Source organism: Sphingobacterium sp. UBA5670 (assembly GCF_002420705.1).
GTDB lineage: Bacteria > Bacteroidota > Bacteroidia > Sphingobacteriales > Sphingobacteriaceae > Sphingobacterium.
This window is the reverse complement of the sequence record NZ_DIIM01000003.1, coordinates 201,594-259,264: the sequence shown is the minus strand read 5'-3', so window position 1 is coordinate 259,264 and position 57,671 is coordinate 201,594. Positions and strand designations below refer to the sequence as shown.

Sequence of the window (57,671 nt, the reverse complement as noted above, 5' to 3'; positions counted from 1 at the left end):
CAGCATCGAGATCGTTTGATGTGAGCTCTCTGGAAGATGGATTGGCTTACCTTGAAACCCAAAAATTGCCGATCGTGCTTAAAGCCGATGGTTTAGCGGCAGGTAAAGGGGTATTGATCTGCGAGACATTAGCGGATGCTAAGACTGAGCTAAAGGCGATGATCGCAGATTCCAAATTTGGAGAAGCGAGCCGGGTTGTGGTTGTTGAAGAATTTTTAAAAGGAATTGAATTATCTGTTTTTGTTTTGACAGATGGCAATTCATATAAAGTACTTCCTTCTGCCAAAGATTATAAACGCATCGGAGAAGGCGATACAGGGCTCAATACAGGTGGTATGGGATCGATATCTCCAGTGCCTTTTGCTGATGAGACATTTTTAAATAAAGTAGAAGAGCGTATTATCAGACCAACGGTTGAAGGACTGAAAAAGGATGGTATCCCCTATAAAGGATTTATTTTTATAGGTTTGATGAATGTGGAAGGAGAACCTTATGTCATCGAATATAATGTCCGTATGGGAGATCCGGAGACTGAATCTGTATTGCCACGAATTGAATCGGATTTATTGGATTTACTGGAGGGTGTGGCTCAGGGCAATTTGGAACAACGTTCGTATACGGTATCTTCTAAGACTGCTGTTACTGTCATGTTGGTTGCCGGAGGTTATCCTGGAGATTATGAATCTGGAAAAGAGATCGCCAATATTGAAAACGTGAAAGAATCCATCGTATTTCAGGCGGGTACGAAGGAGGTCGATGGTAAGATTGTGACTGCAGGAGGACGCGTAATTGCTGTGACGACATTGCAAGATACGTTGTTCGATGCCCTTCAACAGGCAACAGCAGATGCCGGAAGAATATATTTTGAAGGTAAATACTTTAGAAGAGATATCGGTTTCGACCTTATTTAAAAAATATTTAAAATTATTTTTGGAATACTGATTTTAAGATCTATATTTGCAACTCCAAAAACAGCAATGTTCTTGGAGTTTCATAAAAGGCCCGTTCGTCTAGGGGTTAGGACGCAAGATTTTCATTCTTGAAACAGGGGTTCGATTCCCCTACGGGCTACAAAAGGAAAAACCTGCAAATTAATATTTGCAGGTTTTTTTGTTTAAACTCAACTCACACAATTAGCCATTTTTTTCAGCAATTGGATGATCTGCCAAATCTCTAAGGATATAGGACAAATTATTTTTTCAGATTCCTACTTTTTTGTTAAACAAGGTCATTATCATGGATCATGTAAAAAATGTCTCCCTCACTGTTATTTTTCCGTGATACAAATAAGCATATTATTGAGAAAATTCTATAGTATCAGAATCTTTACAATCCCTAAATTTGAGTAATCAATTATAGAAAGAAAACCTTAGAGAAGCATTTAGAAAGTCAAGATAGAAATTATCCATTCATTTCCTCCGTAAAAAAAGAGTAGGCAAACCGTAGAAATTTAAAAGGATTAAGGTCGACAGCTATTGCGAGTTTAAAATAGAAAATAAGTAGAAAAGTAATTTTAAAAACCGGAAGACTTTGAAGCGATTATCAGAAAGTCTTTTTTTAGCTTAAAATAGCTAATACCATTTAGCTTTATATAAAAGTAACCAATTATGTGGAAATTAAAACAAAGCGTTCGCCTATTAATAGGGCGGGCCTCAATCCGTTCGTCCTAAAATTATCCTATAACTATCAGTGATGTTAATGAAATTTTAATGGATATATCTCAATATCAATGAATCTGGGATTCATTGGTAGCGATATAGTAATGTTTATAGAATAAATTCTAACCAATAATAATATCTTATGAAAACTAAACAAGCAGCAAGCTTTAGCTGGCTATTGTATCGATTAATCTGGGCTATTGTCGGGCTAAGTTTAAGCGTTGTAAGTTGTAAAGATGATAAGCCTGTCAGTGTCAATGAGGGGATCCCTTTTGATCCTTCCCAACCTGTGGTTGTATCTGACTTTGCTCCATCATCTGGCGGGGTAGGCCAGCGTCTGGTAATCTACGGTAAAAACTTTGGTAATGATCCGAAGAATGTAGCGGTCTTTATCGGCGGAAAACAGGCTGTCGTTGTCAACGCCTTGGGGGAATCACTGTATTGCCTTGTGCCTAAACAGGCATTTAAGGGGGATATTGAGGTCCGGGTCGGTAATCAGGACAAGCAAGTTGTTGGTAAAGCTGAGAAAATATTTGATTATCAAAGAAAGATGGTTGTGTCCACATTAGCAGGCTACAGAAATGCGCGTGGCGATGAGCCTTGGAGAGATGGTAAATTCAAGGATGCTGATGAGAATAAAATGGCGAGTGGATTCTGGGAGCCTTCTTTTATGAAGTTTGATCCTGCTAACCCAAAATATCTATGGATGACCTTTGATAACAATAATGGTTTATACCTTGTCAATTTTGAGGATAGTACGATCACAAAAAAACGTTCGGATTTTGACCGTCCACGTAGTGTTGATTTTACTTTGGATAAGAAGTACATGATTATTGCTGAGGATCGCGGCGGCGAGAATGACCGGGCAACTTATCGCTTATCGCGTGATAAAAATTGGCAGGATAGGGAAGTTCTAACAACCTATAAACAGTGTAATGGCGCCTCGATTCATCCGGTAAATGGAGAAATGTATTTCAATAGCTATGAAAAAGGACAGTTTTTTCGATTTGACCTCAATAAATACTTTAGTGAAGGTCTAGGCGTCAAAGATTATGAAACGTTATTTGTTGTGCATGATCCACAATGGGAGTACAAGATTTTCATTCATCCGACGGGGAATTATGCTTATATCGTTGTCATCAATCAAGGCTATATTCTCCGTGTAAATTACAATTGGGAAAAGAAGCGTTTTACACAGCCTTACCTCGTATGTGGTCAAATTAGAGCTTTCGGTTATCAAGATGGCGTCGGCTCTTCAGCGCGCTTAAATAATCCTTATCAAGGTGTATTTGTAAAGAATCAAGCCTATGTTGATGCGGGTAAGAATGACGCGTATGATTTCTATTTCACGGATCAGATGAATCATGCGATTCGGATTTTAACCCCTGAAGCAAGTGTTACAACGTTTGCAGGTAGAGGAAGTTCTAGTCTCAACAGTAATCCTTACGGTTATGTAAACGGGGATTTGCGTTTAGAAGCCCGATTTGACCGCCCATCAGGTATTGCTTATAATGAAGCGGAAGGAGCGTTTTATATAGGAGATCAAGCCAATCGTCGTATTCGTAAGATCGCACTTGAGGAGATGGACCAAAGTAGCCAAAACCGATAAATACAAAAATTATGAAAAGATTATTACTGCTATTTACACTGCTGTTCGCGGTGATTGGAATAACCGCAGCTCAAGAAAGCGTGGAGGTTATTGGCCTTGTCACCGATGTTCAGAAGACACCTATGATCGGTGTGAGCGTGTCGGTAAAAGATGCTCCCGGATGGGGAGTAGTAACCGATAATAACGGACGTTATAAAATTAAAGTCGATCGCTATAAAACACTTATTTTTTCTTCTGTTGGTTATCAGAAGAAAGAGGTATTGGTAAAAGATAACCTTACAATTAATGTCACCTTGCAGGAAGCGGAAACGAGTGTTTTAGATGAAGTTGTTGTCACAGGTACAGGTACGCAAAAGAGACTCACCTTAACAGGGGCTGTAAGTACAGTAGATGTGGAGACCATGAAATCAAATCCTACATCCAGTATTACAAATGCCTTAGCTGGAAATGTACCCGGCGTGATGGCGATGATGCAGTCTGGACAGCCAGGTAAGAACATTTCTGAGTTTTGGATACGGGGGATTTCAACTTTTGGAGGGGGAACATCGGCTTTGGTGTTAGTCGATAATATAGAACGGGATATCAATGATATCAACATCGAGGATATTGCTACCATTACTGTCCTTAAAGATGCCGCTGTAACGGCAATTTATGGTTCTAAAGGAGCTAATGGCGTTATTTTAATTACAACCAAACACGGTAAGGAAGGTAAAATTAACATCAATATAAAAGATGAGAATATTTACAATACACGTACCATTACACCTGAATTTGAGGACGGTGTAACCTATGCAAACTTGCTAAATGAAGCACGTGTTACCCGAAACAATGCTCCGGTCTATCAGCCCGAGGAACTCGAAATCTTACGATTGGGCTTAGACCCAGATCTTTATCCGAATGTGAACTGGAAAGACCTGTTGCTCAAAAAAGGAGCGATGACTTACCGTGCTAATTTAAATTTAAGTGGCGGTGGACCAACTGCGCGTTATTTTGTGTCAGGAAGCTATGTTGATGAGGGCGGGATGTATAAAACAGACGAAGCTTTACGCAAGGACTATAATACAAATGCAAATTTTAGACGTTGGAACTATCGTCTAAATACCGATATCGATATAACAAAATCGACTTTGCTTAAGGTTGGTGTGGCTGGAGATCTCAGTAAAAGGAATAGCCCCGGATTAGGTGATGATTTCTTTTGGGGAGTACTATTTGGATATTCACCCATAAGAACCCCAATAATGTATTCTGATGGCCGGGTACCTGCAATTGGCGAAGGCAATATGACAAATCCATGGGTAGTGGCAACACAAACAGGTTTCAACGAGAACTGGACAAATAAAGTGCAGACGAATATTACCCTCGAACAGAATTTCGATTTTATTACAAAAGGTCTTCGTTTTCGTGGAATTGTCGGCTACGACACTTTTAACGAAAATAACATACAGCGACGAAAATGGCCAGAGCAATGGCTCGCCGAACGTGCAAGAGACGAAAATGGCGAAATAGTTTATAGACATATATCAGACCCGAGAGAAATGTACCAATACAGTCTATCCAAAGGAGACCGGCGTGAATTCTATGATATGATGTTTAATTATGATCGAAATATCGGCGATCACCATATTGGAGGGGTCGCTAGATTTACACGTGACGCACTTGTCAAAACAGTCGATCTCGGAGATGATATTAAAAACGGCATCGCGATACGTAATCAAGGTTTGGCCGGCCGTGTGACCTACAATTGGAAATCACGTTATTTTGTGGATTTTAACTTCGGATATAATGGTTCCGAAAACTTTGCCATTGGTCAGCAGTATGGGTTTTTCCCTGCATTTTCAGGAGCGTGGAATGTTTCCGAAGAAACTTTTGTCAAGGAAAATATGCCTTGGATGAACATGTTCAAGATTCGTTATTCTTGGGGTAAAGTGGGGAATGATCAGCTTAAAATTGGAAATGATCTGGAACGCTTTCCGTATTTATATACAATTTCTGGTATTTCTAGTGTGTATAGATGGGGAGACTATGGTGTTGATCGGAACTATACGGGGTTAAGATATAGCCAAGTTGCTTCTCCATATGTGACCTGGGAGATGGCTGTCAAGAAAAATTTAGGCTTTGATCTAGCCCTGTTTAAAGATAAAGTTATCGCCAACCTAGATTTCTTCGATGAAAAACGAACAGGTATTTATATGGAGCGTAGATATTTGCCAAGTTTGGTGGGATTAGAAAGCACACCAAGGGCAAATGTGGGGGCGGTTAAATCGCGTGGTTTCGATGGGCGTTTGGAGTATAAGGGGAAATTGGGAGAAGTTAATCTGACAGGGCGGAGTAATATTACCTACAGTAAAAATGAAATTACGGCGATCGATGAAGAAAATAATGTATATGGTTATCAAAATCAAAAAGGCTACCGGGTAGATCAGGCTGTTGGATTGATTTCTTTAGGACTTTTTAAAGACTATGATGATATTCGTAACAGTCCAAAACAGAACTTCGGAACTTACCAGCCTGGAGATATCAAATATAAGGATGTGAATGGTGATGGCGTCATCGATGACGGGGATCGGGTTGCTATCGGAGCAACGAGAAGACCCAATCTGATCTATGGTGTAGGCGCTTCGGCAAGCTGGAAAAATCTAGATATCAGTGTGCACTTTCAGGGTGCCGGTAAATCCACTTTCTTTACCTATGGCAAGACCGTATATGCCTTTAGCGAAGGAGAATGGGGCCAAGTAATGAAAGGTAGTATGGGCGATAATCGATGGATTTCAGCGGATATTTCTGGAAATCCAGCAACAGAAGATCCAAATGCTTCCTATCCGCGTCTAAGTTACGGACCTAATCCGAATAACTTTAGGGAGTCTACCTTTTGGCTGCGTAATGGACAGTATCTTCGACTCAAAACAATAGATATTGGTTATAGCCTGCCTAAACATCTGGCCAATCGGATCCGGGCAAATAGCATTCGATTTTTTGTCATTGGCAGCAATCTTGTAACCTGGTCAAAATTCAAATTATGGGATCCAGAACTGGCAAGCCCGAGGGGAGAAGATTATCCATTGCCAAAGTCGTTCACCTTTGGTGTTAATGTTAACCTATAAAATTTAAAGAAATGAAAAATAAGAAATTATATGTTGTATTCATGCTTCTGCTCGGCACAGGCGTCATTTCTTCTTGTACAAAAGATTATTTAAAGTCTGATCAATATTTCAAGGATCGTCTCACCACGGATAAAGTATTTAAAAGTAAACTCTATTCGGAGGAGTGGTTGGCAAATGTATTTTTAGAGTTCAAAGGTGAGAATGCGGATGTAGCAAGTAAAGGGCTTACTCCACACTGTTTTGCTGACGATATGTACTACGGTGATCGCGATAAGGATTATGATCCGTCAAAAAATGAATTGTCCTACAACATGTTTAAGATGGGGCTTTATACGGAGAATGATAAACAGGGGACATGGTCACAATGCTACCGTGGTATTCGAAATGCAACCACCTTTATTCAGAACATCTATATGAATACAGAAATGTCTGCTGCTGAAATAGCGGACTACCGTGGGCAAGCGCGTTTTGCAAGGGCCTATTTATACTGGCTTTTGCTTCGCAAATATGGTCCCATTCCATTGCTGCCAGACGAGGGCTTAGACTATACGGATAGCTATGATAATTTGGCGATCGCACGCAATACTTATGAAGAATGTGCCAATTATATCAGTAATGAGATGCTGCTGGCTGCAAAAGAAATGGCGGCTTTGGGCATGAAGCGAAGCCAAGATGGTTCTGCCCGTCCTAGTGTAGGAGCGGCTTTGGCAACGCGGGCCAAAGCATTATTATATGCAGCGAGTCCGCTGGCCAATGGCAATAATACAAGTATTGGGGCGAGATTGCTTGATAATAAAGGAAAACGTTTGCTTTCCGCGGAATATAATGAGGAGAAGTGGGCTAAAGCGGCAGCGGCGGCACGAGATGTAATGGAGTTAGGTGTATATCAATTGTATTGGACAGGATTGCAAACAACGGGAAATGAAGCAACAGTGATACCGCCTAAAGATAACAATTTCTCGGAAAAGAGCTGGCCTGATGGCTGGGCAAATATTGATCCGGCGAAATCGTATGCCCAAGTATTTGACGGGACATTGCCTGCCTCTGGAAATCCTGAGTTAATCTTCACACGTGGTACCAATCAGGAGAATGAGGGGATAGATGCCATGGTTGCACATCAGCTCCCGCGCTCGGCGACAGGATGGAATACCCATGGCCTGACACAAAAACTGGTTGACGCTTATTATATGGATAACGGAACGGATGCACCCGGTATGGATAAAGAAATAGGTCGTGGAAATGGATCAAATCGCTTGAGTGGCTATGTATCGCAAGAAGATTATGACAAAGGCAAATACAAGCCACTGCGCCCGGGAGTCTCTTTGCAATATGCGAATCGCGAACCCCGCTTTTATGCATCTGTTGCTTACAATGGCAGCTTCTGGACATTGTTAAACGAAACTCAAGAACGTAATCGAAACCAACAGGTGTTTTTTTATCGCGATAATGACAAGGGTAATGGGTTTAACTCATCCAATGCCTATTGGCTCCGTACAGGTTTCGGTGTTAAAAAGTTTGTCCATCCCAATGATACTTATGAAGGGGGAAGTATGGCTCGTATCGTACCGAAAGCAGAGCCGGCAATTCGATATGCGGATATTCTACTCATGTACGCTGAAGCATTAAATGAGCTGGGCGGATCCTATAGTATTCCATCTTGGCGTGGCGGTGTTTACACCATTAGCCGAGATATTGCAGAAATGAAAAAGGGGATACAGCCTGTACGAATTCGCGGCGGTGTGCCAGATTACAGTGCAAGTATATATAGCAGTAAAGTGGAGCTTAGAAAGACGCTGAAGCGTGAACGCTTTATAGAGCTTATGGGAGAGGGACAGCGTTACTATGATTTACGCCGTTGGATGGACGCTCCCGTAGAGGAAGCTTTGCCTATATATGGCTGCAATATCCTCATGAATCAAAAAGATCGCGATCTTTTTCATCAACCAGTTGCGGTATGGGCTTTAAAAACAACTTTTGCGGACAAAATGTGGTTTTGGCCAATTAGTCATAGCGAACTTAAACGCAATAAAAACTTAACACAAAATCCTGGATGGACTTACAACGATTAATCAATTAGATGTCTTATGAACAAGTTATATATACAATTCTTTTTATTCCTGATGCCCTTCATTTTTGGGGCCTGCAATGACGAATGGAAAGAGGAACAATATGAACATTATATTTCTTTTAAGGCTCCTTTAGACAACAACGGAGTTTCCAATATTTATGTTCGCTATAAGGATGCTGCGAAAAGTACCTTTTTACAGCCTTTGATTGTCAGTGGATCAACCAATAACGAATCAAATTTTGCGGTTCGGGTCGGAATTGATGCGGATACCTTAAATGTGCTGAATTTTGAACGGTTCCAAAATCGGAAAGACTTTTATTACCAACAATTAAGCAGCAATTATTTTTCGTTTCCCGCGACAGTCAATATCAATTCGGGCGAAAACACGGGCTTACTGGCGATAGATTTCTCTTTGAAAGGCATTGACATGACTGAAAAATGGGTGTTGCCGCTGACGATTATGGATGACCCCTCTGCAAACTATAAAGGACATCCTCGAAAGTATTACAAGAAAGCAATACTTCGGGTTAATCCATTCAACGATTATTCCGGCAATTATTCGGGTGCAGCTCTCTTAACTAGAATGGAGGGACAAGAAAATGAGACACCAGTCGTAAAAAGCGAAATCCGAAGTTATGTGGTCGATGAAAATACTGTTTTTTTCTATGCGGGGAATATTGACGAGGAAAGACAAGATCGACGGAATTATAAGATATACGCAACCTTTACGAAGACGGGGACAGTGACTTTCCGCTCGGACAACCCCAATATCAAGTTTGTTGTGAATAAAGATGCGAGTTATACAGTCTCGGAAGCAATGGATAAAGTTCGCCCGTATCTGAAGTGGCGTTGGCTGACGATTAATAATATTGATTATGAATTTACGGATTATACCATGATTCCGAATGTACCGATTCGCTATAAAGTTGCTGGCTCACTTACGTTGGAACGAAAATTAAACACACAGATTCCTGATGAGGACCAAGCGATAGAATGGTAATTTCTACAAACCATTTGTAAAGCTATTGGTTATATCTAGATAAAAAAATAGTTTTTATGATTGGAATAGTAGGTGGACTTGGCCCTTATGGCGGTCTAGATATTGCAAAGAAAATTATAGATGAGACGGCGGCAAGATCCGATCAGGAACACTTGCCGCTCTTGTTATTCTCATGCCCAAATGTGATCCCTGATCGAACGGCATATTTATTGGATAAATCCAATGATAATCCTGGAAAAGCTATTGCAGGGATTTTAAGAAAACTTGAAATGGCGGGAGCGACTATAGCGGCGGTTCCATCCAATACAGCGCATGCAGAACCTATTTTTTCTGTTGTTCAGGATGAAATGGCGCGCACCGGAAGTGCATTGAAACTATTGAATATCGTTCATGAGACCGTCCGGTTTGTGGATGCAAACTATCCCGAAATGACAGTAGGAATACTATCTACTACGGGCGAACAGATCTGCAGTTTATATCGTGAGGCTTTTATCCGTAAAGGCTTTATTGTTGTCGAGCCGGAAGGACCACAGCAAGAAAAGGTAAATAATGCGATCTATGATGAAGATTATGGAATAAAGGCACAGCCGGTGCCAATCGCTAATAAAGCAAGGGAGGATTTATTACTGGTCGTGGATGACCTGAAGAAAAAGGGTGCGCAGGTCATTATTTTGGGTTGTGCAGAATTGCCCTTGGCGATTCCGGAACGGGATTACAATGGTATGATTATCATTGATCCCAATCGGATTCTCGCGCGTGCGCTCGTTCATGCGGCTGCTCCAGATAAGCTAAAACCATTGTAGTGATGTCTTTTGACAAATTGTCATATTGTTGACGTAAATTCCTGTTGGTATGGGTTTTGCCTCTTGGTAAGTAGAAGCTTATGCAGTAAGGAGGACAAAATGCAAAAGATGATATACCGTGAAAATGATCGGGGCCATGTTGATTTCGGCTGGCTAAAAAGTGCGCATTCATTTAGTTTTGGGCAATACTTCGATCCGGACAAAATGAGTTTTGGAGCATTACAGGTGCTGAATGATGATCAAGTCGAAGGAGGGCAGGGTTTTGATCGTCATGATCACAACAACATGGAAATAGTTAGCATACCACTGGAGGGGGCACTGGTACATCAGGATAGTATGGGCAATGGGCATACGATCCAAACAGGAGAAGTACAGATCATGTCTGCAGGTACAGGTGTGCAGCACGCCGAGTTTAACGCCGATCAGAAGGATCTTGTTAAATTTCTTCAGATCTGGGTGATGCCTAACGAAACAGGGCTTAAGCCAAGATACGATCAGAAATCCTACCTTCAACTAGATCGGAATAATAAATTTGTTACTATTGTTTCACCAGATAAAATGGATCACAATGCTGTACATATACATCAGGATGCCTATTTTAACTTGGCAGACATTGAAGCGGGTAAAAAGATAGACTATACTGTTCATTTCGAACGAAATGGGCTTTATCTTTTTGTTTTGGAAGGAAAGGCCCTTGTCGAAAGTGAAACGCTTTCAAGAAGAGATGCCATTGGTTTATACGAAACAGAAAAAATAAGCATTGAAGCTTACTATGATACCTCGTTGCTGCTCATTGAGGTGCCGATGTATTAGGTGGATGAAAATCAAGCTTATTATGATATATCATTCCTCATCATGAGTATTCTGATCCGGGGATAGCTTTTGCAGTAAATTGTTAACTTCGTCTTCTGTTGCTGTTAATTTGGCTTTACAGACTTGAATAAGATCGGATGCTCTCTTGATTTTTCCGGCGAGCTCATCAATATTAGTCGTGCCATTTTCAATCTCCCTTACAATGATCTGTAACTCATTAAAGGCGTCTGTATAAGTATAATTCTGTTCCATTCTTTTATTCTTGCGTAAAATTTTTGGGTCTTAATAACTCACTTAATTTTTCTTATCTTCTTGAATTTCTTGCGGAGATGTCTCTATTACGGTACTAATTAGTTCCCCATGTTCAAGTATCGTCTGTATGACATCTCCTGGAGATACTTGTGTAACGGATTGAATCAGTTTGCCATTGACCTTCGTAATTGAGAAACCTTGTTTTAAAAGGCGAATTGGATCAGAGAGCTGAATAATCCGCTCGGTATGTGCTAGTGCTGTTTTGCACTCATAAAACCGTAATTTTATTAATGAGTGAAGCTCATTTTGAATTTGTTGTATAGCCGTGCTTGAAGTCTGAATTTCTCTTTTTCCAACCCATTGAATATGTGTTGCCAATTGAGATAGTGTATGACGTTCTTCTTTAAATCGGGTAAGAATCAGCTGCTGTATACGTTCTGCAGCCCGATCGATCGGGATGGCAAAATTATGAAACTTCTGAATCAGAAAATCGGCAAGTTCACTGGGGGTAATCGCATTCTTATAGGCGACCATTTCACTAACGGTATAGTTGGTCGAATGCCCAATTCCCGTCAATACAGGAATAGGAAATATAGCAATAGCCCGTGCTAATAGATAGTTGTTGTAACTGGAAAGTCCGACCTCCCCACCGCCGCCACGAATAATAGCGACAACATCATACATACTGATTTTTTCAGCAATAACAGCAAGCTGCTTGATAATAGAAGGCACCGACTTGTCCCCTTGTAATAAGGCCGGAAAGAGCGTGCATTCTATCCGGTAGCCCCATGGGTTTTGGTTGATAATCTTGTAGAAATCTGAAAGCCCTTTACTCGTTTCCACTGATATAATTGCAAGCCTTTTGGGAACAACTGGAAAGGCAAGCGATTTATTAGACTCATAAATGCCCTCTGCCTTTAGCTTTCGGATACTGTCTATCTTTTCCTTTTCAAGTTCACCCAAGGTAAATGTTGGATCAATATCAACAATACGTAGGCTGAGCCCGTACATGGGGTCATAGGAAATACTTGCCTGAAATAACATCGTGATCCCTTCTCGTAAAGGTTCTTGCGCGACTTTAAGAAAATTGTTGTTGATACGATTGTAATCAGCTTTCCACAAGATGGACCGAATCTCAGCGACAATTTTACCATCCTGTTTTTCGACCAGTTCAGGATAGCAATGCCCCGAATGTGTATAATGATTGAGCTTATTCATTTCGGCTTTGATCCAATACAAGCTCTTATACCGTTCTGCAAGCGTCTTTTGGATACTGCGGCTGACTTCCAGTAAGGAAAATATTGTTTTATCTTGAATCATTTCTGGCATTAGTCAAACTTACAGAAAAAACCTTCATGATGCAATCGGAGCCAATTAAATCAAGCCCGATGGAAATTTGCTCAAAATGTTAATGGGTTATCGTTACTGCTGAATGAATGACATGCTGAATGAATGTACATGCTGAATGTACGTCCACAAAAGCTGCAAGAGTAACAAAATTGATTTTTTTGCTAGGAGTTTTAATGCTTCCTGATTTTATTCGTATTTTTATTTGATAGAACCTAAAAAACGATAAAAACGGAATGAAAAAACGATTTTTCGGGGTGTTATTTGCAGGTTTGTTCTGTATTTCCCCCTTGTTTGCTCAGTATAAATCTACGATTAAAAACGAAACGATTCTTTTCAATAACCTGGATCAGCTATTGCCTCTGAAAAATTTGGATCAGCTTCATATTGCAGTAGTTGTTCCCAATACTGCGAAATATAGCGTATTTACGGAGCAATTGGCTCGCTATTCAAACATCAAAATTTTTGATTTTAGCAAATTTGATGAAGATATCAAGTATTACAATACGATTATTGTGGCCGGAAACGAAGATGACTTGGAGGCCGATTGTCTAGCACAGTTAAAACAGGCTGTATTAAACAATAAAAAAGTGATCCTTTGCCATTTTTTTGAAAATGAAAAATGCAAAAAGAGTTTATCTGAACACCTGCAGTCTGACTTGGTTGAATTGCTTGCACCAGATTCAGAAATAGGGCAGCGCCATCTGGCGATGTCAATTTTTGGCGGAGCCCCGATCACTGCCGGTCATGTCAAAACAGCACAGACAAGGTTACAGTATGGTGCTGTATCAAGTTCTAATCTAAACCTGGCGAAGCTGACCAAGAAAATTGATGCCATCGCACACGAAGCCATTGATAAGCAAGCTACACCGGGAGCTGTGGTCATGATCGTAAAAGATGGACAAGTAATCTTGGAGAAATCTTACGGATTTCACACCTACTCCAAAGAGATCTCCACAAAAACCAACGATATCTTTGATCTGGCGTCTGTTAGTAAGATTGCAGGTACTACGCCAGTGATTATGCGTCTTACCGAAAGGAATGTCATTAATCTGGACAGCACCATGGGGCACTACCTATGGCAGGCAAAATATAGCAATAAAAAAGATATTAAGCTTCGTTCCGTCATGCTGCATGAAGCAGGATTTACGCCCTTTATTCCTTTTTATAAATATTTGAAAGCAGGAGATGTTGTGTCAGTACGCGATGATAACCATCAAGTGGAAATGGCAGACAATAGCTATATCCTCAATCATTATTACCGTGATGTCATGTGGCCTGAGATGCTAAAATCACCGGTCAAACCCACAGGAAACTACGTGTATAGCGATATCAGCATGTATGTGATGAAGGAAGTTGCTGAACATCAGACTGCTGAGCCTCTACAAGATTATGTGCAAGAAAATTTTTATAAACCTTTGGGGATGACGCGTGCTGGTTATCTTCCCAGAGAACGTTTTGCAAAAGATGAGATTGTTCCTACCGAGCAAGATACCTCCTTTCGAAAAACATTGTTAGAAGGCTATGTACACGATCAGGGGGCGGCAATGGCTGGTGGAATTGCTGGGCATGCCGGATTATTTGCTACCGCAAACGATTTGGCAATCTATGGTCAGCTTTTATTGAATAGAGGCGAGTATGGGGGTGAGCGATATTTTAAAACTGAGACAATAGATCTATTTACCTCCAAGCAATCTGCCACAAGCCGTAGAGGTTTGGGATTTGATCGCTGGGATCCAAATCCAAAAAATGAATACCCATCTAAGCTGGCGAATAGCTCCGTATTTGGGCATACTGGATATACCGGGACATGTATCTGGATTGATCCGCAAAATCAATTAATCTATATCTTTTTGTCTAATCGCGTGCATCCTCAGGTGAGTACCAGGCTTTTGGATCTGAATATCAGAAGCAGGATTCAGGATGCTATTTATGAATCGATAAACGAAAGTCAAAAATGATCAGGAACCTCTTATTAATCGGACTAGGAATGACGATGCTCAATGGTGCCGTACATAGCCAAGGCTATAAACAGATACATCGGGATTTGGTTGTCGTCGATGGACACAATGATGTGATTTATGAATCAATTTTTCAGGGGAAAAATATCGGTCAGCGATTAAAGACAGGGGCGACTGATTTGCCGCGGCTTCAGGAGGGCGGTGTAGATGTCCAGGTCTTTGCTGTATGGTCAGATGATGCTAAATGGAAATCTGGTGCATTCAAGCACGCCAATGACCAAATAGATGCCTTGGAGAAAATGATTGCTGCGAATACCGATAAAATAAGTTTGGCAAAGTCCTTAGGAGATATCGATTCGATATTGAAAACAGGAAAAATAGTCGCTTTGATCGGTGTGGAAGGGGGAAATATGATTGAAGGGAGTGTTGATAATCTCGTGCGGCTCTACGAGCGTGGTGCCAGATACCTCACTTTGACCTGGAACTACAATTTGTCCTGGGCGAGTTGTGCAGCAATGGAATCGGCTGATATGAACGCTAAGGATAAAGGGTTAACAGACCAAGGGCGGACAATTATCCGGAAGATGAACGAACTGGGAATGATGGTTGACTTGTCCCATGGTGGCGAACAGACTTTTTATGACGTGCTGGCGATAACGACTAAGCCTATCTTGGTTTCCCATAGCAATGCCTATAAATTATGTCCACATTTCCGCAATCTGAAAGATGCACAATTGGAGGCGCTGAAAAAAAATGGCGGTGTGGTCGGAGTGAATTTTTATTCGGGTTTTTTGGATCCAGCCTATGAAACAAGGCTTAAGGGTTTGTATGTAAGTAAGTTTGGTGATCACGGGAGTGCAAAATTGAGTACTTGGTCTATGTATGAAAAGTTGCCCAAAGACCTTCAGCAGCAAGCTGATGCTCCACTATCGAAATTATTGGATCATATTGACTATCTGGTCAAAAAAGTGGGCATTGATCATGTTGCTGTAGGCTCGGACTTCGATGGTATAGAATCCTCACCTCAGGGCCTGGAAGATGTTTCTAAATTTCCGCTATTGACCAAAGCGCTGTTGGAGAGAGGATATACAAAGACAGATGTTGCGAAGATTATGGGGCAAAATTTCTTACGGATTTTAAAAGAGAATGAACGATAAACTCTTCGGTTTTTTGGCCATGCCATGACGCTTTTACCAGCTATAAATTTGTAAATTCGTAGCATGGCAAAATCAAAATCAGCATACTTCTGTCAAAACTGTGGCTATGAATCTCCCAAATGGATGGGACAATGTCCTTCTTGCAAGCAATGGAATAGTTTTGTTGAAGAAGTCGTCGAAAAAACGAGTTCAAAAGTTCCCGAATGGCGTAGTTCTACAACAGGTGGCAGTACAAAAAGGGCGAATAAAGCGGCGATTATTCACGAAATTGTTTACCAAGATGAGTCTCGTATATCCACGCCTGATCAAGAGTTCAATCGGGTTCTTGGTGGCGGTATTGTTCCGGGATCATTGGTACTTATCGGTGGAGAGCCCGGGATTGGCAAGTCGACTTTGATGTTGCAGCTTGCTTTGTCTATTCCACAGGTCAAGACACTTTATATTTCCGGAGAGGAAAGTGAACAGCAGATCAAGATGCGGGCCGAACGCCTATCGCAATCATCCAAAGCCAATTGCTATATCCTGACGGAAACATCTACTCAAAATATTTTCAAACAGATCGAGACGGTACAGCCCAATGTCATTGTCATCGATTCCATACAGACTTTGCATTCTTCACAGATTGAATCTGCTCCGGGATCGGTTTCTCAGGTACGGGAATGTACCGCTGAATTGCTTAGGTTTGCCAAGGAGACGAGTACACCAGTTTTTATTGTAGGACATATTACCAAAGACGGATCGATTGCTGGCCCCAAGGTTTTGGAGCATATGGTGGATACGGTGCTCCAATTTGAAGGCGATCGCCACCATGTCTACCGGATTCTACGGGCTGTAAAAAATCGCTTTGGATCGGCTTCAGAACTCGGGATTTATGAAATGCAGGGGTCGGGACTGAGAGAAGTTTCAAACCCTTCTGAGATTATGATTTCGCAACGTGACGAACCTGTTAGTGGAGTTTCCATTGCGGCAATGCTGGAAGGGATGCGACCGATGATGATTGAAGTACAGGCCCTTGTCAGTAACTCTGCATTTGGTACTGCACAGCGTTCTTCAACGGGTTACGATACGAAACGGTTAAATATGCTTCTGGCCGTTTTGGAGAAACGCTTTGGTTTCAGGCTGAGTGCCCAGGATGTATTTTTGAATATCGCCGGCGGATTGCGCGTAGAAGATCCTGCGATCGATCTGGCTGTTGTTGTGGCGATTATTTCTTCACAGCAAGATATACCAATTCGCTCCAATCTGACTTTCGCAGGCGAGGTTGGATTATCGGGCGAGATAAGAGCGGTAAATCGGATCGAACAACGGATACAGGAGGCCGAAAAGCTGGGATTTGACGGTATTTTTATTTCTAAATTTAATACCAAAGGCCTGGATGCCAAAAAATATAATATTGCTATTCGCCCTGTCGCCAAGTTAGAGGATATATTCAGTGCCCTATTTGGTTAGGAAATACGGCTATGCTATGGAAATGCAGGCTATAGTTGAATAGCCATATTTGTTTGGATAATCATTCTGTGTGTTCCCGTTGAGGAACACATTCCTCGTTAAACTAAAAAGACCATGCTCTTGTAAATGCATGGTCTTTTTAATGATCTTGATTGTCTATATGTTACTTTTTCAATACTTCTTTCAATTTTGTGCGCAAGGCATCACCATGTAAGTTCTTCGCGACAATTTTCCCGGAGGGATCAATCAGGACATTCTGCGGAATAGATTTTACGCCATATAATGTTCCGACATCATTCTGCCAGCGTTTTAGATCCGAAACATGTCTCCAGTGTAATTTATCTGCATGAATGGCCTTAATCCATGAGTTGCGGTCCTTATCAAAGGAAATACCCAATATTTCAAAGTTTTCACCTTTGAACTGTTGGTATGTTTTTACAAGATCTGGACTTTCAACCCGACAATCCGGACACCAAGATGCCCAAAAATCAAGCAGCACATATTTTCCTTTAAAATCTGAAAGTTTTACCGGATTTCCGCTGGTATCATTTTGCGTAAATGCAGGGGCGATTTTTCCGATCTGAACTGTTTCTAAGGTATTTAAATAATCTTGAAACTCTTTTCCCTCATTGGAGCTCTTTACATTTTTACTCAATGTATTATAGAGCGCCTGGAGCTCGGGATACACTGGATCGTAACCTCCAACGCGGCGTAAGTCAACCAATGTGGAGATCGAATCTGGAGCAGCCTTGACTCGGGCGATGTACTCCTCTTTAGTAAGTTCCTTTTTCTGTGCAGATCCGAAGAATGGCAGAACCAAAAAAAGTAGTGTGATGTATTTTATCATGTTACTATTCTTATATATATTTACAAATATAAGAAAATCCACTAATTTAGTAGATTAATAAAATGTCAAAAAATGAACTTCAACCTAACTTCTAAACTTCCACATGTCGGCACGACGATCTTTACCAAAATGACCACGCTGGCCAATGCGCAACAGGCATTAAATCTTTCCCAGGGTTTTCCCGATTTTGAGACCGATCCGAAGTTGATCCAATTGGTTGCTCAGGCTATGGAAAAGGGATATAACCAATATGCACCAATGATCGGCGCACAGCCCCTAAGGGATGCGATAGTCAGGAAATACAAAGAGATTTATAACGTTGAGGTTGACGCAACGGAGGAACTGACCATCACCGCAGGAGGTACGCAGGCCATTTTTACAGCTATTGCGACCGTTGTTAGACCGCAGGATGAGGTTATTATATTTGAACCTGCATATGATTGTTATGCGCCGACTATTGAGCTGTTTGGAGGCAAAGTTGTACCTGTAAGATTATTGGCACCCGATTTTCGGATTGATTGGGATTATGTGGCCACATTAATGAATGCTAAAACCCGGTTGATCATCATCAATAATCCGAATAATCCAACGGGAAAAGTATTGGATAGAGAAGAGCTGATTAAGTTAGGGGCCTTATTGGAAGGGACCAGCACACTCTTGCTGAGTGATGAAGTGTACGAACATATTGTTTTTGATGGGGTCCTGCCCCAATCCGTTATAGGAATTCCTACTTTGCGCGAGCGGAGCTTTGTCATTGCCTCCTTCGGAAAACTATTGCATACAACCGGCTGGAAAATAGGTTACTGTATTGCGCCAGCCCTGCTGACACAAGAATTCAGAAAAGTACATCAATTTAACGTCTTTAGTGTCAACAGCCCTATGCAGTTTGCTATAGCTGAATACTTGAGTGATTTAAGTTATGTAAAGGGACTTTCCGCCTTTTTTGAGCAGAAGAGAAATTTACTGAAAGACGGATTAAAGGAATCGCGGTTTAAGATTCTTCCCTGCGAAGGGACTTATTTTCTTAATATAGATTATAGTGCTATTAGCGAGGAAAAGGAATTTGAGTTTGCCTGTCTGCTGACAGAGCAGCACAAAATTGCGACAATTCCACTATCTGCGTTCTATAAAGAGGTTACAAATCAGCAGGTTTTACGCGTTTGTTTCGCTAAAAAGGACGAAACGTTATGGAAAGCAGTTGAGATTCTGAAAAAGATTTAGGGCTATTTCTCGGCTAAAATTATAGCTAAAAGGTTTTATTTAAAATATTGCTAAGAATGAGTTACTTTATTAAAATTTTACTTCAACTTGAGGTACTAATTTTATAAATTTGTAATTCACGTTTATCAACATACCCATAAAATGGCTAGATTAAATTTATTGGAAGAAACACGCTTCGAAAAAGTCCCTGTGAGCGTCTATCCAGATCAAAATTCAGCTTCGAAAAACGTTGCAAATCGTATTGCTGAAATTATTCGTGCAAAGCAAGAGAAAGGTGAGAAAGCTGTTCTGGGCCTTGCTACTGGTGCCACACCAGTAAAAGTCTATCAAGAATTGATTCGCTTGCACAAAGAAGAAGGTTTAAGCTTTAAGAACGTGATTACCTTCAATCTTGACGAATACTATCCTATGCAACCTGATGCCGATCAGAGCTATGTGACATTTATGAACAAAAACTTGTTCGATCATGTCGATATCGATGCGGCAAATGTAAATATTCCAGATGGTACCTTAGCTCCTGATCAAGTAAATGCTTTCTGCGAGGCTTACGAGCAGAAAATTACAGCTGCGGGAGGTTTAGATATTCAATTATTAGGTATTGGTCGTACAGGCCATATCGGTTTCAATGAGCCAGGTTCTGCGCCTAACTCCGGTACCCGTGTAGTAACGTTAGACGATTTGACCCGTCGCGATGCTTCCCGTGCTTTTGGTGGAAAAGAAAATGTACCAACAAAAGCGATTACGATGGGAGTAGGTACAATCTTCAAAGCGAGAGAGATTATTTTAATGGCTTGGACCGAGACAAAGGCTGAGATCATAAAAAAAGCAGTTGAGGGTGAAATCTCCTCAGAGATTCCTGCCACTTATCTTCAGTTATCGGATAACGTTGAATTTATTCTTGATGAAGCTGCGGCTTCCTTGTTGACACGATTTGATCTTCCTTGGTTGGCAGAAGATGTTACCTGGACACCTGAACTAATTAAGAAGGCCGTTGTTTGGTTAGCTTTGGAGATTAAAAAACCAATCTTGAAACTGACAGACGAAGATTATAATGCGCACGGTATGGCCAAGTTGGTGACAGAGACCGGTCCTGCATATAATATCAACATCCGTATATTCAATGAACTTCAACATACAATTACTGGATGGCCGGGAGGTAAACCCAATGTAGACGATTCACAGCGTCCTGAGCGTGCCAATCCAGCGAAGAAAAATGTGATTGTATTTTCGCCGCACCCTGATGATGATGTGATCTCGATGGGCGGTACGTTTATTCGCCTTGCCGACCAAGGGCACAATGTCCATGTTGCTTACCAAACTTGTGGTAATACCGCGGTTTGGGATGATGATGTCGTCCGTTATCTCGAGTTTGCTGAAGATTTAGCGAAACAAATAGGAGCAGAGGCTGAAGCTGTTCAGATCAGCCAGATTTATGATGAGGAAAGGGCAATTTTCGCAACAAAAAAGCCAAATCAGATCGATACTGAACTTGTTCGTAAAATCAAAGCATTGATCCGTAAAGGTGAGGCAATCGCGGGAGCGCGTTTGGTGGGGTTGCCAGATGAAAATATCCATTTCCAGGATCTACCATTCTACGATAGACAAAAGTTTTCAAAAAATGTATCTTTTGAAGATGATATTCAACAAACGATGGAATTGCTGCGTCATGTAAAACCACATCAGGTATTTGCTGCAGGTGACTTTGCTGACCCGCACGGTACACACAAAGTATGTTTCGATATCCTGTTTGAGGCATTGAGCAGATTGAGCAAGACAGATGAATGGACCAAAGATTGTTGGTTATGGTTATATAGAGGCGCTTGGCATGAATATCCAATTCATGAGATCCAAATGGCTGTTCCTCTATCTCCACAAGAAGTTTACCGCAAACGTTTAGCCATCTTTAAACATCAATCTCAAAAGGATTTACCTGTATTCCCTGGTGATGATCCACGTGAATTCTGGGTACGTGCTGAAGATCGTACAAGCGAAACAGCAGCTTTATATGACCAATTAGGTCTAGCAAACTACGAAGCTATTGAAGCATTTGTAAGATGGAAATTTGACTAAAAATAATTGTCCAGATAAATAAAAAAGTCTTGAGCCTTAGGTGGTTCAGGGCTTTTTTATTTTTAATCATTCTAAATAACTTATTTTTTATACCTTTGTTCTGTTATTTAGAATTAATAAAAATAATTACCCCAAATTATTAACATGGACAAACACTTACTAGCTCTTGCTTCTACATTTTTAATCGGAGGTACAGTATATGGTCAGACTTCGGGAATCGTCAAAGGAAAAGTTGTTGATGGTCAAAATAATCCACTAGGTTCAGTAACCGTCTCAATAGGAGATAAAAAAGTACGGACAGACCATAGCGGTCATTTTAGGCTACATGGCGTACACCAAAATATGGTGATCAAATTCTCTTATATGGGTTATCAGACAACGGCTATTGATTATGTTTTTAGTTCAGCAAGCCGTGAAGTGGTTATTGACCCAATTATCCTGATTAGCAATGAGCAAGCTATTGATGAAGTAGAAGTGTTTGGTGAACGCAACAAAAAGCCAAAGGGCTTGGAAATGATTACACGTATGCCATTGAAGCCTTCCGATCAGATTCAGAGTATTTCTGTTATCTCCAATAAGGTGATTCAAGACCAGGGTATTCTTACGTTGACTGATGCCGTAAGAAATATTCCGGGTGTAACCTTGTTTGGTTCTTATGGTGGGGTGAAAGAATCCTTGTCAACACGTGGTTTCAGAGGGGTACCTGTATTGAAGAATGGCGTGCGGATGGATTCCCAATTTCAGACGGCGTCCGGCGTAGTTGATATGCAGGGTGTGGAGTCTATCCAAATGATTAAAGGTTCTGCTGCGGTTACACAGGGAGTTATTACCGATATCGGTAATGCAGGGGGCGTAATCAATGTGGTTACTAAAACGCCCAATTTTACGAACTCTGGTGAGATTGGTGTACGTGCCGGAAGCTGGGGGCAATTCCGCCCGACCTTTGATTTCCAAACCGTATTGGATAAAAACAGACTGTAGCTTTTCGAATGGATGGAGCGTATGAACGCAGCGATAGTTATCGCAAAAGTGTATCGTCCAACCGTGTCTATCTAAACCCATCTTTGGCTTGGAAACCGACAGATAAGACAACAATTACACTGGAGGGGGATTATTTTAACGATAATCGTACACCGGTTAATTCCGCTGTCAATTTAAATCCTTCCCAAGGGGTCAATGCTTTATATGTTGTCCCAAACAATAAGTTTTTGGGTTTCAATTCAGACAATAATAACACGGAGATGAAGAGCTTTATGGCGCAGATCAATCATGAATTGACCGATCGTTGGAGCATTAGAGCATCTATTGCTACTTCATCTTATCAGGTTGATAATCAGTCATCATCATCTTCATTGATTAAAGATGATGCAAAACAATATAATACATTCTCGCGTTCCATGAGCAAAAACCTGCGCGATGATAAGAATAAAACGTTCCAGTTTGACCTGATCGGAAAAGATCTTTATACGGGTAAAGTAAAGCATTTAGTTCAGGCAGGGGTAGATTATCGTATCGCAGATGCGACAACCACTTCTTTTGCAGGAAAATTGAGCCCACTGGAGAAAAATGTCCTTTTGAAAAAGGCAGATCAAAATAGTTCTGTTATAGACATTATTGACATCCATGGTGATTGGGTAAATGACCTGTCGGAAGTTGTCTATGTCGATTCTTTGGGCAACCAGCGAAAAGGAAAGCAAATCAGCTATACTGCCGGAACTCCTGTACGGAGTTATTACTCTTCTATCGGATTTATGGGGCAGGATGTGATTGAATTTAATAAATACATTAAGGCTGTATTAGGTTTACGTTATTCGGAAATCACAACAAAAGATTTCACGTCCAACGGTAATAAACGAGAGTCAGCCTGGAATCCAATGGCAGGTGTGATTGTTACGCCGTTTGAGAATTTCAATGTATTTGGGTCTTATACAAACTCAACCAATTTAAGAAATGCTGCGAATCCATTAACAGATGGTACAGCAGCAGGAGCTTCTAAAACGGAGCAATTTGAAGGGGGAATTAAATCCGATTGGCTGAATAATCGCTTACGTTTCAATTTAACCTATTTCCATATTTATACCTCTAACTTGACCAATGCGGAGTATACGCCGGGTACTAATGTTGCTACAGGATTATACTTTAAGGCCGGGGATCTGGTACGTGACGGTATTGAGGCTGAATTGAATGGCCGTGTATTGGAAAATTTGACAGTGATGTTGGGTTATGCTTATTTAGATGCACGGTATAAAAATTCGCCTTCCTATATGGATGGATCAGCACCGATGAATGCACCAAAGCATACGGCAAATGCATGGATACAATATGTATTTAATCAAGGAGCACTTAGGAACCTGAGTTTAAGTGCGGGAGTCTATTATGTTGGAGACCGACCTGTCAATGAATATAGCTTAACTCCGAACGGACACGGCGAATATTATGGTACAGAACCTTTCAATATGCCCGCGTATACCACATTAAATGCGCAGGTAGGCTACAAATGGCGCAAATTTGATGCGAAAGTCTTTGTAAATAATATCACCAATGAGATTGGATTGAATTCATATTTCCGCGGTGGTTTTATTAATCAGATTGATCCAAGAAATGCAGCTGTTGCATTGAGTTATAAGTTTTAAAGATACAAAGTCTATATAAACAGAAGGGCAGTCCACCGCTGGACTGCCCTATTTTTATTCTATTTTGCCTTTATCCGCTTAAGTGCTATCTCAAATAGCCGGCTCCTAAAGTGATGGATGTTATTTAGGCTACTTTTTTTTGACGTTATTACACCAATAGCGTTCATTATTTTGAATCCTGATGAATTAATAGCTGATCACGTCACCTGATCGTCCATTGGCATCATATACTTTAAATAAGTATTTCTTGCCAGTCTGGAATGGTATCGGGCCGCTAACAGTTTTAGATTTCAATGTTGGCGTACTACCGTTGTCGCTATAGTAAACTTTGAATCCGGGATAATCGGTATTGATAAGGAGTTGGTTGCCCTCTTTCTTAATTCCAATTTTTGGAAGCCGATAGGTATAGCCGCCATTTATCCTATCCAGTTTTCTCAATTCATCTTCACCCAATTTCTTGATAAAAGAGGAGTACGATTTACGATAAGTAGCTTCGTCAAAAGAATCGCCTTTTTCCCAGGTCTGTTCGGGTGCCCACGCGCGGTCAGCAATTGCAATTAAACGTGGAAATACCATTTCTTCGAGACGTTGGTCAGTAGATACCTTTTCTGCCCATAAAGCACCTTTGATACCGAGGAGGTTTTTCTTCCCTTCAGCTGTAAGCTGTTCCTTATTGGTATATGCTTCTGGTTTAAGATCTTTTCCAGTGTCATCCTTCCGTAAGTTGATGAAGAAATTTTCAGGGGAGAACGAATAAGTTCTATTCAGATTAACCGTACCTACCCAACTGTGCCCCGGATCGGCAAAATCACGGTCCCAAGACATATCCAGGTAGTTATTGGCTGCACTCGTATAAACAACTTTATACCCTGCATTGGCCAATCGATAGGCGAGGTCTTCCTGTCCTTGGCCAGGGAGATTGTTCCACACATTCAAGTGAATGCCTGATTTTCCCAGATCGGCATTTACAACCATGCCTTTTCCTTTATTGCGCATGCCCATCTCTTCCCATCCTGACATCGTCAATCCTTTTTCTTGAACAAGGGCATTAATCTTGGTAATATACAGCGGCCATACATCGAGTACATTGGCGATATTATTTTCTTTCATAAAGGCCAATACTTTGGGCGATTTTTCCCAAACACCACTTGGCGTCTCGTCGCCACCCAGATCGATAATTTTCAACGGAACTCCAGCTTGCTCATGAATTGCTTTGATTTCATCAATCACCTTGCTCAGGAAGTGATACGTTGAAGGCAGGGCCGGGTTCATGACATTGTCATTCCAGTTTTGTGCAGAGTTGTAAACGGATTTATCCGCTTCATCGTCCAGCAAGAATTCTTCTGCTTTTTGCTGATCGCCAAGTTTTGAGTAATGGGCAAAACGCGCACGCATTGCTTTGATTGCTGCACGAGCATGCCCCGGTGTTTCTACCTCTGGTATAACATCGATATGTCTTGCCTGCGCATATTTTAAAATTTCGATATAATCGGCAACACTGTAGAATTGATGCGATTTGGCCGTCGCTCCAGATCCGTAAGCAGACTGTATTGCTTTTCCATCTTCAAAATTAGCCGAACGATTGGCTCCGACAGCCGTTAGTTCAGGTAAAGATGGGATTTCCAATCGCCAGCCTTCGTCGTCAATGAAGTGGAAATGGAACTTGTTCAGCTTATAGGCAGCCATGAGATCCAATAGCCTTAAAACCTCAGCCTTGCTATGGAAATTGCGGGCAGCGTCCAGCATAAATCCACGGTAGCCATAGCGCGGGCTATCTTCAATATTGCCATAAGGTAAGTTGATCGATTTTGTTGTTTTATTCCATTGGCGATGATTGATCAGCGATTTTAGCGATTGAATGGCATAAAATGCACCCGCTTTATCGGAAGCTTCTATTCGTAGACCTTTAGCGCCGATCGTCAAGCGATAGGATTCGGGCTTTAGGTTGTTGGTTTTGACAATTTCAATGCCTCCTCCCTGGGCGGAAGAAGTCGATAGCTTAATACCTGAATAGGTGCTCAGGAAATCTGTCAGAAAAGTTGCCTCCTTCGCAAATTCATTGTCCACGAAAAGCTTTGTCCCTGTAGATACATTGAATTTTTCCTGATTGTTGATGCTGATGCTACTCGGCAAAGGAATAATGGGCTGTTCTTCTACGCCTTCGCTAAGTTTGTTTTGCGTGTATTTATAAGCGTAGTAATCGGTCTTTTCAGTTTCGGATTGAGGTGCAGTTTTAATCGCTGAATAATCTGAAATATTTGTCGCAAGTCCAGTTTGGTTATTTTTCAGATAGAGGCCGATAGGGCCGTCGGTATAGTTGACCAGTCCAGTTGTGATGAAATCGATATGGACGGTATCTTGCGCATTCAGTAAAAAGTTATTCTTCTTAAAGCTTACTTGAAAAAGGTCGCCATTTCTGTGGTCGATGGCAAAACGATTATCTACTTTCTCGGGATCAATAGACCGGATGAAATTAAACCAGAGGCTCCAGTCGTTAAGTCTGATGGCACTTTTACCTTTGTTCTTTAAGATAATCGTGGACACCGGATTTTTGCGGATATTCTGTCCGTCTTTAACCTTCCAGGTGAGTTGCAGTTGATCTGCGATTGCACTCGATTTCTGGGCATAGGCTTCCTGACTTAACAAAGCCAAGCCCAGTCCAGCATAGAGTAGCGGTTTTTTGATTTTTTTTAAATTAGTCATGTTGGTTACTTTTTCAATGACTTTAAATATAGCTATTCTAGAGGGTTTTATGATCTATTTCAAAATAAATGAATAAAAAAAATATAAAAATTTTGACACATTTATAAATATTTCTATATTTGCACACCGAAACAGAAAACGGCCCGTTCGTCTAGGGGTTAGGACGCAAGATTTTCATTCTTGAAACAGGGGTTCGATTCCCCTACGGGCTACAGATCGAAAGATTAAAAATTAAAAAAGCTTGCAATGTATATTGCAAGCTTTTTTTGTCACTTATTGCCGAAAAACAGCGGATTTTGTGTAAGATCGGAAAAGAAAAAATTTTACCAATCGAACATTTTGGTAGTACATCGATCGCCTCAATCGAATCTAAACCATTTATTGATATAATCATTGAGATTCCAAAAGAATTATTATTCAGTAAGGAACTAATTGACGAGTTTTCAGCACTGGTATATTCACATTTTAAAATTCCCACAAGAGAACGAAACCATAAATTAGCGAAAAAAAATGACAACATTTCCCGTTATAGCCTCTACTCTTTCTGCCAAACAATTAGGAGATTTTGTGAAAGATCGATATGGCCTAGATGACAAATACAATTGTACCTTATTCAGAACAGGAATTAATCACACTTATTTTCTTTCCAATACCGAAACGAAATACGTTTTGCGCGTTTATAGTCATAATTGGAGGTCAAAAGCCGAAATTATTGAAGAGCTTTCACTTTTGAAATCATTAAAGGATAATAATTTAAGTGTTTCTTTTCCAATTGAAGATAAAGACGGAGCGTTCATTCAAGAAATAAATGCCCCTGAAGGAATCAGATACGTTGTACTTTTTTCCTTTGCGCAAGGTGAAAAAATCAGATTTATGGATATTGAAACTTGCTTTCGAATAGGTTCTCTAATGGCAAATATTCACAATTGTACCGGAAACAAGAATATTAACCGAGTATCTTATAATAAGAAGTCACTTATAGAACGACCATATGAGAATTTAAAACAATTCTTTTCAGACAAGTTGCCGGAAATGGAATTCATTAGGGAGTTTGGAAGAAATTTTCAAAATTTAGATTTTGATCATACGAAAACAGGAATTATACATATGGATATATGGTATGATAATATGGCCGTTACTGACAAAAGGGAGATTACGATTTTTGACTTTGACTTTTGTGGAAATGGCTGGCAAATTTTAGATGTTGGATATTTCTGCAAACAACTGTTTTTCATAGAATCAGATATAGAGCAGTATGAATTAAAAGTTCAAAGCTTCCTACGGGGATACCAAAGCAGCAGTTCTTTATCTGAAAAAGAGCTTAGGTTAATACCAAAAGCTGGCGCTTCTATTTTTATTTTTTATCTTGGAGTACAGGCGCAAAGATTTGATTGGTCCAATATATTTTTGACAGAAAACTATCTTAAAATGTTTGTCGGAAGAATTAAAGCTTGGATGGATTATTACGCAAAGAAAGAAGTCACTGGGGCTAAATAAGGCAAGATTGAGGAATATTAAATGGGTTTGCGTTGAGGACTGGAAAACGACTCTTGCATAAGCGTTAGGTGAAACTATTAAACAAATTACACGTATTTTGTCTTGTTGGTAATTAAAATGTAACGTATTAATTTTACCTTTAATATTCCAAATAATAAAATTTTATGAAGGCACATACGTACGAAACACAATCAACAATTACACCTGAAAAAGCCTTGGATTTCTTAAAAGAGGGAAACCAGCGCTTTGTTAATAATCTGAAAGCTAACCGCGATCTGCTCGAACAGGTGAACGCTACGCGTGAAGGACAGTGGCCATTCGCCGTGGTGCTAAGCTGCATCGATAGCCGTACTTCAGCTGAACTTATATTTGATCAAGGGCTGGGTGATATCTTCAGTATCCGGATTGCCGGAAATTTTGTCAATCAGGATATTTTAGGATCGATGGAGTTTGGCTGCAATGTGGCCGGTTCTAAACTTGTTGTCGTTCTAGGGCACACTAAATGTGGGGCACTAAAAGGAGGATTGGATGCGGCGCAGATCGAGGGTATGGGAATGGATAACTTAAATCATTTGATTAATCATTTCGACCCGATCATTAATGAAGTAATTGACCAGGGGGAAGAGCGTTCATCAAAAAATAGTACGCTGCTTGAAAAACTAAATCAACAGAACATTAAACATGCGATCCGTGACATCCGTAGACAAAGCTCAACGCTCCGTAAACTGGAAGAAGAGGGTAAAATTAAGATTGTCGGTGCAAACTATGATGTTGAAACGGGGAGCGTAAGTTGGCTATAAGCCGAAAGATCGTGTACACTTTTTAAGAATAAAAAGCATGACGGTCATTTGCTTGAATGCATGCGAATAGTTCGGTGTCATCTAGCTGTTCCATGATTATCGCAATTTGTGTAACATCCCTAGTTTAATTAGGTTAAAATTATATTGTGGTGTTGAGTTAGTATTAAAAACAAAAGATATAGTAATGTTTTTTTATCAAACTATTGCACAAAATGCCAGATAGTAAAAATCCTGATCTACTTGTCACTAATTTAAGCAGATCAGGATTTGAAAAAAATTAATTAGAACGGATCTTTATAAGCGGGCGTCTACCAATTTTCGATCCAGTATACCCTTGATATCAAAAACAACTGAAGGATTATTTTTAAGATTGTTAAGATCTAAATGTAAAAACTCTCTGTGTCCAACGGCAAGTATAACGCTATCATAATTTCCAGATTCAGGAAGATTTGATAACAAATCCAGATTAAAATGCTTTTTGACCTCATTTATATTTGCCCATGGATCATAAATATCAACTTTCAATCCGAATTCTTGAAGGTCATAGATCATGTCAATGACTTTACTATTCCTGATATCAGGGCAATTTTCTTTAAATGTGATCCCTAGCACCAAAGCTTTAGCGCCCTCAAACCTGATATTTTTCTGAATCATCAATTTGACGACTTTTGAAGCAATGAAGGAGGCGATCTGATCATTTACTTCTCTTCCAGATAAAATAACATGTGGGTGATATCCTAGTTGAGTTGCCTTTTGAGCAAGATAATAAGGGTCGACAGAAATACAGTGCCCACCGACTAAACCTGGCTTGAAACGTAAAAAGTTATATTTTGTTCCAGCGGCATCTAAGACATCCTGCGTGTCAATACCTACACGATCAAATATCAGTGCAAGTTCGTTCATAAAAGAAATATTCACATCGCGTTGTGCATTTTCGATAACTTTTGCTGCTTCTGCTACCTTGATCGATGGTGCTAAGTGCGTGCCAGCCTCAATGATTTTCTTATAGAGTGCATCAACTGCTAATCCGGCCTCTGAAGTACTTCCAGACGTTACCTTCACTACTTTTTGAAGCGAATTTACTTTATCTCCCGGATTAATTCTTTCTGGAGAGTAGCCGACACAAAAATCTTGATTAAGCTTTAAACCCGAAAACTTCTCCAAAACCGGAACACATTCTTCTTCTGTACACCCCGGATAGACCGTAGATTCATAAATAACCAAATCGCCCGGATTTAGTAATCCGCCAATCATTTTAGATGCCTCCAGCAATGGAGATAGATCGGGGGAATTATAGCGATCTATTGGAGTTGGTACGGTGACTATATATACGTTTGCATCAGCAATGTCTGCGGCGGAACTACTTGCATCATATCCCTTACTTTGGTTTGATGTGGTAAATAGCTCTCTTGCACGTTCCAATTCTTTTTTATCAGCTTCCAGTGTACGGTCAACACCGCGCCTTAGTTCATCAATACGTGTTTCATTAATATCAAATCCAATCACGGGGAAATAATCGGAAAATGCTATTGCTAATGGCAACCCGACATATCCTTGACCAATGATGGCAATTTTTTTTACCTGAAAATCTCTCATATATAGCTGTAAATATACGTTCTTTGCTTTAAATTTAACCTCTTGTCAACCAACCTCTGCGTCCAGCTGTTGCTATGGCATAGGGTGTAATCCAGAATAAACTGAAGGCGTAGAATATACTGTAACTATATGCCCAGAATGCTTCTTTGGCATCCGAGTTTTTGGAGGCAAAGAAATAAGCCTGAATGCTTGAGAATATTAAGATACCTACCAATGTAGAACTTAAAAACATCAACGGGTAATGAAATACAGTCCACAGCATCAACAGCATCATTGGATATGATAACAATACTTTTTTCCATTGCATGAGCAATAATATACGTGCGCCCCATTTAGGTCCTTGACGGAAATTCGTAAAAGCAAATTGACTCATCGCTATATTTTCACGCACATTGCTTCGTTCCCAACGGATAAACATCTTGTACAAATTTTTATAACGTACTGGTGTGTCGGTATACACAAATGCATTGGATTGAAACAACACATGATAACCTTGTTTTAAGATCATATTCGTCATTGCACGATCTTCACCAATGTCAGAAGGTTGTCCCATAAATGTCTGATTGATCCAGTCTTCCAAACAGTTCATGACTGCCTCTTTACGGTAACCCGATAAAGCTCCTGGAGTACACATGACAGTACCCAACATACTTTGTGCAGAACGTACAAACTCAAAACTGAACACGAAGCTCACATTCAACATACGAGGTATAATCGCTTTTTTAGTATTCAATACACGCACATTACCTGCAACTGCTCCACATTCCTTGTTTGTCACAAATGGACTCGCCATATTGCGTATCGTATCCTTTTTAACAATTGAGTCACTATCAACCGTGATAAAGATTTCTCCCGTACCTAACTTAAATCCACGGTACAAGGCATGTCTCTTACCCATATTCTTGGGTTGCTGATAGATTTCAACACGATCGCCCAATTCCATTTTGGCACGTTGTATCCATGCAAAGGTATTATCCTTACTGCCATCGTCAATTGCAATGATCTGAAGTTTCTTCTCCGGATAATCGCTGCTGGCTAAACTATGTAAGGTGTCATAGACTAACTGTCCTTCATTATAAGCTGGGACAATAATCGTACAAGTTGGTAGTTCATCGTCAGATACAGAAGCGATGGGCTTATATTTACGATGCAGTACAATCAAAAAAATCAAAAAGCTGATAGCGACAACCGCTAAGAATATGCCCAAGACAATTAAAAATGTCCCGCCGATACTGTCCAGACGTTGGAAACGTAAAGCATCAAAATCGGGTTGAAGCATATATACGCCAAAAACTGACGCAAATAAGATGAAAAAAGTTGCTCCAAAAATAACGTATTCCTTCGTGCCAAAGTTGCTTTCTTCCTTTTTGCTCACTGTATTCTCAGATCGCTTTTCTGCTGCATTTACATCGTATACAGCAGGCTGCCATTGTTTGGTCATCTGCTTGGATACGATTGAGTTTTCTTTCATGTAATTCATAACCGTTCTATTTTAGATATACATTTTGTTCATTCAATATTTACTTCGATCGTCGAATCGAATCATTTGTAATGAAAATATTACGATTCCATAAACGCAAAAGACATGCCTTTATTTTGTGCCAAAAATGATCGGTCTGTTTGAATTGTAACGTTGTTGATACAAATTTCTGCAATTTAAAATGTTGTTTTTCAGTAGTTTATTGTTTTGGTGTAGCTGAAATTGATTGAAAAATATCTACGATCTGTTCAATAGACTTTTAAGATTTTTTAACATTTGCGCCCTTATTCTTAAGAGAAATTGACAGTTGGCGTGACAAACTGTTTAGGAAAGGGGGCAATAGGTCAGTGGAAGAAAATAAGTTTAGACTGACGAGGAATTTAGGTATATGGCAAGAAAAAAGACGCTCCCAGAAGAGAGCGTCTTTTATATCAAGAATATTTCTGGATCAGGTTTATCCACCAAATTCCATCAGATAATTTTTAAGGAAATCATTTAAATCGCCATCCAATACGGCTTGGGTATTAGAGGTTTCGTAATTTGTCCTTAAATCTTTAATAAGCTTATAAGGATGCAGGACATAATTTCGAATTTGGGATCCCCATTCAATTTTCTTTTTATTACCTTCAATAGCAGCGGTAGCTTCCTGGCGCTTACGCATCTCGATCTCGTACAATTGGGATTTCAATAGGCGCATCGCATTTTCTTTATTTTGTAACTGCGATCTGGATTCCTGATTTTTAATGATAATGCCTGTTGGTTTGTGGTGTAATCGAACGGCTGTTTCCACCTTATTCACGTTTTGGCCTCCGGCACCGCCCGAGCGGAAAGTATCCCATTCGATTTCAGAATCCTTGACATCAATCTCTATATTATCATCGATCAATGGATATACATAGACAGAAGCGAAAGAGGTGTGGCGCTTTGCATTGGAATCGAAAGGAGAAATCCGAACGAGCCTGTGTACACCGTTCTCTCCCTTCAGGTAGCCATAAGCAAAATCACCCGATATCTGTAAAGTGACGCTCTTGATACCTGCGACATCACCCTCTTGCGAATCTTGTTCGGTTACCCGGTACCCATTTTTCTCACCCCACATAATATACATCCGCATCAGCATGGCTGCCCAGTCACAGCTTTCAGTCCCGCCGGCACCCGCTGTAATCTGTAAGATCGCATCCAGTTGATCTTCCTCAGCGCTAAGCATATTTTTGAATTCGAGTTCCTCGACTTTAGCTAGAGCGAGTTTATATTGGTCGTCCACTTCCTTTTCGTCGGCGTCGCCAGACTGGAAGAATTCATACATCACATAGGCGTCTTCAACGGCCGCTGCAACTTCGTCGAAGTGGTCTGTCCACACCTTTTGGTTTTTTATGGCCAAGAGTATTTTTTCCGCCGCTTTGGAATCATCCCAAAAGCTTGCTTCAAGCGTAACTGCCTGGTCCCTTTCTATTTCTTCTTTGCGTGCATCGATGTCAAAGATGCCTCCTCAGGGAAGTAACACGATCCCTCAAGTCTTGAATTTGTTCTTTTGTCATATCCGCTAAAGTAGAAATTTTAATTAATAAATCACTGTTTCTGCCAAATAACTTAGCGCTCAATATCGATTGCCCAATACCGGATATGTGACCTTTTTTTTTTAGTTTTGGTATTGTCAACAGAATAAACCTTCCTATAAGGAGCTACACAATAGTGTGGCAATAAAATATGGAAGGCTTTTATTGATGTTTAAAACAAATAATTTCAGTAAAAACAGTATGTTCCCAAAAATTAATTTTACAAAAACTGAGGCCTACAAGAATCTGGCGAAGCATTTCGATTCCTTATCCGGTCTTTCTAACAATAGCGAAAAAAAAGATCTACGTGCACTTTTTGCTGCAGATCCCACACGTTTTGAAAAGTTCTCGATTGCTTTCGAAGATATACTTTTGGATTATTCCAAAAATCGGATCACCGAAGAGACAAAAGCACTCTTGGTGCAGCTCGCTAAAGAATGTGGTCTTGCTGAAGCTATAACGGCGATGTTCTCGGGCGAGCGGATCAATGTGACAGAAAATAGACCGGTTTTACATACTGCATTGCGAAATCAGTCTGACCAACCTGTCTATGTCGATGGCAAGGATGTCATGCCTGATGTTAAACGGGTGCTGGCACAGATGAAAGCTTTTACAGAAAAGATCATATCCGGCGAATGGAAAGGATATACCGGTAAGGAAATTACGGATGTGGTTAATATCGGGATAGGTGGCTCTGATCTTGGTCCAGTTATGGTGACAGAAGCATTGAAAGCGTATAAAACACGTTTAAATGTACATTTTGTTTCCAATGTAGACGGTACACATATTGCTGAAACATTGAAAGCTGTGGACCCTGAAACAACCTTGTTTTTGATCGCTTCCAAAACATTTACGACACAGGAGACCATGGCCAACGCGCATACAGCGAAAGACTGGTTTTTGGCGAGCGGCGCTCTTCAGGCAGACGTTGCCAAGCATTTTGCCGCATTGAGCACCAATACCGAAGCAGTACGTGCTTTTGGAATAGATACCCAAAATATGTTTGAGTTTTGGGATTGGGTTGGCGGACGTTATTCACTGTGGTCCGCAATAGGTCTTTCGATTAGTCTTGCCATTGGGTTTGATAATTTCGAGGAACTTTTAAAAGGGGCTTATGATGCGGATGTTCATTTTAAAGAAACTCCTTTTGAATCCAATATTCCGGTAATATTGGCTTTGCTCGGAGTATGGTATAATAACTTCTTCCAGGCTGAAAGTCATGCAATCCTTCCATACGATCAATATTTACACCGTTTTGCCGCGTACTTCCAACAAGGCGATATGGAAAGTAACGGTAAGTATGTTGACCGTAATGGTGAACAGGTGGATTATCAGACGGGACCGATCATCTGGGGCGAACCCGGGACGAATGGACAGCATGCCTTTTATCAGTTGATTCACCAGGGAACCAAGTTGATTCCATGCGATTTCATTGCGCCGGCCAATAGTCTTAACCCTATCGGAAACCATCATCAGTTGCTGTTGTCCAACTTTTTTGCGCAGACGGAGGCTTTGATGAATGGCAAAACAGAGACAGAAGTGGTTGCTGAATTCAAGAAAGCCGGAAAGTCGGATCAGGAAATTGAAGCGCTCAAAGCCTATAAAGTCTTCGAAGGTAATCGCCCCACGAACTCCATCTTATTGAAAAAAATGACCCCGCGTACATTGGGACGTCTTATTGCATGTTATGAGCATAAGATCTTTGTACAGGGTGTGATTTGGAATATCTATAGTTTCGACCAATGGGGTGTTGAGCTGGGTAAACAATTGGCTAATCAGATTCTTCCGGAACTAAGCGGTGAGGAAGCGGTTACAAGCCATGATTCTTCAACAAACGGATTGATCAATACGTATAAAGCTTGGCGGGATTAAATTGCTGATCGCCATTTAAATTATATCGTGGATTAAACATAGGAAGCGGGGCTGTTCACTTTGGACAGCCCCGCTTTTATTCAATTTTAGGTATATTCCGCTACAATATTTTCTACTATCCTATTCTTAAAAGTGTTGATCTGATTTTTGGATATGTTTTTTTATACCGTTTTATGCTGGATGCGAATGGCATTTAAAATAGCCAAAAGAGCGACCCCCACATCCGCAATCACTGCTTCCCAAAGTGTTGCAATACCGCCTGCGCCGAGGATCAGTACAATGATTTTGATCCCCATCGCGAGAATGACGTTCTGCCAGACAATGCTTCGGGTTATTTTGCCGATTTTAATAGCAGACAAGATTTTACGGGGCTCATCGTTCTGAATCACAACATCAGCAGTTTCGATGGTTGCATCTGCCCCGAGTCCGCCCATTGCAATGCCGACCTGCGCCAAGGCAACGACGGGCGCGTCATTGACACCATCGCCGGCAAAGGCAACACGGCGTCCCTGATCGATCAATTGCTGTACATGGCTTACCTTATCCTCCGGAAGGAGATCACCATAGGCTTTGTCGAGCCCAAGTTCTTTGGACACTTCGTTGACAACAGCTGTTTTGTCTCCGGACAACATCACGGTATAGAGTCCTTGGGCACGCATCGTGGCGATGACTTCCTTCGCGTCTGGTTTATTCCGGTCCGCTACAGTGATATAGCCCGCATATTGATCTTCAATGGCAAACAAGACAATAGAGTATACCATTTGCTTTAACTCTTCCGGATAGCTAATATTGAATTTGTCCAATAACTTGCTGTTACCGGCGAGCGTGCGCTTTCCATTGACAGTCGCCCGGAGGCCATGGCCTGCTATTTCCTGAGTTTCCTCGGCCTGTAAAGCGGACTTGCCCGGGTGATAGCTCGCGATTGCCTTCGCAATTGGATGTGTGGAGTGTGCTTCAATAGCTTTGGCATAATTCAGCAATTCCTCTTGATTTCCATTGACGGCAACAACCTCCCTGACTTCAAATACACCGGCTGTGAGTGTACCTGTTTTATCCATGACAATGGTATCGACTGTGGTGATGGCATCAAGAAAATTTCCGCCTTTAAATAAGATGCCATTTCGGGATGCTAATCCAATACCACCAAAATAACCCAGCGGAATAGAAACAACCAGGGCACAGGGACAGCTGATCACCAAGAAGACTAAACTGCGGTAGAACCAATCTCTAAAACTATAGTCGTCGACAAAGAGTAGGGGGGCCACGAGAACCAATAGTGCAAGACCAAAGATAATGGGGACATATATTTTAGCAAACCGAGCGATAAACAACTGTGTTTTCGATTTGCGTGCCGTGGCATCCTGTACCATCTCGAGTATTTTGCTCAATTTACTGTCTTCAAAGGCGCTGGATACCTCGATTTCAACAACGGTTTCCAAATTAATCATACCCGCAAAAACAGTGTCACCTGCATATTTTGTGTCGGGTTTGCTCTCGCCGGTCAGTGCAGCCGTATTAAATGCCGCTTTCTCTGTTGCCAATTTACCATCCAGCGCGACTTTTTCTCCCGCTTTCACCAGGATGGTCTCTCCAATTGCGACCGTTTTAGGATTTACCTGCTGCTGTTGCCCATCGCGCAGCACCGTGACTTTATCGGGGCGAATATCCAATAGCGATTTGATTGATTTTTTGGCATTGTCAACAGCAGTATCCTGAAACCATTCTCCGATTTGGTAGAATACCATGACGGCAACACCTTCTTCAAATTCTCCGATCGCAAATGCGCCCAAGGTCGCTACAGTCATCAAAAAGAATTCATTAAAAAAATCGCCCCGGCTTGCCTTACGGAATGCCATCTGAATAACAGGTATGCCCGCAAGAAGATACGCCACGCCATTTAAGACTAACAATAGACCAAAAGGGAGGCTGATCTTCAAAGCATATTTCAATAGCAGTAAAGTAAGCAGGATGACAAGAGCAATAAGAAGCTTGCATTGGGAGATCCACCAGGGACGTTCGTGTTTCGTGTGGCTGTGTTCTTGTGCTGTATGGCTATGCTCGTGATTGTGTTCGCACATATATCAGGGTTCTTTTGAATGATTAAATTTAGCGAATTCAGGTGTAAAAAAAGAGGGAAGTAGCGATAAAAACCATCGAAAACCCCGTTTTATATCGGAGTAATAAATCGCGGTCACTCTATTCGAAAATTAGGAAAGCGTCTGAAAGAACGCGCCAGGTATCGAAGTAAAAAGGCTGCTTCACTCCAGCGTGAAGCAGCCTTTTTCATGCGCAATAGCTATAGTAAACTTATTCTTAATCTTTTGAAGTGCTGCCAATAATCATTTCCAATATAGCAACGACAATGGCAAAAAGCGCAGCGGTCCAAAAGCCATTTACATCAAATTTGGAACCGAGAAGCGAATCTGTCAACAGGACCATTAATACCGTAATAATGAACGAAACCAGGCCGAGTGTAAGCCAATTCAATGGGAAAGTAAATAACCTTAAAATCGATCCCACAGTCGCATTGACAAATCCAATGACAAGTCCAGTAACGATAGCCCAGCCGAATCCAGCAACTTGAGCTCCGGGTACGACCCAGCACGCAACCGCGACGACAACTCCAGTAAGTAAAAGACTAATAATAAATTTCATAATATGTGCTAATTTATAAAGAGTAAATAAAGTAATAATATAATCAGTTTCGTGCAAACCGGATGCCAAACTTTACGGTTCTTCGTCTGTTCTTCGAAACATGTTCGGACCTGCGTCGGACCCCGTTCGGGAATACTGCCCTCATTTTCTAAGATTCTACTGGCAGTTAGTCAACCAACAGGGAATCTGTAGAGAAACATCAGGGAATTTCCGAAGCCAGGACAAACAAAGGGCGATGCTATCCCGAACAGTTTCCGAAAGCGGGTGGAGTATGTAAAGTGTTAGTCAGCAGCGGGTTTTATGTTCGTTTGAAAACGAAGTGCTTAGAAAATAAATATATGCAAGCATAGTAAATATTTTGTATATTTATTTCATAGGCGAAGCATGCAAGCTTTTGGTCGTCAGCTGCAAGGCTTGTTCAGTAGGGATGTCGGTTGGCGCTGGAGTGGTATAGGAGGTCGTTCCAGAGCGGTATGAGTGCGTAATCGGATCGGCCATTTGGCAGAAATTGATTGAATTAAGTTTATAAAAAAATAGATCCATGAAGAAAATTATGATGTCATTCATAATGTTACTTACGACAGTGGCATTATTTGCGCAAACAGATCCCATTATTGGAAGGTGGGAAAATCCAAGCGGTGAGGGCCGTGTTGAAATTTACAAGAAAGGCGATAAGTTTTTTGGTAAGCTCTTCTGGCTGAAATTTCCAAATAACGAAGCCGGTCAGCCAAAGAAAGATATAAAAAACCCGGATAAAGCGCTTCAGAGCAGGAACGTACAGGGACTGGAAATACTGACCAATTTTGAAAAAGATGGCAATACTTATGCGGATGGAAAGATCTATGATCCAAAGTCCGGCAAAACGTATAGCTGCAAGATGACCTTAAAAGGGGATAAACTTGATATCAGGGGCTATGTCGGTGTGAGCTTGCTTGGACGTACGGAGACATGGAAAAGAATTAATTAAGACAGAAAGTGGCTTTAAACTAAGATAGTCCACTTGAATGGATAGATCCGTTTGCATCAAAAAGGCAGTTTATTTCATGGAAATAAATTGCCTTTTGGTTTTGTGCCGGATTTACAGTATTTTCATCCCTACAAATTATAAATACCCAGCTTTATGGCCGTAAAAATGTCTTATGTTGAAAATGTCAAGCTTGCGCTGCAGTCCATTGTAGGGAACAAGCTCAGGACATTTTTAACAGCGCTGATTATCGCCATAGGGATGATGGCATTGATCGGCGTATTGACTTCCATCGATGCCATGAAAAATTCACTGACAGATTCTTTCTCATCAATGGGCTCAAACTCTTTCAATATTCGCAACCGGGGCTTGAATGTTCGGATTGGTAATGAGGGAACTCGCTCAAAAGTCTTTGCCAATATCACCTATGCGCAATCGGCGAGGTTTAGACAGGATTTTCACTTTAATGCATTGACGTCCATCAGTGCCAATGTCAGCTGGAATACAACCGCAAAATTTCAGTCTAAGAAGACAAACCCCAATATTGGCCTGATCGGAACCGATGAAAATTATCTTCAGACATCGGGTTATGTGGTCAGTGAGGGGCGTAATTTTTCCACCCGGGAGGTTGAAACAGGTAGTGGTGTCATTATTATTGGCAGTGAAGTAAGCAAGATGCTGTTCAACGAGATTATCGATCCGATAGGCCAGTTTATTACCGTCAACAATATCCGCTATTTGGTTATTGGAGTTCTAAAAAGTAAAGGTTCTTCTGCGGGTATGGGCGGCGATAGGGCATGCTTTATTCCGCTTATTAAAGCCCGGGCGGTGATGCAGGGTACCGAACCTTCATATGTGATTACGGTTTCCTCCAACGATCCAATGCGTTTAGAGGCAGCAATCGGCGAAGCAACAATTGTATTTAGAAATATCCGCGGCCTATCATCCAGACAATCAAATGATTTCGAAATCACTAAATCTGATGCCGTTGCCCAGATGCTGATGCAAAATATGGCGATGGTTACTTTGGGTGCCGTGGTGATCGCTTTTATAACCCTTGTGGGCGCTTCAATCGGATTGATGAACATTATGTTGGTATCGGTCACTGAGCGTACACGGGAGATTGGTATACGCAAGGCCATCGGTGCGACCCCGAGTGTGATACGTAAACAATTTCTGATGGAAGCCATCGTGATCTGCATGATCGGCGGTGTGGCAGGAATCTTTATTGGTATCCTCATTGGGAATATCCTGGCACTACAGCTGGGTACCTCTTTTATCATCCCTTGGGGTGCGATTATCATGGGGTTTGCGGTATGTGGACTCGTTGGTATGCTTTCGGGCTATTACCCTGCTTCAAAAGCCTCTAAACTGGATCCTGTGGATGCTCTTCGTTACGAGTAAGCCTTTTCGTATATTTCCGCCTTTTAAGCACTTCTATTGACGATGATGTTCAGGAGTTGTCCTCTAGCTTGGCGGTACCAATGCCGACGGAACAGCAGTGAAACAATAACGAAATACAATCTACTAGATGCTGAAGGTGTAAAAGCCTTCTTTTGCATAAAGCTTAGCGATAGCAGCAAAAAATCGAATCAGCCGAAAAAAGGAATTTTATGCAATCGGTTTAATGTTACCAAATCATTGATTTGGGGTGAATTCTCCGTGAATAGCCCTTTTCTAGAAAGGCAAAACAACTTATTCCAATGAAAAAACTGTAATATTGTATAAAAAAATAAATTCGAATTATGTACAATACATTACAACCAGTTTTAGAAAAGGAATTGGAAGCAATCAAAGAAGCGGGATTGTATAAACAAGAGCGAGTGATCGTTACTCCTCAGGGGGCAGACATCAAAGTGAGCACAGGACAGGAAGTTGTCAATTTTTGTGCGAACAATTATCTGGGCCTGTCTTCCCACCCAAAAGTAATCGAGGCTGCTAAGAAAGCGATCGATACACACGGTTATGGAATGTCTTCGGTACGTTTTATCTGTGGTACTCAAGATGTGCATAAAGAATTAGAAGCAAAAATTTCTGAGTTCCTAGGAACTGAGGATACTATTTTATATGCGGCAGCATTCGACGCTAACGGTGGTGTGTTTGAACCATTATTTGGTGCGGAAGATGCCATCATTTCTGACGAATTAAATCACGCCTCTATCATCGACGGTGTTCGTTTGTGTAAAGCACAGCGATTCCGTTATAAAAATGCAGATATGGCTGATTTGGAAGCCCAATTGCAGGCTGCATCCGGTGCTCGGCATAAAATCATTGTTACAGATGGTGCATTTTCGATGGACGGCTCTGTAGCGCCATTGGATCAGATCTGCGATCTTGCCGATAAATACCAGGCTTTGGTTATGATCGATGAGTCGCACTGTACTGGATTTATTGGTGCAACAGGCCGCGGTACACACGAACTGTTCAATGTAATCGATCGTGTTGACATCATTACAGGGACTTTAGGTAAAGCCTTAGGCGGTGCTTCTGGAGGTTTTACTTCCGGTAAAAAAGAAATCATCGATTTGTTACGTCAGCGTTCACGCCCTTATTTATTTTCGAATACCTTAGCACCGGCAATCGCAGGGGCTTCTGTTGCGGTATTGGACATGCTCAGTGAGACAACTGAATTGCGCGACAAACTGGAGGCAAACACAAAATACTTCCGTGAAAAAATGACGGCTGCTGGATTTGATATCAAGCCCGGATTCCACCCGATCGTGCCTGTGATGCTTTACGATGCGAAATTGGCACAGGAGTTTGCAGCCAAGATGCTGGACGAAGGAATCTATGTCATCGGTTTTTACTATCCTGTTGTACCTCAGGGAAAAGCTCGTATCCGCGTTCAGATTTCGGCCGGACACGAAGTTGCTCACTTGGATAAAGCAATCGCCGCCTTTACCAAAGTTGGTAAAGAATTAGGTGTAATTAAATAAAATACACATAGTTATAAATTTTGTGGTGCAAAATGTTTATCTTTGCACCCTAAAATTTTATAAAAATATTCTTGCTCAATGCAAAACATTAGAAACATTGCGATCATCGCTCACGTCGACCACGGTAAAACTACGCTTGTAGACAAAATTTTATATTTTACCAATCAATTCAGAGAAAATGAAAATGCTGGTGAATTAATCCTAGACAATAATGATTTAGAGCGTGAGCGCGGGATCACTATTGTATCTAAGAACGTTTCAGTAACATATAAAGGTGTTAAAATCAATATCATCGATACCCCAGGTCACGCCGATTTCGGTGGTGAAGTAGAGCGTGTATTGAAGATGGCTGATGGTGTAGTGCTATTGGTAGATGCCTTTGAAGGTCCAATGCCTCAAACACGTTTCGTTACAGGTAAAGCTTTAGGATTAGGTATCAAACCGATTGTTGTTGTCAATAAAGTCGATAAAGAAAACTGTCGTCCAGACGAGGTTTACGAACACGTTTTTGACTTATTCTTCAACTTAGGTGCGACTGAAGAACAATTGGACTTCCCGGTATTATACGGTTCTTCAAAACAAGGATGGATGTCTACAGATTGGAAAAATCGGACAGAAGACTTCACTGATTTATTGGAAGCAATTATCAAATATATCCCTGCTCCAGAAGTATCTGAAGGTACTTTGCAAATGCAGGTAACATCATTAGATTACTCCACTTTCGTAGGACGTATCGCTATCGGCCGTGTTGCCCGTGGTACGATCAAAGAAAACCAACCGGTTTCTTTGGTAAAACGCGATGGAAAAGTTGTGAAATCAAGAGTGAAAGAACTTCAGGTATTCGAGGGTCTTGGCCGTATCAAAGTATCTGAAGTACATGCAGGTGATATCTGTGCTGTTGTAGGTATCGAAGGTTTCGATATCGGTGATACAATCGCAGATTTCGAAAATCCAGAGCAATTGGAAGTTATCAGCATTGATGAGCCAACAATGAATATGTTGTTTACCATCAATAACTCTCCATTCTTCGGTAAAGAAGGTAAATTGGTTACGTCACGTAACATCTACGATCGTTTACAAAAAGAATTGGAGAAAAACTTAGCCTTACGCGTAGTTCCTACTGAATCTCCAGATGCTTGGTTGGTATACGGACGTGGTATCCTTCACTTGTCGGTATTGATCGAAACAATGCGTCGCGAAGGTTATGAGTTGCAAGTAGGCCAGCCACAAGTTATCATCAAAGAAATCGATGGTCAAAAATGTGAACCAATCGAAGAACTTGTTGTTGACGTACCTTCTGATGTATCAGGAAAAGTAATTGAGCTGGTTACACAACGTAAAGGAGAGTTATTGATCATGGAAGCTAGAGGAGATATGCAACATCTTGAGTTCTCTATCCCTTCTCGTGGTATCATCGGTTTACGTAACAACGTATTGACAGCAACAGCTGGTGAAGCTGTAATGGCACACCGTCTGAAAGGTTACGAGCCTTGGAAAGGTACAATCCCTGGTCGTTTGGCAGGTGTATTGATCTCTTTGGATACAGGTTCAACAACTGCGTACTCCATTGATAAATTACAAGACCGTGGTCGTTTCTTCGTAGATCCAGGTGTGGATGTATATGAAGGACAGATCCTAGGTGAGCACATCCGTGACAACGATTTAACAATCAACGTGACAAAAGGAAAACAGCTGACAAATATGCGTGCTTCTGGTTCTGATGATAATACACGTATTGCACCAGCAATCAAATTCTCATTGGAAGAATGTATGGAATATATTCAAGCTGACGAATACATTGAGGTAACACCACAATCTATGCGTCTACGTAAAATCTATTTGACTGAAAATGAGCGTAAAGTTAACGCAAAAAAATTCCAATAGTCAATAGTTAAACGTTATATAAAAAAGCCTTCGAATCTGATTCGAAGGCTTTTTTCGTTATTGATAATTTAAAGCGTTGCCTTAGCAAAGATTTGTGGATCTGTTACTTTTTTGTTCTTACCTCTGCGGCACGATAGGTGTCGCCATCAGTGGTGTAAATCTTGAATTGTACATCATAAGCTTCCGGTACATAAATCACAATCGGCATTCTGCCATTGTAGCGTACGGTCTCCGGTTGTGCCGAAACAAAAAGGTTTCTTTTCTCTTTATTTGGACAAGCCATCAATGTGCTTGCCACATTGCCATTTGTTTTGAAAACATAATAATCATAACCCCAGCCTTGAAGATCCTTTTTCTCCAGCGTGCCCGATAGGTTAAAGGAATTACATCCATCTACTTCCATCCACTTACCGACTGAAAACTCAATTTTTTTGTTTTTGTCGCTTTCGGAGTAGGGAACTTCAATCACCATTTTTTTATAACCTTTTTCCGGGGCAGGAAAAATGCTTAAGTCCATTTTGTCGATAACCATTTGCGCTTTGCTTATAGTTGTTGAGGATACTAATGCAATCATCAGAAGCATTATTACGGTAAATACATTTTTTCTCATATCGCTGTTATTTGATTTTTAAAGACCTATTTGTTATTTATCTGTTTTGTGTTTTTTATCGAAAATATCAAATATGACCTAATTCATTTGTTTCTTTAAACGTTATATCTACTCAAAGTGCTACATTCTTGTAGAAGATTAACAGGTATAGGACTGTATTGTTTTCGGAAGGATTAATTGTAAAACGAAAAATTATAAAAAATAATTGTTTGGGAAACTAAAAATTAAAAAATGATTGATTTGCATCTGTTCATGCAGGGATCAATGAACTCACCGAGGGCGACTACTGGACAGAAAGAATTCGCTGCCTGCTATCATTGCTATTGCTGCATGCGAGATCATAAACGTTTTATGAAATTCAGGTGATAGAAAGCTGAATTGCTTTTTCATTCGCAGGAATATAATCAGCCAAGAATACGTAACTTTGTGTGAGATAAGGATTATTATGAGTAAACAAGTGGAGCATACTCCAAAAGAATATATTCAGATTAAGGGTGCAAGGGTCAATAATTTAAAGAATATTGATGTTGATATCCCTAAAAATAAATTAGTTGTTATCACTGGAATGTCGGGCTCAGGAAAATCATCCTTAGCTTTCGATACACTGTATGCGGAAGGTCAACGGCGCTATGTGGAGAGCCTATCTTCCTACGCGAGGCAATTTATGGGACGTATGAACAAGCCAGAGGTGGATTACATCAAAGGTATCGCTCCGGCGATTGCGATTGAGCAACGTGTGATTACTTCCAACCCGCGCTCGACGGTTGGGACATCGACCGAGATATATGATTATCTGAAATTGTTATATGCCCGTATCGGAAAGACAATTTCTCCTATCTCCGGTCGCGAAGTGACCAAAGACAGTGTGAGTTCTGTGGTGGATTTTGCCCTGAAATTAGAAGAGGGGACAACCTTGACACTTCTGGCTCCGCTAGTGCCTTCTCACGGACGAAAACTCAAGGAAGAGTTGTCGTTATTGCTGCAGAAAGGTTTTGTGCGGGTCGTCTATCAGGATAACATGCAGAAAATAGAAGCTATCGTCGACGATAAGGCGATCGCCAATAAAGAGTTGCAGGATGGAGAAGTGCTTATTGTTGTCGACCGTGTCCGTATAGAACAGGATGATGATACCATTAATCGGCTTTCTGATTCTGTCCAGACAGGTTTTTTCGAGGGCAAAGGTGAGCTCTACATGGAGGAAAATGGTCAGCGTCATCATTTCTCTCATAAATTTGAACTTGATGGGATAACCTTTGAGGAACCTACACCAAACTTCTTCAGTTTCAATAACCCTTATGGCGCCTGTCGGCGATGTGAAGGTTATGGAAAAATCATTGGTATTGATCCTGACCTTGTGATTCCAGACAAAAGCCGTTCGGTCTACGATGGAGCAATTGCACCTTGGCGTGGCGAGAAAATGGGCGAGTGGTTGCAGGTGCTTGTAAAAAACTCCTTAAAATTTGATTTTCCGATACACCGTGCTTATATGGATCTGACTACAGCACAGAAAGAACTGCTGTGGATCGGGAATAAATATTTTGCGGGCCTTACACAATTCTTTGAAGAGCTCGAAGCCCAGACCTATAAAATCCAATATCGCGTGATGTTGTCCCGCTATCGTGGGAAAACAGACTGCCCGGACTGCCGTGGGACAAGATTGCGTAAGGATGCCACTTATGTAAAAGTGGGCGATAAATCCATTACCGACATCGTATTGATGCCCTTAGAGGAAGCATTGGAATTTTTTAAAACATTACCGCTGGTCGGTAATGAGCTGGTCATTGCCAAGCGGCTGCTGGCCGAAATCAATAATAGATTACAATTTCTATGTGATGTTGGATTAAGCTATCTGACCTTGAATCGGTTATCAAATACGCTTTCGGGAGGAGAATCACAACGGATCAATCTGGCAACTTCCTTGGGGAGTTCGCTTGTTGGTTCTATTTATGTACTGGACGAACCAAGTATTGGGCTCCATCCCCGTGATACACAACGTTTGATCTCCGTGCTAAAATCGCTACGCGATGTTGGGAATACAGTGGTTGTGGTCGAACATGAACAGGAGATGATGGAGGCAGCGGATTATCTGATCGATATCGGTCCTGAAGCAGGGATCAATGGCGGAGAGATGGTCTTTGCAGGAACTTACAAGGAGATTCTAAAAGATGCTAAAAGCCTGACTGGCCAGTACCTCAGTGGAAAGAGCCAGATTGAAGTACCTCAGAAACGCCGTTCATGGTCTAATAGTGTGAGTATTAAAGGCGCCCACGAGAATAATCTGAAGGGAATTGACGTTCAGTTTCCCTTAAATACGTTCACCGTGGTCACTGGGGTTTCGGGATCCGGAAAGACTTCTTTGGTCAAACGTATTCTTTATCCGGCTTTGCAAAAATCAATCGGTAATTATTCGGGTGAACAAACAGGTGTTTATGATGCGATTGAAGGAGATATTACACAGGTAGAACAAGTTGAAATGGTCGATCAAAATCCAATCGGTCGTTCTTCACGGTCAAATCCGGTGACTTACGTGAAAGCTTGGGATGAGATCAGGGCTTTATATGCTAGCCAGGCACCGGCCAAAGCGGCAGGACTGAAGCCGGCAGCCTTTTCATTTAATGTGGAAGGCGGACGTTGTGATGTCTGTCAGGGTGAAGGTGAGGTTAAGATTGAGATGCAATTTATGGCCGATATTATTTTGCCATGTGAAGCCTGTGGTGGAAAGAGATTTAAGCAGTTTGTACTTGATGTACATTACAAAAATAAGTCAGTAGCGGATGTTCTTGAGCTGAGTGTGGATGAAGCGATCACATTTTTTGCAGATCAGCCGAAGATATTGGCTAAGTTACAGCCTTTACAGGACGTTGGGCTGGGCTACGTGAAGCTTGGTCAATCTTCAAGTACCTTGTCTGGCGGTGAAGCACAGCGCATTAAATTGGCCTCATTCCTGATTAAGGGAAATAACAGCAAGAAGACACTATTTATCTTTGATGAGCCTACTACAGGTTTGCATTTTCAGGATATTAAAAAACTCCTAAAATCATTTGATGCGCTCATTGCTTTGGGCAATAGCATCTTGGTTATTGAGCATAATATGGATATGATCAAGTCGGCAGACTGGGTGATTGATATTGGTCCGGAAGGTGGGAATAAAGGAGGGAAACTAGTCTTTGCAGGTCTTCCCGAAGAACTCATCCATTGTAAAGATTCTTATACAGGCCAATTTTTAAAAGGACATTTAAAAGATTAAATCCTACTTTAGTGTTCCTGAAAACGGATCTCAAAAGCTTAGATTAGCGCATAAGGATTCACTGATAGTGACCTCCGTTAGGGTAGTTGGTGTTGTAGCTAACTATAAAGGTTAATATTTAATACGTAAAAATATCTCAATACTCAATACTTATAAATATGATTAAAAGATTTTTTTTAAGTGTCGTCCTTGGAATAGCGGCGCTTTCGTCCATGGCGCAGCAACCGGAAAGACCAAAATTGGTTGTCGGCCTGATGGTGGACCAAATGCGTTGGGATTATTTATATCGCTTTGCGGATCGCTATGGGAATGATGGTTTCAAACGACTTTTGAAAGAAGGATTCTCCTGTGAAAACACATTGATTAATTATATTCCGACCTATACAGCCATTGGACACAGCTCTGTTTATACGGGGTCGGTTCCCTCCATTCATGGTATTGCGGGTAATGACTGGATTGAAGAGCAGACTGGTAAGAACATGTATTGTACGCAGGACGACAATGTTGTCGGTGTAGGTACTACCGCTAAAGAGGGGCAGCAGTCGCCACGTAATTTGCTTGCATCTACTGTAACTGACCAATTGAAGCTAGCTTCTAACTTTAAGTCTAAGGTGATCGGTATCGCAATCAAAGATCGCGGTGGTATTTTGCCAGCGGGGCACTTTGCAGATGCGGCATATTGGTTCGAAGCAAAATCCGGCGATTGGATCACATCTAATTTCTACATGGATAAATTGCCAAAATGGGTGGTAGACTTCAATAAGCGTAAATTAGCTGAAAAGTACCTAAAAGGCGACTGGAAGCCTATGTACGATATCAGTACTTATGGCGCTAACAGTATTGCCGATGATAATATCTATGAGGGCAAGTATCCGGGTGAGGACAAACCGACATTGCCGCGCGCGACTTCTAAGCTAATGAAAGATGAGGGCTATGAACTGATCAAAACCACACCGATGGGAAATCAGTTTACCTTAGATCTCGCGATGGAAGCCATTAAAAATGAGCAGATGGGGAATAACCCTACTAAAAATACGGATTTCCTTTGTGTGAGCCTTTCAGCAACAGATTACGTTGGACACCGTTATTCATTGACTGCTGTCGAGATTGAAGATATCTATCTGCAACTTGATAAACAGCTTGCTGATTTTTTCAAGTACCTGGATAACACCGTCGGCAAAGGAAACTATACCTTTTTTCTGACGGCAGATCACGGTGCTTCTTATAACTCCAGATTCTTTATGGATATGAAAGGCAATGGTGGTTATTTCTATTCCCGCCAGATCATTACAGGGCTTAACAAAACCCTTAAAGAGAAATTTGGACAGGAGAAGCTGGTGAAAAGCATGATGAATTATCAGGTACATTTAAACAATCAATTGATCGATTCTTTGAATCTGGATCGTGATAAAATAAAAGAGACGATTATTCGGGAGCTTCGCCACACAGAAGGTGTCGCTTATGTTGCTGATATGGAGAAGGGAGAAAGCCTGATGATTCCAGCACCTATCCGTGAAAAAATGATCAATGGCTACAACTTTAAACGCAGTGGTGCCATACAGATTGTCTGTGAGCCGCAGTGGTACGATGGTACACCGCGCTCAACTGGTACGACACACGGTACTTGGTCTGGCTATGATTCCCATATTCCTTTGGTATTTATGGGTTGGGGAATTAAACCAGGTGTATCTAATACAGAGGTGCATATTGTGGATATTGCGCCGACAATTTCGTCGCTATTGCACATTACCGAACCTAATGGTAGTATCGGGAAACCGATCACGGCGGTATTGGGACAATAAGCGGGCTATTGTTGCCTACGAAATCATGCCGGTTTTATTCTATTGAATAAAAAACGTAAATTTGCAATTCAACAGGGGGTTAACAAACTATGCTTTCCAAAAAGACAAAATATGCAATAAAGGCACTAATGGTGCTTGGTCGTAACTACGGGAACGAGCCTATGCAAATCGTGAAGATTGCGCAGGAGGAGAATATTCCAAAAAAGTTCTTGGAACAAATTCTACTGGAGATGCGAAATGCTGGAATTCTCTACAGCAAAAAAGGTGCTGGCGGTGGTTACAGTCTCAATAAGGCTCCTGAAGATGTTTTCTTATCCCAGGTTATGCGCCTGATTGATGGACCGATAGCCTTGCTACCCTGTGTGAGTTTAAACTTCTACCGGTCATGTGAGGAATGTACGCAGGAGCACGCATGTGGCATACGCGATACTTTTGTTGAGGTGAGAAATGCCATGCTACAAATTTTGAACGATACAAGTATTGCCCATTTAATCAATAAGGAAAAAGAATTGAACTTAAATGTAGATTAAAGTAAATAAATATATTTTTCTATTTATAGTTGAGGCGTAACAAACAAGTTACGCCTCTTTTTTTAAGAGGAAATCGTTAGAATAAAGGCGATTAGGGCCTTTTGTTTATTCTGAATTACGTTTCTTTATTAATCATACAATTATTTAACATTATTTTACGAATTTTCCGTAGCAACATTTATATATTTACGTCGACAATATATAAACGAAAATTTATGAAACTAACCTATTCCCTAGTTTTGTTTCTTTTACTTTCTGTCCTGAGTTCCCATTCCTATGCGCAGCATAAACTGGTCGGGTCGGTGGTAGATGTTAAAGATCTTGCAAAACTACATCAAGCTTCAGTCGCGCTGCTTAACCCCAAAGATTCGATTCTGGTAAAATTTGGTCGAACAAAGGAAAATGGATCATTCCAAATCGCTAATCTCGATACCGGTACCTATAAAATGGTCGTTTCCTATCCCCAATATGCAGACTTAGTCAAAGATATTCGTATCGATGCTCAAGACATGGATCTTGGTATGGTAAAACTGTCTAAAGCGGCTTTGCTCTTGGAAGAGGTTCAGGTGAATGGTAAAATTCCTGTGGTGATCAAAGGCGATACAATAGAATATGATGCAGCTAGTTTTAAAGTAGAGAAAGATGCCAAAGTGGAAGACCTGCTGAAGGTATTGCCCGGTATTACCATGGATGGATCGGGTAAGATTATCGCACAGGGGAAGGAAGTGAAAAAGGTATTGCTTGACGGGGAAGAGTTTTTTGGCGATGACCCCACGTTGATCACCAAAAACATCCGGTCAGATATGGTCAGCAAAGTGCAGGTCTATGAAAAGAAATCTGATCTAGCCGTCCGTACGGGCGTGGATGACGGAGAACGTACGCAGACGATTGATATCAAGCTCAAAGAAGATAAGAAAAAGGGGATGTTCGGTCAGGCAGTCGCGGGAGCGGGGACAGATAAGTATTATGGCGGCAAAGTCATGCTCAATAAATTTAAGGGTTCGCAAAAAATAGCAGCCTATGGTATCCTGGCCAATGATGGTATGGTCGGCCTAGGATTTGAAGATAGTCAGAAATACGGTGTTGGCGGAAGCAGTAATGTGCAAATGATGGATGGCGGCGGCATTATGGTATCTTCTAGTGGCGATGGTTCTGATGGGGGATGGGATGGTCAATATTATGGCGGCGGTGTACCCAAAGCTGTCAATATGGGGGCAAGCTATTCGGATAAATCCAAAGATGATAAGCATAAGATCAATGTCAACTTCAAACGGAATCAGATCAATGTCACTAATACAAGTACCTATAATGCGCAGAACAATCTTCCTGAACGCGCGCAGGTTGATAATAATGTGACAACATCTGAAACCGAAACACAGGCAAATATTGCGAATGTAAGGTATGATTACAAGCTGGATTCACTTGCTGACCTGACGGTCACTATGGGATTCACCAAATCTAGCCGCGACAATTTATCCAATTCCGAAGCAGATCAGCGTAAATTGGATGGCACATTGATAACAAGGACTTCGTCCAAGACAGATTTAAATAACGATCAGGATAAGTTTAATGTAAATGCGATGCTTACACGTCGTTTCAAAAAGGACCTTCGCTCCATTACTTTCAATGTCAATGCAAATACTGATCAAAATCGCAACAAAACACAGTATTTTTCGGAAAACTTCTTTCAAATTTCCGGAGATACAACCTTGATCGACCAATATAAAAATGATAAGTTGACCAACAATACTTACGGTGCTTCAGTAACCTATTCAGAGCCTTTGTCTAAAAGGTTGACAGCTGCAATCGGTTATGCCTTCAATCAGAATCAATCGGAAACACTCAATCAATCATTTGATAGAGATCCGGTTACAGGAAAATATACGGTACTCGATGAAAACCTGTTAAATGATTTTGATTTTAACAGTTTAAAAAATGGTGTTAACGCCTCCTTGAATTACAAGTCGAACACATTAACCGTAAATGTGAGCAATAGAGTCGATTTTGAGCAGGTCAAGAGAACCTACAACAACCTGAATACAATACTGCAGCGGAACCAGACATCTGTTGCCCCAGTTCTTTCCGTCAACTACAAAATCTCGAAAAGCAAAAATGTGAGCTTCCGCTACAGCGGCCGCACGAGCCAGCCTTCGTTGACGCAAATAGAGCCGTTGAAACAAAATGCCCAGCCACTCGTCGAGTATTTGGACAATCCAGATCTGAAAGCGGGCTTTAATAATTCCTATTCCATTAATTTCAATAACTACAAGCAGTTAAAGGATCAGAGTATTTATTTTTATGTCAGTGCAGATCAAGGAAAGAAAAGTATCAACAATAGCGTACGCTATGATCTAGATAAAGGTACACAGCAAATTTCCTACGTCAATATTGATAAAGACAATTGGCGTATGTATGGTGGTGGAGGATATAGCTTTGTATTGAAGAAAAAATGGGGATTAAAAATGAATCTGGGCATGAATGCGCAGTATAACAGCCAGTTTAGCTATTTATCCTCTTACAACGAGGCACCTGAGCTCAATAGAAATCAAACATGGAGTGTGGCGCCGAGCCTCGGTTTCAGTCGATACAAGGCAAATAAAATGGACTTTTACATCTCCATGAGTCCTGGTGTGGAGCAGATGAATTCCTATTTGCAACCTGAGTTAAATCGCACGACGTTTAAATTTAGGACGTTCTCGGAGATTACGTATTATTTACCAAAAGATTTCAAAATTTCCCTGTCGACAAACCAGAATTATCAGGCCGCGACGAAAACGCTTGAATCTATTAATATGATTAATATGAATGGTTATGTTTCCAAAAAATTATTGAAAGATAAGTCCCTCGAGTTACAGGTATTTGTCAATGATATTTTGAACAAAAATAATGGAGTGTATCGTTACCAGAATGGAACTTCATTTATCCAGACCAGTAACGATGTATTGCGTCGTTATGGAATGCTAAAAGTGATCTACAATTTTACAACAATGAAAGGAGATGCCAAATGATAAAGCATATTAAATTGGTGGTTTGGGTCCTACTACTGTGTACGGCTACGGCTCATGCACAACACGCTTATTTTCCAAGCAGTGGAACGGTGACTTATGAACGGAAGTTCCATGTGCAGAATTTCTTAAAGCGTAATTATCTCAGCAAACCAGATTTAGATACCTGGGATAAGCTGATGGTCGATAATGCGGTGAAGAATGGGCCTGCTGAAGTTGTGACCCATCATATCCTTAAGTTTTACGATAATGAAACCCTGTTTGAAACGGTACAGGAAGATTATCCTGCAAATTATCGTAATGTGACCCACTATAATTCCATTCTTCCAGACTCAAAAACTTACATTAATTTCCAGAATCAGGAGTTTTTAAAATTGCTCCCCTTTGGAGATGAACAGCTGCTGCTTAAAGATTCGCTGCCGGCTGTAAAATGGAAGTATACCGATGAATACCGTAATATTGCTGGGTACGATTGCCGGAGAGCCAATGGCATTATTCAGGATTCGGTCTATGTTGTCGCTTTTTTTGCGGGACAAATTCCCATCTCCGGCGGTCCCGAACTTATTCATGGCCTCCCAGGGTTGGTAATGGGGGTATCCATCCCGAGTATGAACGTAAATATGTTTGCAACAAAGGTCGAAATTACCAATACAGCATTTTCGAATGTCCTGACCAAAAAGAAAAAAGTTGTGGCGGAATCCAGAGCAGAAATCGTAAAGAAGCTGAAAGATACAGTTTATGACTATCTGGATGAGAAGGCGTTTAAGAAGCGATTGCAGAGTATACTGTTCTAGCAAAGTAATACCAGAAAAAAGCGAAGGGGTTAACAGTCTGGTCAAACCCTTCGAGAATGAATAGCTGAAATGCTGCTGAGGGCGCGACGCATAAAATGGCATAAAAACGGGGCTATCCAACTTTCTTGGATAGCCCCGTTTTTATATAAAAGGAATGTGCGTTTTAAATTAGCGTACTGTACTTCCTGCTTTAATGGTTGTATCTGGTTTGACAAAATCAAGTCGACCATCAGCGTCTTCTGCCATCAGGATCATTCCCTGTGACATAATTCCTTTGATTTCACGAGGCTCAAGATTGACCAAGATGGATACTTGACGGCCTACGATTTCCTCAGGACTGAAGAACTCCGCGATACCCGAAACGACGGTACGTGTATCTAAGCCGGTGTCTATCGTCAATTTTAGTAATTTCTTGGTTTTGGCAACTTTTTCAGCGGCTGCAATAGTTCCGACACGGATATCCATTTTAACAAAATCATCGAAGCTGATGTTTTCTTTTGCAGGAGCAACCTTGGCGTTATCGGCTAGGTTTTTCGCTTTTGCTTCAGCAAGTTTGTTTAGCTGAAAGTCGACTTGTTCATCGGTTATTTTGTCAAATAACAATTGCACTTCACCCAATTGATGTCCAGCTTGGATCAAAGCATCCGACCCTGCATCATTCCAGTTCCCTTTTGGGAAATTGAGCATTTCAAATAATTTGATCGCTGTTTTTGGTAAGAACGGCTGTGCAAGAACAGCAAGATTGGCCACGATCTGAGCAGCTACATGTAAGATTGTTTTGACACGTTCCTCGTCTGTTTTGATGATTTTCCATGGTTCTTCATCTGCAAGATATTTGTTGCCGAGACGAGCGACATTCATAAATTCTGCCAAAGCCTCACGGAAACGGAATTGCTCCAAAGAAGATTTGATCGAAGCAGGGCATGATTTCAGTTCATCCAATACCACTTGATCTACAGCTGTTAGTGGAGAACCATTTAATACTTTGCCATCAAAATATTTGTGCGAAAGCACCATTACCCGATTGACAAAGTTTCCGAAGATGGCAACAAGCTCATTGTTGATCCTAGCTTGGAAATCTTTCCAGGTAAACTCTGCATCCGATGTCTCCGGTAATATCGAAGTCAAGACATAACGCAATTCATCTTGTTTATCGGGGAATTCCTGTAGGTACTCATGTAACCAAACCGCATGGTTTCTAGAAGTAGATAGTTTGTCGCCTTCCAGGTTAAGGAACTCGTTTGCAGGAATATTTTCTGGTAGAATATAGTCACCGTGCGCATGAAGAATTGCCGGAAAGATAATGCAGTGGAAAACAATATTATCTTTTCCGATAAAATGGATCAATGTAGAATCGTCTGCTGGATTTTCATGCGTTTTCCAATAGTCTTCCCAGTTTTTGCCATGGTCTAAAGCCCATTGTTTTGTTGCTGAAATATAACCTATCGGTGCATCTAGCCATACATATAGTTTCTTGCCCTGTGCTTCTGCCAAAGGAACATCAACCCCCCAGTCCAAATCTCTTGTCATTGAACGCGGTTGTAAGCCAGATTTAAGCCAAGATTGACATTGGCCAAAAACGTTGGATTTCAGTATATTTTTCTTTCCTTCGATCAGCCATTTTTCAAGCCAAGGCTGATATTTATCCAAAGGTAGATACCAGTGTTTTGTTTCTTTCAGAACCGGTGTCTTTCCGCTTAAGGTGGAAATCGGATTAATTAGATCTGTCGGGCTAAGCGATGTACCACATTTTTCACATTGGTCACCATAGGCGCCTTCAGACTTACAATTTGGACAAGTTCCCGTAATGTAGCGGTCTGCCAGGAATTGGTGGTATTCCTCATCATAGTATTGCTCGGAAAATTTCTCGACAAATTCACCTTTGTTGTAAAGGTTCAAGAAGAAATCCTGGGATAACTGATGATGGATAGGTTCCGATGTACGGTGATAGATATCGAAAGAAATGCCAAACTCTTCAAAGCTTTCTTTGATTTGTTTGTTGTATTTATCAATGATTTGCTGTGGGGTAATGCCCTCTTTTTTTGCACGGATGGTAATCGCCGCACCATGCTCATCTGAACCACATACATAGACTACATCTTTCTGATTTAGACGCAGATAGCGAACAAAGATGTCTCCAGGGATATAAGCTCCGGCAAGGTGTCCGATATGTAAAGGACCATTGGCATAAGGTAATGCCGATGTGATGGTATAACGTTTTTTATCTAGAATACTCAATGCTTGAAAGTATATTAAAGTGTGTACTTGTTTTCTTTGGCAAACTTAGATAAATTGCTGTTTATATGCAATATAAATGCGTGCCATATCTAACAATTTATTCTTGAATTCTTGTTCTGACAGCTCCCTATGATTGTTTCAGCCTGATCAAGATGCGTTGCTATTTACTTGCTTGTTGCTGTCGAAATATTATTCAAAATAGCGGTAGAAAACTTAGATAAATTTACGTTTATTTGTACATATAAGCATCATATAGCAAGTAAAATTTATAATCGGACTTTATAGTGAAAAGGTCCGGAAACAACCTTCAGTTCGCTTTCATAGCTGTTGATGTCTGCGAAATCATGAAGGTTTTGTTTGATTATTAGCGATAAAAAATATGTCCAAAATACCTGATTTTCTGAAAAAAGGCGATAAAGTCGCTATCGTTTGTCCTGCAAGTTTTATCCGCGGCTCCATTGATATAGGTATAAAAACATTGGAAAGCTGGGGCTTGGAGGTTGTGGTGGGGAAGACAGTCGAGACATCGTTCCATCAATTTGCCGGAGATGATGATTTGCGCGCGGCTGATCTGCAATGGGCACTGGACGATCCGTCGATTAAAGCTGTATTTGCAGCACGTGGAGGTTATGGCTGTGTTCGTATTGTTGATGAAATCGATTTTTCAAATTTTGAACGTCATCCCAAATGGCTGGTTGGATTTAGCGATATTACCGTCTTGCATAGCCATATCCAGCGCAATTATAAAGTTGCGACCATACATGGACAGATGCCCAAGTCTTTCGAAACCGGGACCAAAGCATCTTTAGAAACCTTACAAAATGCATTGTTCGGCCATCCTATGGACTTTGCCTACGAGCAAACCTTATTTCCCAATCGTGCAGGCGAGGGAGAAGGAAAACTGGTGGGCGGAAATCTGGCGATCTTACTGTCTGTGCTTGCATCCGATTCGGATGTCAATTACAAGAATAAAATATTATTTATTGAAGATGTCGGTGAAGCTTATTATTCCATAGACAGAATGCTTTGGGCATTGAAACGTGCTGGAAAACTCAAAAAATTAAATGGTCTGATTGTCGGTGGTTTTTCTGCCATGAAAGACAACGATCCAACTTTTGGGCAAAGTGTAGAGGAAATCGTCTGGGATAAAGTCAAAGAGTACGATTTCCCTGTAGCATTTGCTTACCCTGCAGGGCATATTGATGACAATCATGCTCTTGTATTGGGGCGAAAGGTCGCGCTGAAAACTACAGAGAATTCTGTTCAGTTAACTTATTTGTAAGAGGCGCTGAACAGAATTCTGCCCGATTATATATCTTGATTAACCTGAGTGTACCGGAATGACCATCATGGCAGCCTGGCTTTTCCAGGCCATCTTTTGTGCTATACTCGTATTGAATATCCGACTTAATAAGCCCTTGTCGCGGTGAAAAGTGACCATCATGTCGATATGATTTTCGTTGATGTATTGGTTGATCCCCGATGCAATGTCTGCATTGAGTATATAGCTATA

41 protein-coding genes and 2 tRNA genes (2 of these 43 cut by a window edge) are annotated in these 57,671 nt (G+C 41.0%); 30 read left to right on the top strand and 13 right to left on the bottom strand.

Annotated features, from left to right (window positions below; all coding sequences use genetic code 11):
* The 8 genes from purD to B3C94_RS03850 form a co-directional block, all read left to right on the top strand.
* Nucleotides 1–911 carry the 3' portion of a phosphoribosylamine--glycine ligase gene (gene purD, locus B3C94_RS03885; RefSeq protein ID WP_293899319.1) on the top strand. 364 nt of this gene lie to the left of the window's left edge, so 911 of the gene's 1,275 nt are visible here — the last part of the coding sequence; the start codon falls outside the window, past its left edge; it ends in the stop codon at nucleotides 909–911.
* 88 nt (nucleotides 912–999) lie between these two features.
* Nucleotides 1,000–1,071 (top strand) — tRNA-Glu (locus tag B3C94_RS03880).
* A 729-nt stretch (nucleotides 1,072–1,800) separates the two neighbouring features.
* Nucleotides 1,801–3,267 carry an IPT/TIG domain-containing protein gene (locus B3C94_RS03875; RefSeq protein WP_293899316.1) on the top strand — a complete coding sequence of 489 codons (1,467 nt, stop codon included), beginning with the start codon at nucleotides 1,801–1,803 and terminating at the stop codon, nucleotides 3,265–3,267.
* An 11-nt stretch (nucleotides 3,268–3,278) separates the two neighbouring features.
* On the top strand, nucleotides 3,279–6,368 hold the full coding sequence (locus tag B3C94_RS03870) for a SusC/RagA family TonB-linked outer membrane protein (RefSeq protein ID WP_293899313.1): 3,090 nt from the start codon (nucleotides 3,279–3,281) through the stop codon (nucleotides 6,366–6,368).
* A gap of 11 nt (nucleotides 6,369–6,379) precedes the next feature.
* Nucleotides 6,380–8,437 (top strand): RagB/SusD family nutrient uptake outer membrane protein, encoded by a 2,058-nt coding sequence (locus B3C94_RS03865; RefSeq protein WP_293899310.1) that lies wholly within the window; start codon nucleotides 6,380–6,382, stop codon nucleotides 8,435–8,437.
* Nucleotides 8,438–8,452: 15 nt separating this feature from the next.
* Nucleotides 8,453–9,436 (top strand): DUF4973 domain-containing protein, encoded by a 984-nt coding sequence (locus tag B3C94_RS03860; protein WP_293899307.1) that lies wholly within the window; start codon nucleotides 8,453–8,455, stop codon nucleotides 9,434–9,436.
* 56 nt (nucleotides 9,437–9,492) lie between these two features.
* The gene (locus tag B3C94_RS03855) at nucleotides 9,493–10,239 is read left to right on the top strand and encodes an aspartate/glutamate racemase family protein (RefSeq protein ID WP_293899304.1); all 747 of its coding nucleotides are present in this window, start codon (nucleotides 9,493–9,495) and stop codon (nucleotides 10,237–10,239) included.
* Between the two features lie 108 nt (nucleotides 10,240–10,347).
* On the top strand, nucleotides 10,348–11,052 hold the full coding sequence (locus tag B3C94_RS03850; protein WP_293899301.1) for a pirin family protein: 705 nt from the start codon (nucleotides 10,348–10,350) through the stop codon (nucleotides 11,050–11,052).
* Between the two features lie 30 nt (nucleotides 11,053–11,082).
* Here B3C94_RS03850 and xseB read toward each other — a convergent pair whose 3' ends face one another.
* Complete coding sequence (gene xseB / locus B3C94_RS03845; RefSeq protein WP_293899298.1) at nucleotides 11,083–11,304, bottom strand: exodeoxyribonuclease VII small subunit; 222 nt, start codon at nucleotides 11,302–11,304, stop codon at nucleotides 11,083–11,085.
* Nucleotides 11,305–11,346: 42 nt separating this feature from the next.
* Nucleotides 11,347–12,633: an exodeoxyribonuclease VII large subunit gene (gene xseA, locus B3C94_RS03840; protein ID WP_293899295.1), complete on the bottom strand. Its 1,287-nt coding sequence runs from the start codon at nucleotides 12,631–12,633 to the stop codon at nucleotides 11,347–11,349.
* 254 nt (nucleotides 12,634–12,887) lie between these two features.
* On the opposite strand from xseA, the gene B3C94_RS03835 reads away from it, so the two are divergent.
* The 3 genes from B3C94_RS03835 to radA all read left to right on the top strand — a co-directional run bounded on the left by B3C94_RS03835 (nucleotide 12,888) and on the right by radA (nucleotide 17,218).
* Nucleotides 12,888–14,612: a serine hydrolase domain-containing protein gene (locus B3C94_RS03835; RefSeq protein WP_293899292.1), complete on the top strand. Its 1,725-nt coding sequence runs from the start codon at nucleotides 12,888–12,890 to the stop codon at nucleotides 14,610–14,612.
* Nucleotides 14,609–15,769, top strand: a complete 1,161-nt coding sequence (locus B3C94_RS03830) for a dipeptidase (RefSeq protein ID WP_293899289.1) — start codon at nucleotides 14,609–14,611, stop codon at nucleotides 15,767–15,769. The genes B3C94_RS03835 and B3C94_RS03830 overlap by 4 nt, the downstream gene beginning before the upstream one ends.
* 63 nt (nucleotides 15,770–15,832) lie before the next feature.
* Nucleotides 15,833–17,218 (top strand): DNA repair protein RadA, encoded by a 1,386-nt coding sequence (gene radA, locus B3C94_RS03825; protein WP_293899286.1) that lies wholly within the window; start codon nucleotides 15,833–15,835, stop codon nucleotides 17,216–17,218.
* Between the two features lie 163 nt (nucleotides 17,219–17,381).
* Here the strand turns inward: radA and B3C94_RS03820 are convergent, their stop codons facing one another.
* Nucleotides 17,382–18,065, bottom strand: coding sequence for a peroxiredoxin family protein (locus B3C94_RS03820; protein ID WP_293899283.1), 684 nt, complete (start codon nucleotides 18,063–18,065; stop codon nucleotides 17,382–17,384).
* 72 nt (nucleotides 18,066–18,137) lie between these two features.
* On the opposite strand from B3C94_RS03820, the gene B3C94_RS03815 reads away from it, so the two are divergent.
* The 4 genes from B3C94_RS03815 to B3C94_RS03800 all read left to right on the top strand — a co-directional run bounded on the left by B3C94_RS03815 (nucleotide 18,138) and on the right by B3C94_RS03800 (nucleotide 23,989).
* Nucleotides 18,138–19,286: a methionine aminotransferase gene (locus B3C94_RS03815; RefSeq protein WP_293899280.1), complete on the top strand. Its 1,149-nt coding sequence runs from the start codon at nucleotides 18,138–18,140 to the stop codon at nucleotides 19,284–19,286.
* 141 nt (nucleotides 19,287–19,427) lie between these two features.
* Nucleotides 19,428–21,356 carry a glucosamine-6-phosphate deaminase gene (nagB, locus tag B3C94_RS03810; protein WP_414712634.1) on the top strand — a complete coding sequence of 643 codons (1,929 nt, stop codon included), beginning with the start codon at nucleotides 19,428–19,430 and terminating at the stop codon, nucleotides 21,354–21,356.
* A gap of 144 nt (nucleotides 21,357–21,500) precedes the next feature.
* Nucleotides 21,501–22,337: a TonB-dependent receptor plug domain-containing protein gene (locus B3C94_RS03805; protein WP_293899278.1), complete on the top strand. Its 837-nt coding sequence runs from the start codon at nucleotides 21,501–21,503 to the stop codon at nucleotides 22,335–22,337.
* Nucleotides 22,338–22,345: 8 nt separating this feature from the next.
* Nucleotides 22,346–23,989, top strand: coding sequence for a TonB-dependent siderophore receptor (locus B3C94_RS03800; RefSeq protein WP_293899276.1), 1,644 nt, complete (start codon nucleotides 22,346–22,348; stop codon nucleotides 23,987–23,989).
* 186 nt (nucleotides 23,990–24,175) lie between these two features.
* Here the strand turns inward: B3C94_RS03800 and B3C94_RS03795 are convergent, their stop codons facing one another.
* Complete coding sequence (locus B3C94_RS03795; RefSeq protein WP_293899273.1) at nucleotides 24,176–26,692, bottom strand: family 20 glycosylhydrolase; 2,517 nt, start codon at nucleotides 26,690–26,692, stop codon at nucleotides 24,176–24,178.
* Nucleotides 26,693–26,832: 140 nt separating this feature from the next.
* Here B3C94_RS03795 and B3C94_RS03790 point away from each other — a divergent pair.
* The 4 genes from B3C94_RS03790 to B3C94_RS03780 all read left to right on the top strand — a co-directional run bounded on the left by B3C94_RS03790 (nucleotide 26,833) and on the right by B3C94_RS03780 (nucleotide 28,989).
* Nucleotides 26,833–26,904 (top strand) — tRNA-Glu (locus B3C94_RS03790).
* Between the two features lie 54 nt (nucleotides 26,905–26,958).
* Entirely contained in the window at nucleotides 26,959–27,285 is a 327-nt protein-coding gene (locus B3C94_RS23505; protein ID WP_414712633.1) for a GrpB family protein, read from the top strand.
* Nucleotides 27,203–28,189: a phosphotransferase gene (locus B3C94_RS03785; protein WP_293899270.1), complete on the top strand. Its 987-nt coding sequence runs from the start codon at nucleotides 27,203–27,205 to the stop codon at nucleotides 28,187–28,189. The genes B3C94_RS23505 and B3C94_RS03785 overlap by 83 nt, the downstream gene beginning before the upstream one ends.
* 164 nt (nucleotides 28,190–28,353) lie before the next feature.
* A complete protein-coding gene (locus tag B3C94_RS03780) occupies nucleotides 28,354–28,989 on the top strand; it encodes a carbonic anhydrase family protein (RefSeq protein ID WP_293899267.1) in 636 nt (211 codons plus the stop codon).
* Between the two features lie 294 nt (nucleotides 28,990–29,283).
* On the opposite strand, the gene B3C94_RS03775 is transcribed toward B3C94_RS03780, so the two are convergent.
* The 3 genes from B3C94_RS03775 to prfB all read right to left on the bottom strand — a co-directional run bounded on the left by B3C94_RS03775 (nucleotide 29,284) and on the right by prfB (nucleotide 33,603).
* Nucleotides 29,284–30,585: a nucleotide sugar dehydrogenase gene (locus tag B3C94_RS03775; protein WP_293899264.1), complete on the bottom strand. Its 1,302-nt coding sequence runs from the start codon at nucleotides 30,583–30,585 to the stop codon at nucleotides 29,284–29,286.
* Between the two features lie 34 nt (nucleotides 30,586–30,619).
* Nucleotides 30,620–32,065 carry a glycosyltransferase gene (locus B3C94_RS03770; RefSeq protein WP_293899261.1) on the bottom strand — a complete coding sequence of 482 codons (1,446 nt, stop codon included), beginning with the start codon at nucleotides 32,063–32,065 and terminating at the stop codon, nucleotides 30,620–30,622.
* A gap of 454 nt (nucleotides 32,066–32,519) precedes the next feature.
* A protein-coding gene (gene prfB / locus B3C94_RS03765) for a peptide chain release factor 2 (protein ID WP_293899258.1) occupies nucleotides 32,520–33,603 on the bottom strand; the annotation gives its coding sequence in 2 pieces (ribosomal slippage) (nucleotides 32,520–33,542 and nucleotides 33,544–33,603; 1,083 coding nt in all).
* 219 nt (nucleotides 33,604–33,822) lie between these two features.
* On the opposite strand from prfB, the gene pgi reads away from it, so the two are divergent.
* A complete protein-coding gene (pgi, locus tag B3C94_RS03760; protein WP_293899255.1) occupies nucleotides 33,823–35,493 on the top strand; it encodes a glucose-6-phosphate isomerase in 1,671 nt (556 codons plus the stop codon).
* A gap of 161 nt (nucleotides 35,494–35,654) precedes the next feature.
* On the opposite strand, the gene B3C94_RS03755 is transcribed toward pgi, so the two are convergent.
* The 3 genes from B3C94_RS03755 to B3C94_RS03745 all read right to left on the bottom strand — a co-directional run bounded on the left by B3C94_RS03755 (nucleotide 35,655) and on the right by B3C94_RS03745 (nucleotide 38,691).
* On the bottom strand, nucleotides 35,655–37,571 hold the full coding sequence (locus B3C94_RS03755) for a heavy metal translocating P-type ATPase (protein WP_293899252.1): 1,917 nt from the start codon (nucleotides 37,569–37,571) through the stop codon (nucleotides 35,655–35,657).
* Nucleotides 37,572–37,806: 235 nt separating this feature from the next.
* Nucleotides 37,807–38,148, bottom strand: a complete 342-nt coding sequence (locus tag B3C94_RS03750; RefSeq protein WP_293899249.1) for a phage holin family protein — start codon at nucleotides 38,146–38,148, stop codon at nucleotides 37,807–37,809.
* Nucleotides 38,149–38,514: 366 nt separating this feature from the next.
* On the bottom strand, nucleotides 38,515–38,691 hold the full coding sequence (locus B3C94_RS03745; RefSeq protein ID WP_293899246.1) for a hypothetical protein: 177 nt from the start codon (nucleotides 38,689–38,691) through the stop codon (nucleotides 38,515–38,517).
* On the opposite strand from B3C94_RS03745, the gene B3C94_RS03740 reads away from it, so the two are divergent.
* From B3C94_RS03740 to typA, 4 genes are all read left to right on the top strand, one after another.
* Nucleotides 38,690–39,115, top strand: coding sequence for a DUF2147 domain-containing protein (locus B3C94_RS03740; RefSeq protein ID WP_293899243.1), 426 nt, complete (start codon nucleotides 38,690–38,692; stop codon nucleotides 39,113–39,115). The genes B3C94_RS03745 and B3C94_RS03740 overlap by 2 nt on opposite strands.
* A 153-nt stretch (nucleotides 39,116–39,268) precedes the next feature.
* On the top strand, nucleotides 39,269–40,516 hold the full coding sequence (locus tag B3C94_RS03735) for an ABC transporter permease (RefSeq protein ID WP_293899240.1): 1,248 nt from the start codon (nucleotides 39,269–39,271) through the stop codon (nucleotides 40,514–40,516).
* 341 nt (nucleotides 40,517–40,857) lie between these two features.
* A complete protein-coding gene (gene kbl / locus B3C94_RS03730) occupies nucleotides 40,858–42,048 on the top strand; it encodes a glycine C-acetyltransferase (protein WP_293899237.1) in 1,191 nt (396 codons plus the stop codon).
* A 78-nt stretch (nucleotides 42,049–42,126) separates the two neighbouring features.
* Entirely contained in the window at nucleotides 42,127–43,932 is a 1,806-nt protein-coding gene (gene typA, locus B3C94_RS03725) for a translational GTPase TypA (protein WP_120335699.1), read from the top strand.
* Nucleotides 43,933–44,035: 103 nt separating this feature from the next.
* On the opposite strand, the gene B3C94_RS03720 is transcribed toward typA, so the two are convergent.
* Nucleotides 44,036–44,542 carry an ecotin gene (locus B3C94_RS03720; RefSeq protein WP_293899230.1) on the bottom strand — a complete coding sequence of 169 codons (507 nt, stop codon included), beginning with the start codon at nucleotides 44,540–44,542 and terminating at the stop codon, nucleotides 44,036–44,038.
* A 445-nt stretch (nucleotides 44,543–44,987) separates the two neighbouring features.
* Between B3C94_RS03720 and uvrA the strand changes: the two genes are divergently transcribed.
* From uvrA to B3C94_RS03695, 5 genes are all read left to right on the top strand, one after another.
* Nucleotides 44,988–47,789, top strand: coding sequence for an excinuclease ABC subunit UvrA (uvrA, locus tag B3C94_RS03715; protein WP_293899227.1), 2,802 nt, complete (start codon nucleotides 44,988–44,990; stop codon nucleotides 47,787–47,789).
* A gap of 158 nt (nucleotides 47,790–47,947) precedes the next feature.
* Nucleotides 47,948–49,591: an alkaline phosphatase PafA gene (gene pafA, locus B3C94_RS03710; RefSeq protein WP_293899224.1), complete on the top strand. Its 1,644-nt coding sequence runs from the start codon at nucleotides 47,948–47,950 to the stop codon at nucleotides 49,589–49,591.
* Between the two features lie 89 nt (nucleotides 49,592–49,680).
* Complete coding sequence (locus tag B3C94_RS03705; protein WP_046673766.1) at nucleotides 49,681–50,121, top strand: RrF2 family transcriptional regulator; 441 nt, start codon at nucleotides 49,681–49,683, stop codon at nucleotides 50,119–50,121.
* A 215-nt stretch (nucleotides 50,122–50,336) separates the two neighbouring features.
* Nucleotides 50,337–53,129, top strand: coding sequence for an outer membrane beta-barrel protein (locus B3C94_RS03700; RefSeq protein WP_293899221.1), 2,793 nt, complete (start codon nucleotides 50,337–50,339; stop codon nucleotides 53,127–53,129).
* On the top strand, nucleotides 53,126–53,920 hold the full coding sequence (locus tag B3C94_RS03695; protein WP_293899218.1) for a GLPGLI family protein: 795 nt from the start codon (nucleotides 53,126–53,128) through the stop codon (nucleotides 53,918–53,920). The genes B3C94_RS03700 and B3C94_RS03695 overlap by 4 nt, the downstream gene beginning before the upstream one ends.
* Before the next feature lie 168 nt (nucleotides 53,921–54,088).
* Here B3C94_RS03695 and metG read toward each other — a convergent pair whose 3' ends face one another.
* The gene (gene metG / locus B3C94_RS03690; protein ID WP_293899215.1) at nucleotides 54,089–56,158 is read right to left on the bottom strand and encodes a methionine--tRNA ligase; all 2,070 of its coding nucleotides are present in this window, start codon (nucleotides 56,156–56,158) and stop codon (nucleotides 54,089–54,091) included.
* A 379-nt stretch (nucleotides 56,159–56,537) separates the two neighbouring features.
* Between metG and B3C94_RS03685 the strand changes: the two genes are divergently transcribed.
* Nucleotides 56,538–57,440: a S66 peptidase family protein gene (locus tag B3C94_RS03685; RefSeq protein ID WP_293899212.1), complete on the top strand. Its 903-nt coding sequence runs from the start codon at nucleotides 56,538–56,540 to the stop codon at nucleotides 57,438–57,440.
* Between the two features lie 39 nt (nucleotides 57,441–57,479).
* Here the strand turns inward: B3C94_RS03685 and B3C94_RS03680 are convergent, their stop codons facing one another.
* A protein-coding gene (locus tag B3C94_RS03680; protein WP_293899209.1) for a universal stress protein crosses the window boundary here: on the bottom strand, nucleotides 57,480–57,671 show its 3' end. The gene runs 639 nt beyond the window's last position; only the last 192 of its 831 coding nucleotides appear in the window; its start codon lies beyond the right edge, outside the window; its stop codon occupies nucleotides 57,480–57,482.

Excerpts from the sequence above, each read along its gene's own strand:
- B3C94_RS03860 (WP_293899307.1), top strand. The coding sequence starts at position 8,453 with ATGAACAAGTTATATATACAATTCTTTTTATTCCTGATGCCCTTCATT.
- B3C94_RS03770 (WP_293899261.1), bottom strand. The coding sequence starts at position 32,065 with ATGAATTACATGAAAGAAAACTCAATCGTATCCAAGCAGATGACCAAA.
- B3C94_RS03875 (WP_293899316.1), top strand. The coding sequence starts at position 1,801 with ATGAAAACTAAACAAGCAGCAAGCTTTAGCTGGCTATTGTATCGATTA.
- nagB (WP_414712634.1), top strand. The coding sequence starts at position 19,428 with ATGGCTAGATTAAATTTATTGGAAGAAACACGCTTCGAAAAAGTCCCT.
- B3C94_RS03850 (WP_293899301.1), top strand. The coding sequence starts at position 10,348 with ATGATATACCGTGAAAATGATCGGGGCCATGTTGATTTCGGCTGGCTA.
- B3C94_RS03865 (WP_293899310.1), top strand. The coding sequence starts at position 6,380 with ATGAAAAATAAGAAATTATATGTTGTATTCATGCTTCTGCTCGGCACA.
- B3C94_RS03720 (WP_293899230.1), bottom strand. The coding sequence starts at position 44,542 with ATGAGAAAAAATGTATTTACCGTAATAATGCTTCTGATGATTGCATTA.
- B3C94_RS03835 (WP_293899292.1), top strand. The coding sequence starts at position 12,888 with ATGAAAAAACGATTTTTCGGGGTGTTATTTGCAGGTTTGTTCTGTATT.
- xseB (WP_293899298.1), bottom strand. The coding sequence starts at position 11,304 with ATGGAACAGAATTATACTTATACAGACGCCTTTAATGAGTTACAGATC.
- B3C94_RS03805 (WP_293899278.1), top strand. The coding sequence starts at position 21,501 with ATGGACAAACACTTACTAGCTCTTGCTTCTACATTTTTAATCGGAGGT.
- pafA (WP_293899224.1), top strand. The coding sequence starts at position 47,948 with ATGATTAAAAGATTTTTTTTAAGTGTCGTCCTTGGAATAGCGGCGCTT.
- B3C94_RS03775 (WP_293899264.1), bottom strand. The coding sequence starts at position 30,585 with ATGAGAGATTTTCAGGTAAAAAAAATTGCCATCATTGGTCAAGGATAT.
- B3C94_RS03685 (WP_293899212.1), top strand. The coding sequence starts at position 56,538 with ATGTCCAAAATACCTGATTTTCTGAAAAAAGGCGATAAAGTCGCTATC.
- B3C94_RS03735 (WP_293899240.1), top strand. The coding sequence starts at position 39,269 with ATGGCCGTAAAAATGTCTTATGTTGAAAATGTCAAGCTTGCGCTGCAG.
- B3C94_RS03745 (WP_293899246.1), bottom strand. The coding sequence starts at position 38,691 with ATGGATCTATTTTTTTATAAACTTAATTCAATCAATTTCTGCCAAATG.
- B3C94_RS03780 (WP_293899267.1), top strand. The coding sequence starts at position 28,354 with ATGAAGGCACATACGTACGAAACACAATCAACAATTACACCTGAAAAA.
- radA (WP_293899286.1), top strand. The coding sequence starts at position 15,833 with ATGGCAAAATCAAAATCAGCATACTTCTGTCAAAACTGTGGCTATGAA.
- B3C94_RS03695 (WP_293899218.1), top strand. The coding sequence starts at position 53,126 with ATGATAAAGCATATTAAATTGGTGGTTTGGGTCCTACTACTGTGTACG.
- B3C94_RS03800 (WP_293899276.1), top strand. The coding sequence starts at position 22,346 with ATGGATGGAGCGTATGAACGCAGCGATAGTTATCGCAAAAGTGTATCG.
- B3C94_RS03815 (WP_293899280.1), top strand. The coding sequence starts at position 18,138 with ATGAACTTCAACCTAACTTCTAAACTTCCACATGTCGGCACGACGATC.
- pgi (WP_293899255.1), top strand. The coding sequence starts at position 33,823 with ATGTTCCCAAAAATTAATTTTACAAAAACTGAGGCCTACAAGAATCTG.
- B3C94_RS03855 (WP_293899304.1), top strand. The coding sequence starts at position 9,493 with ATGATTGGAATAGTAGGTGGACTTGGCCCTTATGGCGGTCTAGATATT.
- B3C94_RS03705 (WP_046673766.1), top strand. The coding sequence starts at position 49,681 with ATGCTTTCCAAAAAGACAAAATATGCAATAAAGGCACTAATGGTGCTT.
- B3C94_RS03785 (WP_293899270.1), top strand. The coding sequence starts at position 27,203 with ATGACAACATTTCCCGTTATAGCCTCTACTCTTTCTGCCAAACAATTA.
- typA (WP_120335699.1), top strand. The coding sequence starts at position 42,127 with ATGCAAAACATTAGAAACATTGCGATCATCGCTCACGTCGACCACGGT.
- uvrA (WP_293899227.1), top strand. The coding sequence starts at position 44,988 with ATGAGTAAACAAGTGGAGCATACTCCAAAAGAATATATTCAGATTAAG.
- B3C94_RS03740 (WP_293899243.1), top strand. The coding sequence starts at position 38,690 with ATGAAGAAAATTATGATGTCATTCATAATGTTACTTACGACAGTGGCA.
- xseA (WP_293899295.1), bottom strand. The coding sequence starts at position 12,633 with ATGCCAGAAATGATTCAAGATAAAACAATATTTTCCTTACTGGAAGTC.
- B3C94_RS03700 (WP_293899221.1), top strand. The coding sequence starts at position 50,337 with ATGAAACTAACCTATTCCCTAGTTTTGTTTCTTTTACTTTCTGTCCTG.
- B3C94_RS03870 (WP_293899313.1), top strand. The coding sequence starts at position 3,279 with ATGAAAAGATTATTACTGCTATTTACACTGCTGTTCGCGGTGATTGGA.
- B3C94_RS03795 (WP_293899273.1), bottom strand. The coding sequence starts at position 26,692 with ATGACTAATTTAAAAAAAATCAAAAAACCGCTACTCTATGCTGGACTG.
- B3C94_RS03820 (WP_293899283.1), bottom strand. The coding sequence starts at position 18,065 with ATGATAAAATACATCACACTACTTTTTTTGGTTCTGCCATTCTTCGGA.
- B3C94_RS03755 (WP_293899252.1), bottom strand. The coding sequence starts at position 37,571 with ATGTGCGAACACAATCACGAGCATAGCCATACAGCACAAGAACACAGC.
- B3C94_RS03830 (WP_293899289.1), top strand. The coding sequence starts at position 14,609 with ATGATCAGGAACCTCTTATTAATCGGACTAGGAATGACGATGCTCAAT.
- kbl (WP_293899237.1), top strand. The coding sequence starts at position 40,858 with ATGTACAATACATTACAACCAGTTTTAGAAAAGGAATTGGAAGCAATC.
- B3C94_RS03750 (WP_293899249.1), bottom strand. The coding sequence starts at position 38,148 with ATGAAATTTATTATTAGTCTTTTACTTACTGGAGTTGTCGTCGCGGTT.